This window comes from Bradyrhizobium hereditatis, from assembly GCF_020329435.1.
Taxonomy (GTDB): Bacteria; Pseudomonadota; Alphaproteobacteria; order Rhizobiales; family Xanthobacteraceae; genus Bradyrhizobium; species Bradyrhizobium hereditatis.
On the sequence record NZ_JAGKJK010000022.1, the window covers coordinates 1 to 56,988 of the forward strand.

General features: G+C 62.0%; 53 protein-coding genes and 1 tRNA gene (1 of these 54 only partly in view). 22 read left to right on the forward strand and 32 right to left on the reverse strand.

What is annotated here, in order from left to right; genetic code table 11:
* Window positions 1-109: 109 nt before the first annotated feature.
* The gene (locus J6524_RS32940; RefSeq protein WP_376712107.1) at window positions 110-622 is read right to left on the reverse strand and encodes a hypothetical protein; all 513 of its coding nucleotides are present in this window, start codon (window positions 620-622) and stop codon (window positions 110-112) included.
* A 62-nt stretch (window positions 623-684) separates the two neighbouring features.
* Between J6524_RS32940 and J6524_RS32945 the strand changes: the two genes are divergently transcribed.
* A complete protein-coding gene (locus J6524_RS32945) occupies window positions 685-1,449 on the forward strand; it encodes an SOS response-associated peptidase (protein WP_225678068.1) in 765 nt (254 codons plus the stop codon).
* Window positions 1,450-1,642: 193 nt separating this feature from the next.
* Here the strand turns inward: J6524_RS32945 and J6524_RS32950 are convergent, their stop codons facing one another.
* The 4 genes from J6524_RS32950 to J6524_RS32965 are packed head-to-tail and all read right to left on the reverse strand — an operon-like array spanning window position 1,643 to window position 5,146.
* Entirely contained in the window at window positions 1,643-2,224 is a 582-nt protein-coding gene (locus J6524_RS32950; RefSeq protein WP_225678069.1) for an NUDIX hydrolase, read from the reverse strand.
* 15 nt (window positions 2,225-2,239) lie between these two features.
* On the reverse strand, window positions 2,240-2,677 hold the full coding sequence (locus tag J6524_RS32955) for a GNAT family acetyltransferase (protein ID WP_225678150.1): 438 nt from the start codon (window positions 2,675-2,677) through the stop codon (window positions 2,240-2,242).
* A 20-nt stretch (window positions 2,678-2,697) separates the two neighbouring features.
* Window positions 2,698-4,125 carry an FAD-binding oxidoreductase gene (locus J6524_RS32960; protein WP_225678070.1) on the reverse strand — a complete coding sequence of 476 codons (1,428 nt, stop codon included), beginning with the start codon at window positions 4,123-4,125 and terminating at the stop codon, window positions 2,698-2,700.
* Window positions 4,126-4,153: 28 nt separating this feature from the next.
* On the reverse strand, window positions 4,154-5,146 hold the full coding sequence (locus J6524_RS32965; RefSeq protein WP_225678071.1) for an L-threonylcarbamoyladenylate synthase: 993 nt from the start codon (window positions 5,144-5,146) through the stop codon (window positions 4,154-4,156).
* 68 nt (window positions 5,147-5,214) lie between these two features.
* On the opposite strand from J6524_RS32965, the gene J6524_RS32970 reads away from it, so the two are divergent.
* The 4 genes from J6524_RS32970 to ligD all read left to right on the forward strand — a co-directional run bounded on the left by J6524_RS32970 (window position 5,215) and on the right by ligD (window position 11,361).
* Window positions 5,215-5,291, forward strand: a tRNA-Pro gene (locus J6524_RS32970).
* A gap of 1,407 nt (window positions 5,292-6,698) precedes the next feature.
* Window positions 6,699-8,237 (forward strand): porin, encoded by a 1,539-nt coding sequence (locus J6524_RS32975; RefSeq protein WP_225678072.1) that lies wholly within the window; start codon window positions 6,699-6,701, stop codon window positions 8,235-8,237.
* A gap of 219 nt (window positions 8,238-8,456) precedes the next feature.
* A complete protein-coding gene (locus J6524_RS32980) occupies window positions 8,457-10,034 on the forward strand; it encodes a porin (protein ID WP_225678073.1) in 1,578 nt (525 codons plus the stop codon).
* 514 nt (window positions 10,035-10,548) lie between these two features.
* Window positions 10,549-11,361, forward strand: coding sequence for a non-homologous end-joining DNA ligase (gene ligD, locus J6524_RS32985; protein ID WP_225678151.1), 813 nt, complete (start codon window positions 10,549-10,551; stop codon window positions 11,359-11,361).
* A 432-nt stretch (window positions 11,362-11,793) separates the two neighbouring features.
* Here the strand turns inward: ligD and J6524_RS38085 are convergent, their stop codons facing one another.
* Window positions 11,794-12,297: a GFA family protein gene (locus J6524_RS38085; protein ID WP_376712108.1), complete on the reverse strand. Its 504-nt coding sequence runs from the start codon at window positions 12,295-12,297 to the stop codon at window positions 11,794-11,796.
* Window positions 12,298-12,480: 183 nt separating this feature from the next.
* Here J6524_RS38085 and J6524_RS32995 point away from each other — a divergent pair, with 183 nt between their 5' ends.
* Window positions 12,481-13,284, forward strand: a complete 804-nt coding sequence (locus J6524_RS32995; RefSeq protein ID WP_225678074.1) for an alpha/beta fold hydrolase — start codon at window positions 12,481-12,483, stop codon at window positions 13,282-13,284.
* A gap of 75 nt (window positions 13,285-13,359) precedes the next feature.
* On the opposite strand, the gene J6524_RS33000 is transcribed toward J6524_RS32995, so the two are convergent.
* On the reverse strand, window positions 13,360-14,868 hold the full coding sequence (locus J6524_RS33000) for a helicase HerA domain-containing protein (protein WP_225678075.1): 1,509 nt from the start codon (window positions 14,866-14,868) through the stop codon (window positions 13,360-13,362).
* A 137-nt stretch (window positions 14,869-15,005) separates the two neighbouring features.
* Here J6524_RS33000 and J6524_RS33005 point away from each other — a divergent pair, with 137 nt between their 5' ends.
* On the forward strand, window positions 15,006-15,563 hold the full coding sequence (locus J6524_RS33005) for a sigma 54-interacting transcriptional regulator (RefSeq protein ID WP_312002523.1): 558 nt from the start codon (window positions 15,006-15,008) through the stop codon (window positions 15,561-15,563).
* Window positions 15,564-15,808: 245 nt separating this feature from the next.
* The gene (locus J6524_RS33010; protein WP_225678076.1) at window positions 15,809-16,063 is read left to right on the forward strand and encodes a hypothetical protein; all 255 of its coding nucleotides are present in this window, start codon (window positions 15,809-15,811) and stop codon (window positions 16,061-16,063) included.
* A 175-nt stretch (window positions 16,064-16,238) separates the two neighbouring features.
* Here J6524_RS33010 and J6524_RS33015 read toward each other — a convergent pair whose 3' ends face one another.
* Window positions 16,239-16,403 (reverse strand): hypothetical protein, encoded by a 165-nt coding sequence (locus tag J6524_RS33015; protein ID WP_225678077.1) that lies wholly within the window; start codon window positions 16,401-16,403, stop codon window positions 16,239-16,241.
* Window positions 16,404-16,795: 392 nt separating this feature from the next.
* Here J6524_RS33015 and J6524_RS33020 point away from each other — a divergent pair, with 392 nt between their 5' ends.
* The 3 genes from J6524_RS33020 to J6524_RS33030 all read left to right on the forward strand — a co-directional run bounded on the left by J6524_RS33020 (window position 16,796) and on the right by J6524_RS33030 (window position 19,034).
* Window positions 16,796-17,002: a hypothetical protein gene (locus J6524_RS33020; protein ID WP_225678078.1), complete on the forward strand. Its 207-nt coding sequence runs from the start codon at window positions 16,796-16,798 to the stop codon at window positions 17,000-17,002.
* A 45-nt stretch (window positions 17,003-17,047) separates the two neighbouring features.
* On the forward strand, window positions 17,048-17,278 hold the full coding sequence (locus J6524_RS38090) for a DUF6894 family protein (protein ID WP_376712109.1): 231 nt from the start codon (window positions 17,048-17,050) through the stop codon (window positions 17,276-17,278).
* A 382-nt stretch (window positions 17,279-17,660) separates the two neighbouring features.
* Complete coding sequence (locus tag J6524_RS33030; protein WP_225678080.1) at window positions 17,661-19,034, forward strand: hypothetical protein; 1,374 nt, start codon at window positions 17,661-17,663, stop codon at window positions 19,032-19,034.
* Here the strand turns inward: J6524_RS33030 and J6524_RS33035 are convergent.
* Both J6524_RS33035 and J6524_RS33040 read right to left on the reverse strand, forming a co-directional pair.
* On the reverse strand, window positions 18,940-19,680 hold the full coding sequence (locus J6524_RS33035) for a DUF3750 domain-containing protein (protein WP_225678081.1): 741 nt from the start codon (window positions 19,678-19,680) through the stop codon (window positions 18,940-18,942). The genes J6524_RS33030 and J6524_RS33035 overlap by 95 nt on opposite strands.
* A gap of 432 nt (window positions 19,681-20,112) precedes the next feature.
* Complete coding sequence (locus J6524_RS33040; protein ID WP_225678082.1) at window positions 20,113-21,051, reverse strand: LysR substrate-binding domain-containing protein; 939 nt, start codon at window positions 21,049-21,051, stop codon at window positions 20,113-20,115.
* 212 nt (window positions 21,052-21,263) lie between these two features.
* Here J6524_RS33040 and J6524_RS33045 point away from each other — a divergent pair, with 212 nt between their 5' ends.
* The 3 genes from J6524_RS33045 to J6524_RS33055 are packed head-to-tail and all read left to right on the forward strand — an operon-like array spanning window position 21,264 to window position 23,797.
* Window positions 21,264-23,015 (forward strand): acyl-CoA dehydrogenase family protein, encoded by a 1,752-nt coding sequence (locus J6524_RS33045; RefSeq protein ID WP_225678083.1) that lies wholly within the window; start codon window positions 21,264-21,266, stop codon window positions 23,013-23,015.
* Window positions 23,016-23,018: 3 nt separating this feature from the next.
* A complete protein-coding gene (locus J6524_RS33050) occupies window positions 23,019-23,570 on the forward strand; it encodes a hypothetical protein (RefSeq protein WP_225678084.1) in 552 nt (183 codons plus the stop codon).
* Window positions 23,567-23,797, forward strand: coding sequence for a hypothetical protein (locus J6524_RS33055; RefSeq protein ID WP_225678085.1), 231 nt, complete (start codon window positions 23,567-23,569; stop codon window positions 23,795-23,797). Before J6524_RS33050 ends, J6524_RS33055 begins: the two co-directional genes overlap by 4 nt.
* Before the next feature lie 57 nt (window positions 23,798-23,854).
* Here J6524_RS33055 and J6524_RS33060 read toward each other — a convergent pair whose 3' ends face one another.
* Entirely contained in the window at window positions 23,855-24,169 is a 315-nt protein-coding gene (locus tag J6524_RS33060) for a hypothetical protein (RefSeq protein ID WP_225678086.1), read from the reverse strand.
* 226 nt (window positions 24,170-24,395) lie between these two features.
* Here J6524_RS33060 and J6524_RS33065 point away from each other — a divergent pair, with 226 nt between their 5' ends.
* Entirely contained in the window at window positions 24,396-24,596 is a 201-nt protein-coding gene (locus tag J6524_RS33065; protein ID WP_225678087.1) for a hypothetical protein, read from the forward strand.
* An 813-nt stretch (window positions 24,597-25,409) separates the two neighbouring features.
* Window positions 25,410-25,652 (forward strand): hypothetical protein, encoded by a 243-nt coding sequence (locus J6524_RS33070; RefSeq protein ID WP_225678088.1) that lies wholly within the window; start codon window positions 25,410-25,412, stop codon window positions 25,650-25,652.
* A 422-nt stretch (window positions 25,653-26,074) separates the two neighbouring features.
* Here J6524_RS33070 and J6524_RS33075 read toward each other — a convergent pair whose 3' ends face one another.
* The 4 genes from J6524_RS33075 to J6524_RS37760 form a co-directional block, all read right to left on the reverse strand.
* On the reverse strand, window positions 26,075-27,076 hold the full coding sequence (locus J6524_RS33075) for a SphA family protein (RefSeq protein WP_225678089.1): 1,002 nt from the start codon (window positions 27,074-27,076) through the stop codon (window positions 26,075-26,077).
* Window positions 27,077-27,311: 235 nt separating this feature from the next.
* A complete protein-coding gene (locus J6524_RS33080; protein ID WP_225678090.1) occupies window positions 27,312-28,742 on the reverse strand; it encodes a DUF1254 domain-containing protein in 1,431 nt (476 codons plus the stop codon).
* Window positions 28,743-28,888: 146 nt separating this feature from the next.
* Complete coding sequence (locus tag J6524_RS33085) at window positions 28,889-29,554, reverse strand: hypothetical protein (RefSeq protein WP_225678153.1); 666 nt, start codon at window positions 29,552-29,554, stop codon at window positions 28,889-28,891.
* A 131-nt stretch (window positions 29,555-29,685) separates the two neighbouring features.
* Window positions 29,686-30,234 carry a helix-turn-helix domain-containing protein gene (locus J6524_RS37760; protein WP_312002525.1) on the reverse strand — a complete coding sequence of 183 codons (549 nt, stop codon included), beginning with the start codon at window positions 30,232-30,234 and terminating at the stop codon, window positions 29,686-29,688.
* 41 nt (window positions 30,235-30,275) lie between these two features.
* Between J6524_RS37760 and J6524_RS33095 the strand changes: the two genes are divergently transcribed.
* Complete coding sequence (locus tag J6524_RS33095) at window positions 30,276-31,313, forward strand: AraC family transcriptional regulator (RefSeq protein WP_225678092.1); 1,038 nt, start codon at window positions 30,276-30,278, stop codon at window positions 31,311-31,313.
* 89 nt (window positions 31,314-31,402) lie between these two features.
* On the opposite strand, the gene J6524_RS33100 is transcribed toward J6524_RS33095, so the two are convergent.
* The 7 genes from J6524_RS33100 to J6524_RS33130 form a co-directional block, all read right to left on the reverse strand.
* Window positions 31,403-32,371, reverse strand: a complete 969-nt coding sequence (locus J6524_RS33100) for an ABC transporter ATP-binding protein (protein ID WP_225678093.1) — start codon at window positions 32,369-32,371, stop codon at window positions 31,403-31,405.
* A complete protein-coding gene (locus tag J6524_RS33105; RefSeq protein WP_225678094.1) occupies window positions 32,368-33,360 on the reverse strand; it encodes an ABC transporter ATP-binding protein in 993 nt (330 codons plus the stop codon). The genes J6524_RS33100 and J6524_RS33105 overlap by 4 nt, the downstream gene beginning before the upstream one ends.
* On the reverse strand, window positions 33,360-34,277 hold the full coding sequence (locus J6524_RS33110; protein ID WP_225678095.1) for an ABC transporter permease: 918 nt from the start codon (window positions 34,275-34,277) through the stop codon (window positions 33,360-33,362). Before J6524_RS33110 ends, J6524_RS33105 begins: the two co-directional genes overlap by 1 nt.
* A complete protein-coding gene (locus J6524_RS33115) occupies window positions 34,243-35,202 on the reverse strand; it encodes an ABC transporter permease (RefSeq protein ID WP_225678096.1) in 960 nt (319 codons plus the stop codon). The genes J6524_RS33110 and J6524_RS33115 overlap by 35 nt, the downstream gene beginning before the upstream one ends.
* Window positions 35,203-35,224: 22 nt before the next feature.
* The gene (locus J6524_RS33120; RefSeq protein WP_225678097.1) at window positions 35,225-37,021 is read right to left on the reverse strand and encodes a peptide ABC transporter substrate-binding protein; all 1,797 of its coding nucleotides are present in this window, start codon (window positions 37,019-37,021) and stop codon (window positions 35,225-35,227) included.
* Between the two features lie 276 nt (window positions 37,022-37,297).
* Complete coding sequence (locus J6524_RS33125) at window positions 37,298-38,716, reverse strand: M20 family metallopeptidase (RefSeq protein WP_225678098.1); 1,419 nt, start codon at window positions 38,714-38,716, stop codon at window positions 37,298-37,300.
* 90 nt (window positions 38,717-38,806) lie between these two features.
* The gene (locus tag J6524_RS33130) at window positions 38,807-40,054 is read right to left on the reverse strand and encodes a multidrug effflux MFS transporter (protein ID WP_225678099.1); all 1,248 of its coding nucleotides are present in this window, start codon (window positions 40,052-40,054) and stop codon (window positions 38,807-38,809) included.
* 230 nt (window positions 40,055-40,284) lie between these two features.
* Here J6524_RS33130 and hemC point away from each other — a divergent pair, with 230 nt between their 5' ends.
* Complete coding sequence (gene hemC, locus J6524_RS33135) at window positions 40,285-41,271, forward strand: hydroxymethylbilane synthase (protein ID WP_225678154.1); 987 nt, start codon at window positions 40,285-40,287, stop codon at window positions 41,269-41,271.
* Window positions 41,272-41,340: 69 nt separating this feature from the next.
* Here the strand turns inward: hemC and J6524_RS33140 are convergent, their stop codons facing one another.
* The 7 genes from J6524_RS33140 to J6524_RS33170 all read right to left on the reverse strand — a co-directional run bounded on the left by J6524_RS33140 (window position 41,341) and on the right by J6524_RS33170 (window position 49,488).
* Complete coding sequence (locus tag J6524_RS33140; protein ID WP_225678100.1) at window positions 41,341-42,363, reverse strand: hypothetical protein; 1,023 nt, start codon at window positions 42,361-42,363, stop codon at window positions 41,341-41,343.
* Between the two features lie 525 nt (window positions 42,364-42,888).
* On the reverse strand, window positions 42,889-43,365 hold the full coding sequence (locus tag J6524_RS33145) for a Crp/Fnr family transcriptional regulator (RefSeq protein WP_225678101.1): 477 nt from the start codon (window positions 43,363-43,365) through the stop codon (window positions 42,889-42,891).
* A gap of 289 nt (window positions 43,366-43,654) precedes the next feature.
* The gene (locus J6524_RS33150) at window positions 43,655-46,036 is read right to left on the reverse strand and encodes a branched-chain amino acid ABC transporter ATP-binding protein/permease (protein WP_225678155.1); all 2,382 of its coding nucleotides are present in this window, start codon (window positions 46,034-46,036) and stop codon (window positions 43,655-43,657) included.
* Complete coding sequence (locus tag J6524_RS33155) at window positions 45,964-46,191, reverse strand: hypothetical protein (RefSeq protein ID WP_225678102.1); 228 nt, start codon at window positions 46,189-46,191, stop codon at window positions 45,964-45,966. The genes J6524_RS33150 and J6524_RS33155 overlap by 73 nt, the downstream gene beginning before the upstream one ends.
* On the reverse strand, window positions 46,188-47,063 hold the full coding sequence (locus J6524_RS33160) for a branched-chain amino acid ABC transporter permease (protein ID WP_225678103.1): 876 nt from the start codon (window positions 47,061-47,063) through the stop codon (window positions 46,188-46,190). The genes J6524_RS33155 and J6524_RS33160 overlap by 4 nt, the downstream gene beginning before the upstream one ends.
* Window positions 47,064-47,165: 102 nt before the next feature.
* A complete protein-coding gene (locus tag J6524_RS33165; RefSeq protein WP_225678104.1) occupies window positions 47,166-48,410 on the reverse strand; it encodes an ABC transporter substrate-binding protein in 1,245 nt (414 codons plus the stop codon).
* Between the two features lie 175 nt (window positions 48,411-48,585).
* Window positions 48,586-49,488 (reverse strand): IclR family transcriptional regulator, encoded by a 903-nt coding sequence (locus J6524_RS33170; RefSeq protein WP_225678105.1) that lies wholly within the window; start codon window positions 49,486-49,488, stop codon window positions 48,586-48,588.
* Window positions 49,489-49,673: 185 nt separating this feature from the next.
* Here J6524_RS33170 and J6524_RS33175 point away from each other — a divergent pair, with 185 nt between their 5' ends.
* From J6524_RS33175 to J6524_RS33185, 3 genes are read left to right on the forward strand one after another with little or no spacing between them, the layout of a single operon-like run.
* On the forward strand, window positions 49,674-51,473 hold the full coding sequence (locus J6524_RS33175) for a thiamine pyrophosphate-binding protein (RefSeq protein WP_225678106.1): 1,800 nt from the start codon (window positions 49,674-49,676) through the stop codon (window positions 51,471-51,473).
* Between the two features lie 19 nt (window positions 51,474-51,492).
* Window positions 51,493-52,197 carry an SDR family oxidoreductase gene (locus J6524_RS33180; protein WP_225678107.1) on the forward strand — a complete coding sequence of 235 codons (705 nt, stop codon included), beginning with the start codon at window positions 51,493-51,495 and terminating at the stop codon, window positions 52,195-52,197.
* 15 nt (window positions 52,198-52,212) lie between these two features.
* Window positions 52,213-52,596, forward strand: coding sequence for a cupin domain-containing protein (locus tag J6524_RS33185; RefSeq protein ID WP_225678108.1), 384 nt, complete (start codon window positions 52,213-52,215; stop codon window positions 52,594-52,596).
* A gap of 131 nt (window positions 52,597-52,727) precedes the next feature.
* On the opposite strand, the gene J6524_RS33190 is transcribed toward J6524_RS33185, so the two are convergent.
* From J6524_RS33190 to J6524_RS33200, 3 genes are all read right to left on the reverse strand, one after another.
* Entirely contained in the window at window positions 52,728-52,952 is a 225-nt protein-coding gene (locus J6524_RS33190) for a hypothetical protein (protein WP_225678109.1), read from the reverse strand.
* Window positions 52,953-53,414: 462 nt separating this feature from the next.
* Complete coding sequence (locus tag J6524_RS33195; protein WP_225678110.1) at window positions 53,415-54,215, reverse strand: SDR family NAD(P)-dependent oxidoreductase; 801 nt, start codon at window positions 54,213-54,215, stop codon at window positions 53,415-53,417.
* An 81-nt stretch (window positions 54,216-54,296) separates the two neighbouring features.
* A complete protein-coding gene (locus tag J6524_RS33200) occupies window positions 54,297-55,238 on the reverse strand; it encodes a hypothetical protein (RefSeq protein WP_225678111.1) in 942 nt (313 codons plus the stop codon).
* 201 nt (window positions 55,239-55,439) lie between these two features.
* Here J6524_RS33200 and J6524_RS33205 point away from each other — a divergent pair, with 201 nt between their 5' ends.
* Window positions 55,440-56,988: the beginning of an indolepyruvate ferredoxin oxidoreductase family protein gene (locus tag J6524_RS33205; protein WP_225678112.1), read on the forward strand. It continues 1,925 nt past the right edge of the window; only the first 1,549 of its 3,474 coding nucleotides appear in the window; its start codon is at window positions 55,440-55,442; its stop codon lies off the right edge, out of view.

Here is a 56,988-nt window from a genome sequence, read left to right on the forward strand (position 1 = left end):
CGGGTGGGCAGGGGACGTCACGGGGGGATCCGGTGAGCAGGGAACTCGCTTCTTGAAGCGATCATGCCCGATTGGTCTGCGCAGGTCTAACCCGGCGCGACCAAGGCGGCTAGTTTGACATCACGGATTCGACCTCGACCTCGGCACCGCCGTTGATGACGCCGCCGGCCAGCGCCACCAGCGGCTTGACCCAGGCGGTGGCCTGCTCGGCCAGCGTGGCGCGAGTCCGGTCGTGCTGGGCTTCGCGCATCGCCTTGCCGACCGCGGTCAGGATCGACGTCATCGTTGTGGTGAGATGATCGAAATCGGCGCGGACCTTGGGATCGGCGCATTCGTAGGCCTCGATCGCGAGGTCGCGGGCCTTGAAGTTGGAAGCCCAGAAGTGCTCGGCGTAGGACAGCGGCGTCCAGGTGAGAAAATCCTCCGCGCATTCCGGCATGTCCGGGACCATTTCGAGCAGCATGATGGCTTCGTTGAAATGATTCAGGTAGTCGGTGGCGAGCCCGGTGCGCGGGTTGATGTTGGCGGCGCGCAGTTGCGCCGCGCGGGCTTCGTCGATACGGCCCGTTGGTGACGGTGGCGGGCGATCGGATCGCACATCTGTGGCGGCCATGGAGGTCATCGGTCCCACTGTTAACAGCTTGGGTTAACACCCATTAAACAGAGGCTTATGTTGGTCGGATAATGTGCGGACGTTTCGTCATTACCTCGCCGCCGGCGGCGCTTCGGCAGATCTTCGGCTATATCGAGCAGCCCAATTTTCCGCCCCGGTACAATATTGCGCCGACGCAGCCGGTTCCGGTGGTCATGCTGGAAAACGGCGGCCGTCATTTCCGGCTGATGCGCTGGGGACTAGTGCCGGCATGGGTGAAGGACCCCCGTAAATTTGCGCTCCTGATCAACGCGCGCTCCGAGACGGTGCTCGAGAAGCCCGCGTTCAAGAACGCGATCAGGCGGCGGCGCTGTTTGATCCCTGCGGACGGTTATTACGAATGGCAGGATGCGAATGGACGCAAGCGGCCGTTCTTCATTCATCGTCGCGACGGCCAGCCCGTCGGCTTTGCCGCGCTGGCGGAGACCTGGATGGGACCGAACGGCGAGGAGACCGATGGCGTCGCCATCGTCACCGCGCCGGCAAGCCGCGACCTTGCGGTGCTGCATGACCGTGTGCCCGTCACGATCGCACCGGAGCAGTTCGAGCGCTGGCTCGACAGCCGGGTGCACGACGCCAACGACGTGATGCCGCTCTTGCGCGGGCCGGCCGAAGGCGAGTTCGCCTGGCACGAGATTTCGACGCGCGTCAATCGCGTGGTCAATGACGATGCGCAATTGCTGCTGCCGATCACGGACGAGCAGCGCGCGGCGGAAGAGCCGAAGCCCGCGAAGCGCGCCGCGCCGCGCAAGGTGGCACCGGTGCCGGAAGATGATGGGCAGGGGTCTTTGTTTTGAGGGGCACTCAGTCTGTGTCGTTTCCTCGCAATCCTGCTAGACCCTCATCCTGAGGAGCGGCGTCTTCGCCGCGTCTCGAAGGATGAAGGCCCGTCGGTGGCCTCATGGTTCGAGACGGCGCTTACGCGCCTCCTCGCCATGAGGGTTGATAGTCGCATGGTGGGCACGCTGCACTTTGCCCACCCTATGGTCCTTACGTAAAAATATTCAGCACCGCATATTGCAGCAGCATGATGGTCTTTGCATCCGCAATGCGGCCGTCGGAAATCATGGCGAGCGCGGCATCGATCGACAGCTCCAGCACCTCGATGTCCTCGCCTTCCTCGGCCAATCCGCCGCCGTCGCCTACGCGCATCGCGGCGTCATATTCGGCGACGAAGAAGTGCAACTTCTCCGTCACCGAGCCCGGGCTCATGAAGGCTTCGAACACCTTGCGGACATCGTGCAGCCGATAGCCGATTTCTTCCTCAGCCTCCGCGCGAATCCGCTTCTCGGGCGTCTCGTCGTCAAGCATGCCGGCGGCGGCCTCGATCAGGAGATCGTCATGGCCCGCCAGGTAGGGCGGAAGGCGGAATTGCCGCGTCAGCACGACGGTGCGGTTGGCACGGTTGTACGGCAGCAGCGTCGCCGCGTGACCGCGGTCGAACACCTCCCGCTTCTGCGTCTGCCATTCGCCATTGCCGCGGCGATAGTCGAACTCGACCTCGTTCAACCGATAGTGCCGGTCGGAAAGAATCTCGACGTTCTTGACGCGGACACGATCGGAGATGGTCATGACAATCCTTTTGGTTCACCGCGGCAGCTCGCGGCCGTCGAGCCATTTGGTGAAGAACAGGATCTTCTGCTCGCCGAAGCCGATCGACTGGTAGAACGCGGCGACGCCGGAATTTTCAGGCCGCACCAGCAATTGCAGTTTCGGAATGCCCGCGGCGCGCAGCCAGTCCTCGGCCGCATTCATGATGGCGCGGCCATAACCCTTGGCGCGGAGATTGGGATCGGTGGCGACGTAATAGACCCAGCCGCGGTGGCCGTCATGGCCGACCATCGCGGTCGCCACGACCGCATCATTCTCGCGGCCGATCAGAACGGTCGAATTCGGCCCGCGGCGGGCCAGCGCGATATCGCTGGCGGGATCATTCCACGGCCGCGTCAGGCCGCAAGCCTGCCACAGCGCGATCACAGTGGCGACGTCGGCATCGGCGATATCCGCGATGGCGAGCGCGGGAATGGGCTTCGCAGCAGATATGGTCACAGCACCTTGCCCGGATTCATGATGCCGAGCGGGTCGAGCATCGCCTTGATGCTGCGCATCAGTTCGATGGCGACCTTGTCCTTGACGTCGGGCAGCTCGTCGCGCTTGAGCACGCCGATGCCGTGCTCGGCGGAAATCGATCCGCCCATTCGCAGCACGATCTCGAACACCACCTTGTTGACTTCGTGCCAGCGCGACATGAAGTCGGCGGTGTTACCGCCGATCGGTTGGCTGACGTTGTAGTGGATGTTGCCGTCGCCGAGATGGCCGAACGGCACCGGCCGCGAGCCCGGGATCAGCTTCACCACCGCCGCGTTGGCTTCCTCGATGAAGGCCGGGACGGCGGCGACTGGCACCGAGATGTCGTGCTTGATCGAGCCGCCTTCCGGCTTCTGCGCCGCCGACATTTCGTCGCGCAGCTTCCAGAACGCGGCGCGCTGGGTGAGATTGGCCGCGATTACGGCGTCGTCGACGATGCCTTGCTCCATACCCTCGGCGAGGATCGATTCCAGCGCGGCGCGGGCGTCATCGCGCGGCGACGACAATTCCATCAGCACGTACCAGGGATGCTTGGTCGTCAGGGGATCGCGAATGTCAATGCCGTGGCGCAGGCTGAAATCGACGGCGATGTCGGCCAGAAGCTCGAAGCTGGTGAGGCTTCCGCCGGCCTCGCTCTGCGAGATCGACAGCAGCTTCAGCGCCTGCGCAGGCGAGGCGAGGCCAACATAGGCGGTCTCTATCGCGTGCGGCTTCGGAAACAGTTTTAGCGTCGCCGCGGTGATGATGCCGAGCGTGCCCTCGGCGCCGATGAAGAGGTTGCGCAGGTCGTAACCAGTGTTGTCCTTCTTCAGCTTCGACAGCCCGTTCAGGATCCGCCCGTCGGCAAGCACGACTTCCAGTCCGAGCGCCATCTCGCGCGCCACGCCATAGGCCAGCGCAGCGGTGCCGCCGGCATTGGTCGAGAGATTGCCGCCGATAGTGCAGCTACCTTCCGCGCCGAGTGAAAGCGGAAACAGACGATCGACCTCGGCCGCGCGCTGCTGCGCGATCTGCAGCACCACGCCGGCCTCACAAGTCATGGTGTTGGAGGCAGGATCGACATCGCGGATCTTGTCGAGCCGCCGCAGCGACACGACAACCTCGCCATTGTGCGGGGTCTGGCCACCGACGAGCCCGGTATTGCCGCCCTGCGGCACCAGCGCGATTTTGTGGTCGCTGGCGATCTTGCAGATCGCGGATACTTCCGCAGTCGAGCCGGGCCGCAGCACCAGTGGCGAACGGCCGTGGAACAGGTCGCGTTCCTCGGTGACATAGGGCGCGATATCGGCTGCATCGGTCACCGCATATCTGTCGCCGACCACGGCGCGAAATTTTGCAATCACCTCGGCGGGAAGCGGCGGCACCGAACCCTGAACGACATTCATTTTCTTCTTCTCTTTCATTCCCGTCCGTTCATTCTCGCCCGACTGCTGCGCGGCGCAGCCGATCGTTGATCGCTTCGCCCAATCCTTCATCCGGTATGGGCATCACCGCGATGGTGCACACGCCTTTGCTATCGAGCGCGCGAAGATGGCCGAACAGATTGGTGGCGGCCTCCGCAACATCGCCGCGCTCCGACAGATTCATCACCATGGACGTGGCGTCAATTCCCGAAATTGCTCCGAGGCCAAAGGCGAGCAATGCCTCGCCCGGCTCCAGCCGCTCTGCATTGAGGCGCACGCGCGCGCGCGGAGCGTAGTGGGACGCCAGCATGCCCGGCGCCAGCGGTTGCCCGCTGTCACTTTCGTTATCTGCCGGCGGCTGCACCAGCGCGCGGCCCAGCACACGTTCGATCTCCGCGCGTGGCAGGCCGCCGGGGCGCAGCAGGATCGGCTCGTCGAAGCAGCCGACGATGGTCGATTCGACGCCGACCTCGACCGCGCCGCCATCGACGATCAGGTCGATCCTCCCTGCGAGATCGCTCTCCACATGGGCTGCCGTGGTCGGCGAGACGTGGCCCGAGATGTTCGCCGACGGCGCCACCACCGGGCCGCCGAACACACGCAGGATGTCGCGCGCGATCCTGTGCGCGGGAATCCGGATCGCGACTGTGTCGAGGCCCGCGGTGGCGAGATCCGCCACCGCGCAATCTGGCGTTTTCGGCAGCACCAGCGTGAGCGGGCCGGGCCAGAAGGTTTTAGCGAGTGCCGTCGCCGGCGCGTCGAAGCGCGCGATCGCCTGCGCGGCGGCGATATCGCCGACATGGGCGATCAGCGGATTGAAGGCCGGCCGGCCTTTGGCCTGATACAGGCGGGCGATCGCGGCCGGATTGGTGGCGTCAGCACCGAGGCCGTAGACGGTTTCGGTCGGAAATGCGACCAGCCCGCCCTCTGAAAGCGCCCGCGCGGCAGCCGTCACGGCAGCTTCGTCGGCAGGCAAAATCTCGGTTTTCAGGGCAACATTCACTATGATTAATTCCTTAAATGGGCTGCTTGCGGTCGCCGAAACCCAACGCTATAAGCCGCCATCCAAGTCGGAGTGTGGCTCAGCCCGGTAGAGCACTGCGTTCGGGACGCAGGGGTCGCAGGTTCGAATCCTGCCACTCCGACCATTTGCGCTTGCCGTTCATATTTCAGGACTTTTTCTGATTGCTGGCGGTTCCCGAGTCAACCGCCTAGTCCCTTCAAATAGCCGGATACAGCTCTGCGTTCCCGCGGCGCGTGGCGCCCAGGGTGCTGTCAGCCCGCCCTCGAAATCAGAGGGAGCAGGGAATGCCGGGTGCACGCTGCATCCGCGGTCTCGTGTGCAGTATGCGATTTTTCGCGCAGCGGCCCACGATGAGCCTGGTCGCCGGTTGGGGAGGGAAGACGATCTGGTACGGCAGTGCCCACGCGCCACGTCGGAGTGTGTCGGGCGAACGCCTTACGCGCTGTGTTTCTGACTGCAAGGAGTTGAGTTGATTGTTACCGCGCATATCTCAACTGATTGCTACGCCCGCAACATTGCGTGGATATTCGCTTCATCGCAGTCACTACATGATTACATGCTTCTCAGTGGCGAGAACTTGCGGCGCGATTCTGCGCATATTCCTTCGAGGCTAAGATGCAGTCGTTGAGAGCTCGTCCGCGTCACTGCAGGAAAGCTCAGCCAACGGTCCTGCAACTGCCGGCGCTCGCTTCGTTCGTCACGCACGCAGCGCTTATCCTGTTAGCTCGAATCCCGTCCGAATGCCGCTGTCAGATCGAGTCTAACTCAGTAGAGAGATCGCGATCATATGGGCTCTCGAGAGCGCGAAGGCATTTAGATCCGCCTAGCGACTGAAGTCGGTCCAAGCGATTCGAAGTATTTGCCAAGCATGCAAGCACAAGACCTGCTTCAGGGGCCGATCGGACTGTCGGCATATGTCTGACCATTCCGAGTGTAATCGCGTGGAGCTGAGCCTCTATCCCAGCACGTACATAAGATCGGCCCTCTCTTGCGCGGGAAGTGTGGTCCGTGAGCTTTCGACCGTGTCACTGGGCCTCTGCAAATTCCTTCCGCAGCCATCCGAATCGATAGCACTTCCGGTCCTCTGAGCTGGCGAGAATCCACCTTTGATCGATCGGATTAAGGTGGAGGACACGGCTACGTCGGGAGTGCTTCCGTTCGCGTCAATCTTCCCGCAAGCGTCTCGAGCGTTAACAAAATCTAAACAAATCAAAGCATTAGAGGCCGGCAATCGAGCGGAGTTCCGTGGCAATTGTGCAACATTTGCCTGCAAAAAGAGTCTGGCCAGTGCAAACGTGCGTGTCTTTTGTTGCCTGTTCAACACTGATCGGCTCATATCGTTGTGCGACGGAGGGGGGCATCCCGAGGTCGTCCCGTTTTAGGTGGTTCGCTTAAGTCCCTCGCGTTCATGCGGGAGTGTCCGAAGGCGCGAAGTGGCTAAGCGGGTTTCAGGGGACAAGGGAACCAACCTTAGGGTGTTTCAGCCCAGCGGATCCGGAACCTTCCCTACAGAGCAACTTGGAGGTTTAGCATGAAGATGGTTAAGAGCCTTATCCTCGGCTCAGCGGCGGGTCTGATCGCCATGGGCGGAGCACAGGCGGCCGATCTTCCCGTCAAGGCCAAAGCGGTCGAGTACGTGAGGATCTGCTCCCTTTACGGCGCGGGTTTCTTCTATATCCCGGGCACCGACACCTGCATCAAGCTGGGTGGTTATCTGCGCGTCGACACCACGTTCAATGGCAACATCTATGGTGGACCGGCCTGGTCGGGCGATCTGGGCCAGGGCAATCGCTACCGCGATTACTTCGCGTCCCGCTCCCGTATGGCGCTGACGGTTGATACCCGCACCGCCACCGAATACGGCGTGGTCCGCACCTTCGCTCAGGGCGACTTCCAGTTCAACAACTTTGGATCGTTCAACCCTGCAGTGCTGAGCGCTGGTTCCAACCCGCTCCACACTCCGGGCGGCGGCTATGTCGCGGTTGAAATGGTGTTCATCCAGTTCGCCGGTTTCACCTTCGGTAAATCGGCTTCGGCCTACGCGACGCCCTGGAACGGCTATCCGGGCAACAACAACTCGTTCCTGATGGGCGGTCCGGACTACGTCACCGGCGTCAACAACATCCAGTACACCGCGCAGTTCGGCAACGGCGTGTCGGCCACCATCGGCCTTGATGATCCGACCGTGTTCAACCGCACCTCGCTGCTGAACCTCGGCGTTCTTCCTTCGGGCTTCGCCACCGCTGGCTCTCAGTCCTACGGCGGAACGTGGGCTCCCGACATCGTCGGCAACATCCGTATCGACCAGGCTTGGGGTCTGTTCCAGATCGCAGGTATGGCTCACCTCGTTAACGCTTCCTACAACTCCATCAACGCCGGCAACGTTCCGAACAACTTCTCGGAAATCTCGGGTCACCCGGAGAGCAAGTGGGGCGGTGCGGTGACGGCTGCGTTGCAGATCAAGAATCTGCCGACCGGCGCGGGCGACGATATCAAGATCGACGCGACCTACTCGCATGGTGCAACCAAGGCCGTGGTTTCCACGAGCGCTGCCTCGCCGAACTTCGTGATGTTCGGAGATACCGGTCGGGTGGGTGCCTACCAGAGCATCGGCTTCGGCCAGACGGCTGACGGCGTATTCCTCCCCGGTATCACCGACGGTATCAAGCTGGTGGATGCATGGGGTATCCGTGGTGCGTTCAACCACAACTGGGATCCCTTCTGGTCGACCAGCCTCTGGGGCAGCTATGGCCAAGTGCGCTACGGCGGCAACGCCCTCGACATCACCTCAGCGAGGGGCGCTTGGTGCGCTAACTACGTCACCGGCAAGGCCCTGTCTGCAGACTTCAGCTGCAACCCGGACTTCAACTTCGCCCAGGTTGGTGTGATCACCCGCTGGACTCCCGTCAAGAACCTGACGTTCTCGGCCGAAGTCGGCGCGTTCTTCCTCGACCAGAAGATGTCAGGCGCTGCTACGTTGGTTGCGGCACCCCCCAAGCCGGTTGCCGTCTACGAGTTCCGCGATCAGAGCACTGTGTTCCTGAACGTTCGCGCTCAGCGCAACTTCTGATCCCGAAAGACTTGAAACACTAGGAGAACCCCCGGCAGGCAACTGCCGGGGGTTTTTCATTGCGGCCGACATCGTGTCCTCGTCAGTGCAATCTCTGTAGCAAGACAGCCACACCGCCGATCCAAGTGCAGCAGCATCACATCCATGTCATTCACACTAAGGATTTTTGGATTACCAGTGCCGCATGCAACTGCATGAATCGCAGGACAGGAGACTAAAATGATTAGGGCGCGAACACTCATTCTCGGCTCAGCGGCGGCTTTGATCGCCGCGAGCGGGACACACGCAGCCGACCTTCCGGTCAAGGCCAAGGCAGTCGAATATGTGCGGGTCTGTTCGCTGTATGGCGCGGGCTTCTTCTACATCCCGGGCACCGACACGTGCATCAAGCTGGGTGGCTATCTGCGCGTCGACACCACCTTCAACGGCGGCGCACATGGCGCGCCGGGCTGGAGCGGCGACCTCGGTCAGGACAACCGTTACCGCGATTATTTCGTCAGCCGCTCGCGTATGGCGCTGACGATCGATACCCGCACCGCCACTGAATACGGCGTGGTCCGCACCTTCGGTCAGGGCGACTTCCAGTTCAACAACTTCGGATCGTCCAACCCCTCAGTCCTAACCTCTGGTTCGAACCCGCTTCATGTTCCCGGCGGCGGCTACGTGGCGGTCGAATACCTCTTCATCCAGTTCGCCGGCTTTACCTTCGGTAAGTCCGCTTCCGCCTATGCCACGCCGTGGCAGGGTTTCCCGGGCAACATCAACTCGTCTCTGCTCGGTGGTCAGAACACCGACACCGGCATCAACAACATCCAGTACACCGCCCAGTTCGGGAACGGCGTGTCGGGTACGATCGGTCTCGACGACCCGACCGTGTGGGAGCGCACCGCTGTCTACAATCTGAGCATTCCCGGCGCGATCGGCGCCAACGGCACCGGATCAAACGCCTATGCCGGCACGCATGCGCCCGACATCGTCGGCAACATCCGGGTGGACCAGGCTTGGGGTCTGTTCCAGCTGTCGGCGGCCGCCCATGAGGTGAGCGGTTCGTACAACACGCTTGGCGCCGGCGCAGTCCCGAACGCGCTTTCCGAAATCAGCGGCCACCCCGAGAGCAAGTGGGGCGGCGCGGTGATGGCGGCGCTGCAGATCAAGAACATTCCGACCGGTGCGGGCGACGACATCAAGATCGACGCATCCTTCGCAAAGGGCGCCACCAAGTATGTCATCTCCACGAGCAGCTCCTCGCCTAACTTTGCGATGTTCGGTGATAGCGGCTTCGGCTACCAGAGCGTCGGCTTCGGCGCGACCACCGACGGCGTCTATTTCCCGGGCGCAGCCGGCACCGGCGGCATCGCCCTGACGACGGCTTGGGGCGTCCGCGGCGCCTTCAATCACAACTGGAATCCGTACTGGTCGACCAGCCTGTTCGGCAGCTACTCGTCCGTCCGATATGACGGCGGTGCGAACGACAACCTGCTCGGTGCCGGCACCTCCACGGCCAAGGGCGCCTATTGCGCGGCCTTCGCGGCGAGCCATCCCGGCCAGACCGGTGTTGCGGGTGTCGGTACCTACAGCTGTAATCCCGACTTCAACGTCTCGCAGCTCGGCGTCGTGACCCGCTGGACCCCGGTCAAGAACCTGACCTTCTCGGCCGAAGTCCAGTGGTTCCATCTCGATCAGAAGATGTCGGGTTCGTCGGTGTTCACTGCGACCGCGCCGAAGCCGAACGCGCTCTACGAGTTCAAGGATCAGGACACTGTCCTGCTCCAGGTCCGCGCCCAGCGTAACTTCTGACATTGATCCCGGGGCGATGCGGCAAAAGTCGCATCGCCCTTGCGAATCGCCGCTGTCACGACTGGGTGCCATCTTGAGAGATGGCCCCTTGCAATGGTTTTCGGCCAGAAAGCATAAGGCCCTGAGGCGTCGGTCAGAGGCGAGCGGGCCGCGAGCTGATTACTTCATCTGAGAAACGCACCTTGTTCGGGGTCGATGGATTCAGACGAACGGCTAGAACAACGCGCTCGTCATCCGTAGGCCTGTTGATCATCTAAACCGATCGAGGCGATGGCACTCGCTTCTTCCATCCTATTTTTCAGCGCGAATACCTTCCTGAGCATTGGTGGTGCCAGGAAGGATCACGTCCCCTGATTGTTCGAGATTCCCGAGAACTGCGCAAAGATGCCCGCTTTCCCGCGGGTTTTTTGTGAGTTGCGTATTGCCCAAGAGCATTCAGATGCCGGGGTTCATTAAGCCCCAGCTTGCGACGCTGAAGACCAAGGCGCCCAGAGGCGACCAGTGGCTTCACTAAATCAAGTACGACGGCTACCGGATTCAGGTGCATCTCAACCGAGGAAGAAAGAAGGTTTTCACGCGGACCGGTCTCGACTGGACCAAGCGCTTCACCGAGATTGCGGGCGCGCTGGCTATACCAGGCGAAGCCATCATCGACGGCGAGGTGGTGGTCGTGCACGAAGGGCGCACCAATTTTTCCGAACTCCAGGCAGAGCTGGCCGCGGGCAGGCAGGGCCGACTCGTCTTCTATGCCTTCGATCTCCTCTGGCGGAATGGCGATCTGCGCAAGCTCCCGCAAATCGAGCGCAAGCAACGGCTAAAGGATCTTTTTGGGGAGAACGATATCGAGCTTCCGGTGCTTTATTCCGAACACCTTACTGGTGACGGGCAGAAGGTGTTCGAGCACGCCGCTAAGCTAAATTGGGAAGGCATCATCTCCAAGCGTGCCGATGCTCCCTACAGGTCGGAGCGCGGCGAAGCTTGGATCAAGCTCAAGACCCTCCAGAGGGAGAGATTTCCCGTCGTCGGTTTTGTCAAAGACCCCTCGGGTGTGGCAGCCCTCTACTTGGGCAAGCAGGAAGGCAACGAGCTGCGCTACATGGGGAAGGTTGGCACGGGCTGGTCCCGAACCGTCTCCAGCCAAATCCGCAAGCAGCTCGATACCGTCGTCAGCCCCACCTCGAAGCTCACGAGACCGATCAGAATGCCGAAGGCCACATGGGTCGAGCCGACGTTCTATGCGGACGTGGAGTACAAGGACATCACCGCAGAAGGCTTGTTGCGCGCCAGCTCCTTCAAGGGATTATTCAAGGGAACGGGCCGCATCTGACAACGTTCGTTGTTCACGACGCAGACCAGGGCGCGGACTCGCTAACGCGTAGCGCAGCCTGATGATGCGAGCTGGATGAAGGCCAGGTAGCTGGCGGCAAGTTGTCGTAGCGCGTCTGGTATTGAGGGCAGTCCCGACTTCGCATCAGCGATCCTTCAGCCGCCGCTTGTGACCCAAAAGCTGAGATCGGCTAAATCGATCCACGACGTCTTCTCGTGACCCAAGATTGATCTTGCTGGATGAGTGCGTCCCCTCATCGCCGCGCTCCAGTGAATGTCCATGCGATCAAACTGAGTAAACTCCAGCAGATCCATCCGATCGCGAGCGGGCCGAAGAAAAAGATCACCAGGGGTAACCGGGACCGGCGACCCCGCGTGAACCTCTCATTTATCCAACCGAGACCCGACCCTAACTGGCCTTCGGCACTAAGGATCAATCCACTTTCTTCTTCTTAGGACCGATGCGGATAGGCGAGGCACCGTCGCGACTGGTCGTTGCAAACCTCGGCAAGTCGTCGAGCGCCTCGAACCAAGGTAGCTGTTCATTAACGAAGACATGGCAGCTCGGCGACGCATAATTCGCATCGAGCAGCGACACCGCATATATGTGAATTTCTCCCTCTATCCGTTCATTCTCATATGTGAGGGGTGACCCACAATTCTCACAGAAACCACGCCGAACGCCTGGCGAAGAATGGAAATAGCGGGGCGCGCCCTTCGTGAACGCGAACGCGCTGCGTGGGACCGAAATCCATGTCGTTATTGGGGAAGAGGTTGCTCGTCGACAACTCTCGCAATGGCAATGCAACGTCCAGTTCGGTTGCCCGGTGTATTGGAAGAAAATCGAGCCGCACAAACATCTGCCAGACGCTGAAGGGGCATCCATTGCCCGCACCTTGTTCCTGTAGAGGACTGTTCGATTGTGCCGATTGACCATCGTGTGTCAACGATGTCGCCTACTGGCCCTTCTGCGAACCTCGGGTGATGTCTGCATTTTCCCGCTGTTGGGGGCGAGCTGACATCAGTCGGCAGCCCCTTAACGAGTACACGGCCTAATTTTGACCTGCCGGAAGCCGGCACGTCCGATTGTCTTTATCCTGAAGGATAAAGGGAGAAGCTGATGCAAGTGACAGATGACGAACTGGTGAGCTTCGAGGCGAACGGCGCGGCGCCGCTTCCAGCCTCAGGTAGAGAAGGCTTCGTAGAGAACCATGGCGCGGGTATCTGGTATGCCGCCTATGGTTCCGGCCCCGCCCTCATCCTGCTCCACGGCGGGCTCGGCAACGCCGGGAACTGGGGCCATCAGATTCCGGCCTTTGTTCAGGCCGGCCGAACAGTCGTCGCCATCGATAGTCGTGGGCACGGCCGCAGCACGCGCGACTCCCAGCCCTTCAGCTATAAACGGATGGCAAGGGATGTGCTGGCCGTGATGGATCACCTGGGCCTTGAAAGGGCGGCACTTGTCGGCTGGAGCGATGGCGCCTGCACAGCGCTGATCCTTGCCGACATGCATCCAGAGCGCGTCTCTGGCGTCTTCTTCTTCGCCTGCAATATGGACTCGAGTGGCACCCACGAGTTCAAACCGACGCCGGTGACCGATCGGTGCTTCCACCGCCACAAGAGGGACTATGAGGCGCTATCTGCGACACCCGCCGAGTTCGAGACATTCGTCGCTGACGTGATGCGCATGATGCAGAGCGAGCCGAACTACAGCGCCAACCAGCTTGGGGGCATCAAGGTGCCCGTCGCTGTCGTCATCGGTGAGAACGACGAATTCATCCGGGCGGAGCATGCCGAATACCTGGCGCGCAGCATTCCCCGCGCCGAACTGATCGTGCTTCCCGGCGTCAGCCATTTCGCGCCGCTACAGCGCCCGGACCTCTTCAATCGCGAAGTACTCCGGTTTCTTGGTCGGATCGCATGAGCCTTAAAGGCTACCTGTTAGTCCAGCCGACTTATCAGTACACGACCTGGTATTTCCCGAGTGCGCCTTCACATATCATAGAGCCGAGCTGCTGCAGCCTTGCTCCGCCGGCAGTGCCTCGGCATTGGGATCGCCTGGTGCCGTCGCCCAGGCCAGTTCGACGAGGGTCACGATCCGCCGACCGGCACCATCAAGCTGGCAAACGATGAGACCCTGCTCCTCGATGTAGGTCAGTAGACGCCGTGCACGGCGCAATGAGTGTGAGCCATAGGCGCGGGCAATCGCTGCATCGCCCGGGCAGGGCCAACCTTCTTTCGCGGCGCGGGCGATCATCATGAAGACGCCCTGCATATCCTCCGGCAGAAGTGAGGCGCGGAGCGAGACATCCTGCCATCCGTCATCGTCTGCCATATCGGAGCCGAGCCCGGCGCGGGCGCGCGTCAGCATGCGACGGAAATCACCCAGGTCTGGCACGGCCGAGCCGAGGCCCTCTATTCGGCAGCGGACGACGAACTCCTGATAGAGGACGCCGATGGCGCGGAATCCTGCGTCGGGTTCTGCCATGACGGCGCGCAGAATACGGTCCACTCGCTCACGCCGCTCCGCCACTTCCTCAGCGCTGAGTGGCTGCTCCAGTGCTTCGGGACGAATCTCCTGTGCCGCGGTTTTGGCCGCCATCAGTTGGCCAAGGAGGTCTGGCGGCGACCGGCGCTGGGGCCGATTATTCTCGGGCGGCGGCGCGGCCAGGATGATGGCGCGTGCATCCGGTGTCGCTTCCGGCAGCGGCATCAGGCGCGGCGTCGCGTTGCGCGGCGTGGTCTCCGTTGGACCAATGCGCAGCCCCAGCGGACGGCGGGAGAGGGCCGGTCCCAGTGCCATGAATTGCCCGCGCTCGAGATCCCGGAAGGCCTCCGCCTGCCGTCGCTCCATCCCCAGAAGGTCGGCGGCGCGCGCCATGTCGATATCCAGAAAGGTCCGGCCCATCAGGAAATTGGACGCCTCGGCCGCGACGTTCTTGGCGAGCTTCGCCAGTCGCTGAGTGGCGATTACCCCCGCCAGCCCGCGTTTGCGGCCACGGCACATCAGGTTCGTCATGGCGCCGAGCGAGAGCTTGCGCGCCTCGTCCGAAACCTCGCCGGCGACCGCCGGCGCGAAGAGCTGCGCCTCATCCACCACCACCAGCATCGGGTACCAATGGTCGCGGGCGACCTCGAAAAGCCCGCCAAGGAAGGCGGCGGCGCGCCGCATCTGATTCTCGGCGTCGAGCCCCTCGAGATTGAGCACCGTGGAGACGCGGTGAATGCGCGCGCGCTCGCCGGCGACCTCAAGACCCCGCTCGGTATGGTCCTCGGCATCGATCACGAGATGGCCGAAACGCTCGGCCAGCGTTACGAAGTCGCCTTCGGGGTCGATGATGGTCTGCTGCACCCAGGGAGCGCTCTGTTCCAGCAGCCGGCGCAACAGATGGGATTTGCCGGAGCCCGAATTGCCCTGCACCAATAGGCGGGTCGCCAGCAGTTCCTCAAGGTCCAGAGTAGCCGGGGCGCCTGCCGTCGTGTGTCCCATCTCGATCGCAACGGTCATGTCTCGACTCAAAGTCTCCTTGCGGAGGCGGGCTTAACAACCTGATCGCAGTCCGTCGAGCGCCCACGGCCGAGCACGCCGTGTTCTCCACGGCTGGTCGATGGCGTGGCCGCTGATCGGGATGTGGCGGTCGAGAAATGCCATGCGTTGCTGTAACGGCGGCTCCCGTCTTGCTGCTCGGCGAGACCGGCGTCGGCAAGGAGATTTTCGCGCAAGGGATTCATGCGGCGTCGCCGCGCCGCGACTGTCCATTCGTCGTCGTCACTTGCGGCAGCGTCTCGCGAGAACTGCTTGCCACCGAACTCTTCGGTTATGTGGACGGCGCTTTCACCGGTGCACGTCGCGGCGGGATGGCCGGAAAAATCGAGGCGGCAGCGGGCGGGAGCCTTTTCCTCGACGAAATAGGTGAACTGCCGCTCGACCTGCAGCCGATGTTACTGCGCGCGCTGGAGACGGGCGAGATCAGCCGCATAGGCGAGGCCACGCTGCGCAAGGTGGACTTCCGCCTGCCCGGCGAACCTCAAGAGGGCTTGTCACTGGCCGAGACTTCAGAACGGGACCTCATCGCGCGGACGCTTCGGTCATGCAACGGCAATGTGGCAGCCACCGCGCTCGCGCTTGGTCTCGCCAAGAGCACCGTCTACGCCAAGCTGCGCCGCTACCGCATTCGGGCTGATTTGGGCACCGCAGATTAGTCATGCGGAAGATTGGACGAGGTACCGTAGGTTAGTTCGAAGTCACGTTTTCTTTCCGCGTTGCGGCGCGCGACTGCCGCTCTCGATTAGGCCCGCGCCAGGAAAGGTTCCTAAGGCGCCCCAGAGCTGTCGAGCATTTGGCCGCAGCAAAACAGGAACGAACGCAGCGCCCAGAAATTGCCGGTGCTTTCAAGGTCAGAGGAGAACGACCATGAAAGTATCAGCAATCGCGGTAGCATTGTTCTTTGCGCTCGGTTCGACGTTGGCGCTTGCCCAAGGTGCCGGAGGCGGCGGAGCCGGGGGCGCGGGCGGCGCAGGTGCGGGCGGTGCGGGCGCCGGAGGTAGCGGGGCTGCCGGTGGGAGTGGTGCAGGTGCCGCTGGTGCTGCGGGTAGCGCCGGTGCCAGCGATGGTGCCGCCGGAGGAGGGCCACCTGCCGGAACGGGCGGCACTGGTGCCAGCGGTAGCGCTGCCGACACAAGCACGCCAGACCAGGAAATGAAAAGGAAGAAAAAGTAGATCGGCCAGCTTCGCCGACCGCATCGAACATCAGGAACGCAACAGAGGGGATGAACCTCTCTTCGCTGCGAAAATGTCAAGAAGGGTCTCAGCGCCGCCGCGTGAGGCCCTTCTTCACGTTGAAGGATACATTGCTCCCGGCGTCGGATCGGACCTGGCTATTTCTCTTGATCCGGCTCCTCAATCTGCACTTCTTTTTCAATCTGAACCTCGAACCAACCGAGATCCGTCAGCTCCCGCGCTTTCTTTTCGGCGGCCTCACGTGTTTCGCGCTTCAAGACGATGCGGCTCGTGCCGTCGCGGGCAAAAATGGAATAGGTCACGTTTAGTCTCTATTTCTAATTCGCTTTTAAAGAAAATCGCAGCCTTTCGCGATGCGACCTGCGGGCTCGAAACACTTCAGTTTTCTTGCTTGTTAGCCTCGCGTGCCGATGCGTTGATCCGTGTTCCCCTGCTCCTCTTATCTTACCGCGGTCGCGCTGAATGCACTACGTCCGCTGTCGCGACACGCGCCGGGAGCTGATCGGCCTCGCGGAACCTTATATTTGTGTAATCTCGTTGCAGTCAGGTCCATCTGAACCATTTAACCGACAGGCGGGAGCGTGAAAACCCGCCCTTCAAACTGACACCCAGCGGCCGTGCTCAGGAAGGTGAGCTGGGTCCTTTTGAATACGTAACGGCAGGCCCTGCCTCATTGGCCTTGAGAGGCGACGATATGTCCAACCCTCAATTTCGAGCTGCCCGCTGGTCGGAAGATGACGACAGGCTGTTGCGCGCGATGTCGGAAGCGGGAAAGAGCCTCACGCTGATGACGGTCAAGCTCAAGCGGCCGATGGCGTCCATCAGGGCCCGCGCCGCAGACCTGGGAATTGCCATTCCCGGAACCGAGATTGGAAAGCGCAAGCAGAAAAGGTCTGCCTGACGGCCCATCTAGGAACTCGCGAGATTTGTCGGCGTTTGCACGACCATGACGAGATACTATTTCGACCTGGTCGGGGAGGTTCCTGCCAGGGACTTCCTCGGGCACGAGTGCACTTCGCGAACGGAGGCGAGAGAGCACGCCAGCTTTATCGCTCACCGCATCGGAAACGAGCACCCCCACTTCGTGAAACCTGGAAACCAAATAGCGGTACGAGAAGAAGGTGGAGCAGCCTTCTATCGAGCGCCGATTTCCCTGAACCGTTCGCGCTTTTCCTGATGCCTTTCTATTATTTCGACCTGCTGGTTGACGGTGAGCCTAGCAATCAAGGCGGCATGATTCTCGAGGATCTTTCCGTCGCATCCGATCGGGCGGATGCGTTGGCAAGCGAGCTACGCACGCTCAAGCCAGAGCTTCATTCAAAGAATTGCTTCGTCCGGGTCGTGGACGAAAACAGCAGCGAAATCTACCGCACGCCGCTGGAGCCGGTCCCGAGCTGGTCGATGCGTTCGTCTCGGAAGTGAAGCTGCCATGGCGAGGGTGAGGGCCTGGCCGGCCAATGCGTCGGCTCAAATCGATTGAGGTTTCTGCTTTTTGGTCTGAATGAACCCGATGCGGGCTTAATGCGTTTGGTTTAAGAGCTCAATCGACGAAGATTTACGTGGAGATTCTTGAAGCGTATCTGGACCGGAAACACAGGGAACTCAGGTTGATCAATGACTGCCTGAGACATCCCCTGCCGTTGGCCTGTCCGCGGTCGGTCGGCGACGTCGTCAGGCGCAAGTTTCAGCTCACCGCCGCCCTCAAGGCAGAGCACGCTCACGATGATTGGACCGTCACGGAGACGGCCTGGGCGCATCCCGGCCAATTGCGTATCGGTCCCTTCGAATTCAGATACGACTACCAGCGCGCTGATCTCGATGTGCGCGGCCCTTCCTTTTACGAACTCCAGTGCAGCGCGATCGACACCATCTATACGGCGTCCGGCATGGCGGCGATCTCGGCGCTGCTGCTCGCGTCTATGCGCGTGATCGGAAAGGCGGACATTCTGATCCTGCCCGGTGCCTATGGCGAGACGCAGGAGTTCATCGAGGGCTATGCCGATCGACTGCGTATGACCACGCTGAACCACGCTAGGGACGCGGCGGTCAGTCCGAGATCAAGTCCATCGATATTGCTGCTGGATTCGTCCGCGTCCGCTCCGGCGTTTGGTGCTGGGCTGCGCTCTATGGACACGGCGCCTGATCTCCTGATCTTCGACACCACCTGCTTCTCCAGTGGGTCTGGCCGGATCGGGCGCGTGCTGCGACGTGCGCGCGAACTTTCTATCCCCGTCGTCATGGTGCGCAGCCACACCAAGCTGGATTCGCTTGGGGCAGAATACGGTCGACTTGGCTCGGCGGCTTTCGTCGATTGGGCCAGGAATGTACCCGGCGGATCAAGGCTCAAAGAGCTTCCGGCTGAAACGCGAAACGCTGTCCGGTTGCTTGGCGGCGCTGCACTGCCGGCGCATTTTCCGCCTTACATCGGAACACCCTTATATCGCGAACTGACGAGCAAGCGGATCGCGGCCATCTTGCGCAACAGCCGCCGCGCCAGCCGGTATTTCGCGGCTGCGCTCCCGGGCCTGACGGCCGAACTGCACTACATTCACGGCCTCTATGTCACGGTGAGCAGTCAGCAACCGCTTGATGAGGCGGCAGCAAGACGGGCGGCTGCGGAAATGAGCGGCGACCTGGCAGGAGCGGGTTTGCCGATCCAGCATGCGGGAAGCTTCGGCTTCGATTTTGCTGCGACCGAGTGGTTCCACAATCCGACAACTCGCCGCTATAGCGTGCGCATTGCGGTGCCCGATCTTCCCATGGCGATCTGGGGCGATCTCATAACAGCGATCGCGCAGTGGTGGTCGGCGCACCAGCGGCAGGTGGCCGTTTCGAGAGCTAAATCCCGGCCGTCATTCCCAATCGGCCGAGGCCCGGCAGCTTCAGTGCGGGTCGGCGAATGTCCAAGCCCACCACGGCGCCGAACAAGTTGACTTCGAAGCCTTCAACCCATCCGACGGTGAGACCGAGATAACCGCCGAGGGAGGCGTAAACTCCGCTGCCCGACGGTGTTAGCCCGAACCACTCGCCGCGATAGGGGTAGTCCTTTCCGATGGCGGTCGGCGGCAGCACCACCTTGATTTCGGGGACCGCGTCGAGAGCAGCCTGGACAAAGGTGTTGGAGTTCGGTCCCGGCCATGCATTGTAGTCGCCATGCGCACGAAACCTGTAGTTCTCGATGACGTGGCGGATCTTGGGAATCAGACGGCTGGCTTCAGGACCGTCGACGGCGGCAATGGTTTCGGGGACAGCGCCAAACCACCGCGCATCGGCGGCGAATCCGTTGGTACGAATGGGCTGGCCCCAGGCCGTGTAGTCATAACGGGTGTATGTAGAGGCGTTCTCCTCCTTGACGACGATCCAGGTGTGGATGGCGAAGATGGCCTTCCATCGAACGGTGCGCGCACCGTAAACCCGGATGATCGCGTCAGGATGCTGGGACGGCAGCGGCAGAAGGCCAGCGCTGGAGCGGTCGGCCGTCTGCCAATTGCTCCTGTTCTCGCCAAGCCAGTATCGTCCGGCCGACACGCCGACCGGAAAAAAGAACAACAACAGGAAGATGGCTGCTGATTTGAGCAAAGGAACGCGAGGGCATGATGTGGTGACGCTGCCTCACTATAGTTTGCTTCGGCATTGGGCGCCAGACGATGCCCTCCCGAGTATTGCGATTGACTTGCTCTTGCGCCGGCCTATCCGCCAAACCCGTAATAGTCGCGCACCACTGCTTCCCGCAGGCGCCGGGCTCGAACACTGCGATTATGACGCTATCGGGCGCGCCGAGCATGAAATAACCGTCTCCGCCGCCGATCGGCCGGATCGGATTGGGAATGTGCAGGCCGGCGGCTTCCATCCGCTCTACAGCTCGTTGATGCCAACGACCTGCATGCCCAGATGATGGACCGCGTTCTTGCCATCGCCGCGCGGCGGCTGATCGTAGAGATGAGGGAGCGTCTCTGTCAGAGCGCCGTCAGGCTGGCAAACTAGCTTTTCTGAACGCGGCCTGAGTGAAACTCAACGCGCGTATTCTGCGCCTGCCTTCATCGCCGCCTTGTTCGGCGTGGGCTTCTTCGGTGCCTGCTGGCGGCGTGCGTCATTCAGCCAGGCGACGAAAGCGGTCACCGCGGGATCATCCGCCATGCGCTGCTCGTATTCGAGTACGAACTGCCGGCGGGTCGGGCGAACGGTTGGATGAGCCTTGACGAGATCGCCGCGCGCAAGATCCGGCGCGAGCAGGCCGTCGATCGCGATCGCCGCGCCCATGCCGGCGGCTGCCGCCTCAATCGTCAGACTGAGGCTTTCAAAACTGCTGCCGCCCTGTACCGGCACATCGGTGAATTGCGCATGGTCGAGCCAGCGCCGCCAGTCGTCCGGACGCGGCCGCGCATGCAGGAGCGGAACGGATGCGAAATCCACCGCGCCATCCTTCACGAACTCCGGCGCGCAGACTGGCACGGTCGCGATCGGCATCACGGAATGGGTGACGAGACCGGCGCGCGGCTGCCCATCCGAAACTGCGATCACCGCATCAAAGCGGCTGGGGAGGAGATCGAGCGGATTGGAGCTGGTGTGCAGGTCGATCTCCAGCTCCGGATAGGCCGCATTGAGCGTCGGCCAGATCGGCAGCAGGAAGCGCGAGAGGAAGAAACCATAGACCCCGACCGAAAGGCGCCTGAAACGCCGCAGACGCAGTCCGTCGGCGGCGTCGGCGATCCGGTCCAGAGCTTCGCGGGCGGAGTCGGCAAAGGTCTTGCCGGCGGAGGTGAGGACGAGGCCACGCGAGCCGCGCAGGAAGAGGGCGGTCCCCATGCGCGCTTCCAGCGCGCGGACGTGCCGGCTCACGGCGCCGACCGTGACGTTCAATTCGTCGGCGGCGCGCGTGATCGACAGGTGCCGCGCCGCGGCCTCGAACGCGCGCACCGCATGCAAGGGTGGAAGTCGTCTTGATGCCATCGGTTGAGCTTAGTCCAAAAGGACTGCCCGGCAAACGGGCAGGCCACGGGCAGAATGGGCCCGCACTGCTGTCGTCGGCAGAGCCCCTGGGCTTTGAGTCTGGCTCAACCCGCCAACCCAAGAAGTCGTTTGCACCAATGCGGCACAGGTCCTACGCCGGTTTTTAGCCGCAGGGCGTGGTTTTCGCCCGCGGGAAGCCGAGGGAGACAGCCATGAACATTCACGTCGATCTGGCAAGCCGCGATGCGTCGGCCCGCCGCTCAGGCGCGCTGGCGCCCACCTGCCGCGGGCTGAACTATTATTCGGTCGACCGAAGCCTTCGCGATTTGCTGCCCCATTACATGGAGGCGCCGCTGCTGGCGCATCTCGCGCCACATCTTAACGAACTCGGCGAACTCGCCGGCGGCCGGCTCCATGATCTGTCTGATCAGGCCGAGCGGCATCAGCCGGTGCTGCATCCACGCGACGGCTATGGCCGCGACGAGGAATGGGTCGAATATCATCCCGCCTATCGCGAGATGGAAAACATCGCGTTCGGAAAGTTCGGCATGCACGCGATGTGCAACCGGGCCGGCGTGCTGGGCTGGCCTTCGCCGATGCCGCCGATCGCCAAATACGTTTTCCACTATCTGTTTGCGCAAGCCGAGTTCGGCCTGCTGTGCCCGGTCAATCTCACCGACAGTTCGTCCGAACTGGTGCGCCGCTTCGGAACGGATGAATTGCGCCAGCGCTATCTCGAACGGATGTGGAGTCAGGATCCGGCCACGCTGCTAAAGTGCGCGCAGTTCATGACGGAGAAGGCCGGCGGCTCCGATGTCGGCGCCGCGGAGCTCACGGCGGTCCGTGACGGCGAGCACTGGAAGCTATGGGGCGAAAAGTGGTTCTGCTCCAACGTCGATGCTGAGCTCGCGGTGTTGCTCGCGCGTCCCGAGGGCGCGGTGGCCGGTGGGCGCGGGCTCGGCCTGTTTCTGATGCCAAAGGTTCTTCCGGACGGGCGGCGCAATTCGTATCGCATCATGCGGCTGAAGGAAAAGCTCGGCAGCCGCACCATGGCCAGCGGCGAAATCGTTTTCGAGGGCGCAGTCGCCTACCAGCTTGGCGAACTCGACCAGGGTCTCAAGCACATGCTGGTCATGGTGAATTCGAGCCGCGTGTCGCACCTTGCGCGCGCCGCCGGCATGATGCGGCGGTGTCTCAACGAAGCCATGGTCGCCGCCCGGCATCGCAATGCGTTCGGGCGCGCCGTGATCGACCATCCCTTGATGCGCCGGCAGCTGGTCAAGCTGATGGTGCCGACCGAGCAGGCGCTGTCCGCGCTTTTGTATTCGGCGACTGCGTCCGACAAGGTGCTGCGGCTGCTCACGCCGATCGCAAAATACCGGGCATGCCGGGACAATGTTACGGTGGCGACGGGCGCGATGGAAGCTCGCGGCGGCAATGGCTACATCGAGGACTGGCCGAATGCGCGGCTCATTCGTGATGCTCATCTCGGCCTGATCTGGGAGGGCACCAGCAACATCAACGCGCTGGACGCGGTGCAGCGCGCGGTCGGCAAGGCGCGCGGTCACGAGGCGCTGCGCGACGATCTCGCCAGCCGGCTGGAAAACATGGCGGGAATGCCGGGCCAGTTTCGGACGCGGCTTTCCGGCGCACTGGCGGATGCCATCCGCTTCGCGGAAGAGGTGGCGGCCGACCCGGCGAATGAGCGCTTCTGCAGGATGGCCGCCGGCAAGCTCTATCATGCGACGACGGCTGCGCTGCTGGCCTCCGAGGGTACGCGTATCGGCAACGACGGCGGTGATGCGCGCCGCCTCCTGCTCTCGCGCTTCGTGCTCGAGCATCGCCTTGCGGATCATGCGGCGACCAGCCTGCAGGCGCAGCAATGGGAGAACGAAGCGATCGATCTGTTGCTCGGCGACGCGCCGGTCTCGATGCAGCAGGCCGCCTCGCTGGTGCAGGGGTAGATCATGGACATCGCGCTGCAACGAGAACTCGCCCGCCTGCTCGCGACGCTGCGCCGGGAGGGACGCCAGCAGAGCGGCCTGGACCAGCGGCTGGTGCCGCCGGATAACGCGACCGCCTATCGCGTCGCCGCCATGGTCGAGGAAGAGCTGGGCTGGGACGTCGTCGGCTGGAAGATCGCGGCGATGAAGGAGGGGCTGCAGCGCCAGCTTCGTACGGACTCGCCGATCTATGGCCGGGTGTTCGCGCCGCTGATCGTCGAATCGCCCGCGAGCGTCGAATACGCCAAACTGTGCAGTCCGATTCCCGAAGTCGAGTATCAGGCGCGCTTAGGAGCTGACCTGCCGCCGCGCGAGAAGCCCCATACGGTGGCAGAAGTCACCGAGGCGGTGGCGTCGCTGCATACCGGCATCGAGCTTGCCCCTTCGTCCACGATGCGGCGTTTCCAACGCTGCCGGCCGTTCTTGCCGACGGCGCAGGCTCCGGCATCATCGTCTGCGGCGCCGCGATCCCGGACTGGAAGACGCGCGATATCGCTGGACAGGAAGTCTTGTTGACCTGCAACGGCACGCTGCGCCGAAAGGGTACGGCTGGGGAATGCCTTGATCATCCGATGGTGCCGCTGAGCTGGCTCGCCAATGAACTCTCGCGCACCGGCATCGGCATGAAGGCGGGCCAGACGATCAGCACGGGGACGCTGACGGGTATGCTGCGGCCAAAGCGAGGGGAAACCTATGTCGCGGATTTCGGTCCGTTCGGCAGCGTCACCGCGACCTACGCGTGATCCGCCTGATATCGCCAGCGTGCCCTCGCGTGAGGCGCACTGCGGTTAGTCGCGATTTCAGGCGCTCCGCTTTGGAAGGTCGCCAAGGAGGTTCGACAGCTTGACCGCAAGCCTTCGAAGCCGCGTATTTTCTTCGAGCAAGCGCCCGACATTGCTCGCGCCCTGAACCGGCGCCTGATTGTTGCGAAGGTAATCGACCTCGTCGAGCAGGGGCGACAAAGCCGCGAGCAGCTTTTCGTCCTGATCCGGCGTGCCATCTGCCGGACGTATGTGACCAGCTTCGTGCAGTGGTACGACGTTGCTGGCACGTTCGACACTTCGATAGGGGATGACGCGGGTCGGTCCGTGATGCGGCGGATGTTCGATACTCATGACAAGTTCCTGATCACAAGGTGGCCCGATCGTGGGTCCAGCGACCAGCATTCCAATGAGTCGACGGCAAATTTGCGTCGGAAAGACAACGGCGAAGTGGCTTGGCCGAGAAGCCACACATCGCTCACGTCACACGGCAGATCGGATTGGGCCAAATTTTTGACGTATCGCCGGACTTTCTGACGTCTGCGCGGGCTGGGGAGCCAAACCATTTTAGGGGCGATCGATGACGGATTTCCTGACCAATGCAGATCACTGGCGAAAGCGCGCGGAACAGACGAGGGCACTGGCTGCGACGGCCGCCAAGGACCAAGGCCGCCTGCTCAAGGTAGCGGAGGAGTACGACCGTCTGGCAGCGCATGCCGAAGGGCGGCGAAGCGCTGCAGTGCCGACTGGTTCCTACGTTCCGGCAAGCCGGCCCGAATAAATCTGCTTTGAAACGAAAACGCCGGAAAGGCGCGCATTTCCGCTTCGGCAGGCAGCATGGGGATGCTGTCGAGGGCTGGAAACGCGCCGGCGTGCGCAGATGTGTGACCTGCAAAACACAACTGCCAAGCAACGTTCAAAGCATTGTGATCGCGCGATTGCAGCCGAATCAACGAATCGCCTAGACCGTTAGCGGGGCTGGGAAGCGGAGAGTTAGTATGAGAGTCGCTTCCTTAGAAAGTGTACTGACGGCGGCTACGCTGGTGTTGGCCATCGTCATCGTGCTGTGGGGAATCAAGATTTTCCACGGTGTGTGAACAGGGCAAGCTGGCGTCGAACAAGAGGCCTCCGATCAAGAGAGGTTCGCGACAAAAGCATACTTCCGCGGCGGCGGAGGCCTTTTTCATTTCTAGTTGCCGACGCATAGTTTCGCCGGGGGCTTATCCCTTCCGATGCGTATCAGGTTTGGTTCACGGTCTGCGCGCTGTTCCGCGCAGGGCCGCAACAGCTATTGGTTTTAGAATCTTCAATGCATTTCGGCTATTACCTGATGATCGCAGCGCTCGTGCTGATCGGCCTGGAAGTTCTTTACCGACTCTATCAATTGGCTGCATTTCTTTGAGATCGCACGCATAGGATGCCGTTTTAGATGCGACGGCTCTGGGGATTCGCCGCAATCACGCCGCTTTAGCGCCGGGGTCGCCCGCGCGCGATTCGCAATTTAGTCGCAAATTTGCCTGCCGACTCACCTCATTCTCCGCGCGCGACAGGCGAACTGGGGGCAAGTCCGCATTTTAAAATTGGAGTATCAATCATGCGAGTAGACCATCCGCAGCTTAATAAGCGAGATCGCCGCGCTGAACCTTCATTTTGGGTTGAGGAACCGACCGACGACGCACTTTCACTGCTTGAGAACGCCCTGAGCGGGGATGAGCCCGCCGTTCGCCGCGACGAACACATCGACGAGACCAACGCGCTGATCGAGGAGAATGCGAGGCTTCGCGAGCTTCTCTCCCAACTTTCGGACCTGATCCGCAAAAACGGCATTTCGCGCTAACAACACGATCGATTTCGGCCCCGCCCCGGCGAAAGCGGTTGAACCGCTGTCGGGGCGGTGCCGCGTCTTTCTGTACCAGCCTACTTCGATTTCAGCGCCCCCGCCGCATAACACACATCACACACATCGGGTGCTTGGGTCCGGCAAGCCTGATGTCTGCTTGGCCGCTAATAGCGGCGCAATACAGTCTTTCAGCGGAGACCGGAAAAGGGTCAGAGGGCGACAACGGCAGGTGACTAGACCAAGCCGGCTTAAGCGTCTAGCAAGGGACATCCTGAGGACGTCCAGCTACTTCCGTTAGGGCCACTAGCCCATATTGGATGAGAGGCCAGAAGGTCGCTATGCGCCAGCAGCTGCCATTATGTGCTGGAGGTGAGCGCCTCCTCCAATGGCAATGCTGCTGCGTCGTTGCCGTGGCGTGTCTACTTCGTATTTATTCGCCGGGTTGATGTCACGGTGCTGCTCGGCGCCATCGGCGAGACCGAGAACGTCAGCCACGTATTCCAGCCGGCCGGGCGATTCTCCGCGGCGAACTCTCCGTATCCTTTGAGGTTCAGATAGCCCTGCATATCGCCTACGGGAAACAAAAAGCCGATTTGCGGACCGATGCCGAGCACCCGGGAGCGGAAGCCGCCCAGAGCCGGATGCTGGCCAAAGTCATCGGTGATCTGCTGATAGGCATAGCCCACAAGACCGATGAAAGCCTGCTTTGATAGAAACTGAGAGGCCCCCCAATCCACGTGGAAGTCGATACCGTTCTGGTACTGGGTGTCCTGGTTCTTGAAATTGTAGGTGAGGCCGGCGACAGCCGAAAACTCGTGGCCGGCCTGCGGATTGAAATAGGTGTAGCCGCCGCCGGCGTCGATCGCGGCGTGACCGATGCCGAGATTGGCGAGGCGGGTTGGACTGTAAGCCCCGACCGGAATGTCACCCGTTACGTAAGTCATGAAGTTGTGCACGCCAGCGTTCCACTTCAGCGTTGCCAGCGGGTAGAGGTCGCCAACCGACGTGATCGAATCGCCGAAGCTGCCAGTGCGCGTTATCGCCAGCGGGCCGGCTGCCGCTGTCAGTGTTCCGGCAAGATCTGCGCTCGACCGTCCGAACAGTCCGGTCACGCCGATGGCAAGTTGTCCGCCCAGCACCGGCGTTGCGAATGTGTAAGTGGGATTGAGCAACACGAGATCCGCCTGCGCATTCAGGCGCAGGTTTAGGTCGACGTTTACCGTGGCGGGGATTCTGCCGGCGTGAATCTCCCTGGCGGCCGCAGCATTGCCGAAAGCGCTTACGCTGGTGTGATAGTAAACTTCAGCCATCGACCAGCCCGGGACTTGAGGGGTCGCCGCAAGGCTGCCGAAACGGCCGGGAAGCCAGTATGAAACGCCACCTTCGTCGGCATGGACGGTTGCCGCCGGGATTGATGTCATCGCCATAGCCGCGGCGATGGCTGCATTTCTGAATGAGAAACGGACACTTCGCCTTGTTTCGCTTCGTCCAATGGGCTGTCTTCTTCGAAGATCAACTCGCCACATCACACCCCCTGCATTTGAGAGTACCGCGCAACGAACCTTGCTGCCCGCAATGATTGTTCATCTCGCGCGGTACGGCTCCGGAACGATTGGACTCATGCCGGCACTGTAGCGCCGGCATGAGTCCGGCTTCTCAAGCGCCGACCTTCCTGGCGGCAGGAACCGTCCATGTGCCATTGATGATCGACGGGTCTGTTTCCTGCGGCCAATACATGCGCAGCATGAGTATGAAATCTCCCTCAGGCGCGGGAAGCCAGTTTGATTCCTTATCTTTGCCCGGAGAATCCTTCTGGATGTAGAGATCGGTCGAGCCGTCCGGGTTCTCCTTCAAATTTTCCCGGGCGCTGATCGAGTAGCGGTTGATCGGATTCTTCACAAAGAAGTAGCCGCTGTCGTACATCGTGAGCGACCAAAATCCCTCCGCCGGAGGCAGGTGGCCCTTGGGAAACCGCATCACGTACTTGTTCGCGCCATTGTACTTGTGGCCATCCGCATCCTTTTGTGAAACCGGATATACCGCGTCCTGTGGACGATTGGCGCCGAGACCGATCGCGGTCACCAAAGCCCGCATCAGATAGTCGGTGCCGTAGATGCCGGTTCTCGTCGTGAAGGCAAACCCGTTCTCGTCCCTGACGGCCTTGTTGACCTTGAACTGAAGCATGATCCGGTCAAATGACACTTCCGGCACGCGCCTCAGGAAGTCCGCCTTGAGCTTGCTCTCGTCAAAATCCTGTCCGGGGACGATGCCGATGCGGGCAAATTTGGCAAGCTGGGGCGCATCTGCTGCGTAGGGCGGATTGGTTTTCATGAGCTCGCACAGCAGCTTGAAATACGACACCGCATCCATGCGATTGACCTGTTCGCGAACAGCCGTTTTCATGTCAATCGACGGATCGACTTTTCCCGGAGGCGGCGTGTACGCACTGCCGTAAGCGCTGAGCGGAACGAGCTTGCACTCATCCTGCAGCTTGTGGACGGCGGCGTAATCCTCCGGCGTGCCAGTGCAATAGATCCGGCCGAGCAGCCACACGATGTTGGTGGGCGACTTGTACTCCTTCACACCGGCTGGCAGCGTGCCTTTCCACCCGGGCCCAGTGATCGCGTAAGTCTGCGCGCCGGTGCCAGTGGTGCGCTTCCCGGGCACCTGAAACACTGTCGTCCAGCCGTCCAGCATCGGCATCAGGAAATAGCGCCCCTTCATGTCGGGGATGCTCAGGACCCACGGTTCTTTTCCGACGTCGAAGAAAGAAGTCGTGTAGAGCGTGTCCGCGTTCGGCGCGGTGACATCCCTGAACGAGGCGTCGGGATACTGGCGCAGCTTGATGATCTGGCCCATCGGGCCACGCGTGCCCACGGGTTCGGCGACGTTGGTGATGATCCGGCGGGTCATCTCCATCGTCACCAAGGGATAGCCGAATATGTAGGCGTCGCTCGCGAGCCAGAAGTCCTCCAGTCCCTGTCCCACTCCAAGAAACGAATCCTGAGCGAGTGCCGATTGTGCAGCGGCCGCTCCTGCCAGCAGCCCCATTCCACCAAATGCCAGGGATCGACGGGTGATGTCCATGGTATTTCCTTTCAAAACTCAACTGACGGCGTTTCGATTTCAGATTTGGCTCATCCCGAGAGAACAACGGTGATTCTCGTAACGGAGATAGGTTCGGAAAGACTGCGCAGTGCTGCAGCGGCCACGATGCCGCCAGCCCGCGCGGCTCAATAGCAAGGTGGATAAGGATAGTATCCGCACCGCGGTGCGTAGGGGTAAACCGCAGCTCCGGCTACGGCGGCCGCTCCCGCAACGGCAGCGCCTCGGTAGAAGGCACCGCGCCAGGCCGTTCGGCGAGCGACACCCGCAAAGGATAGTGGCGTGAACGGCCGGCCAATGATGTCGATAAAGACCGATGCCGGTCCATCAGCTCCCGCAAGATCGCCTTCGAGAATATCGACATCGAAGGTCAGCTTGTCGCCCTCGAGCCTGGGCGATTTCAGTACGACGACGGCATCGGCCACCGAGGATCCATCTTTCTTGAATCCGGACACGGTGGCGTTCGGAGGATCTTTCGCGAAGTTATCGCTGCCGCTACCCCAATCCTCGACAATTCGCGACGTAAGATCGTGGCCGGCCGCTCGCACAGGTCGATCGGCAAACACGATCGCATTCGGTGAAATGCCGGTCAGTACCAATTTGCCGTCCTTCAGGCTCGCACCGCGCGAGTTGAGGACAAAGAGAGAGGGTACGACTTCCGGCTTCGCCTGGCCTATGGATTTCTCAAGTGGAATGTGCGGCTTATTCTCGGGTGCAGATTGAGCAAGAAGCGTCTGGGGGAAGGCTACCAATACGGCAGCGCAAACTGCAATCAGAGCTGAACGAAGAGTCATGTTTGTTTTCTCCTTTAACTCCTTTTGGGAGCCGGGCAATCTCTTCGCTATGCATTTCGCGCCAATTCAGATCGCGCGTCTTGCCATTTCGCGCCAATCATCCGGAATAGTCAGCGGTAAAGCGCGCAAGGTCACTTGCGTTGGCACGACTGCCCATGCTTTCGGGCAAGTTGCTGCTGTCTGTAAATGACAGGTTGAATTTTCATCAAACGTACAAAATTGCGGCTGAAGCTGCTCGCGTTGGTATACCCAACGAATTTGGCGATATCCGACAGGCGCTTGCTTGGGTCCAGGAGCAAGCGGCAGGCGATGTTCAAGCGAACCTCCGCGAGCATTTCGCTGTGACTCGTGCCCATGCGGCCGAGATGCCGCTGCAACGTCCGCGAGCTGATCTTGAGGGCGCGAGCGGTACTATCGAGAGTTGCGTCACCGTGTCGCAGCGACGCGACAATGACCGCGCGGACCGCTTGGACTGAAGGCAACCGGACAGCTCTCATCGGTTGGTGTGAGGCGTGAAGCCCATGCTCCCTCAAGAGAAACCGATGCTTCGATCTAACAGCGTTGCGGCGACGAATCTGGCCATCAGCCGCCAAAGTTTTCGTCAAATGAGATTGGTCAGGCGCGTTCTCCGCATGCCTGACGCTCGTCCAACAGGATAGGGGCAAGAAGATCATTGGCATGCTAGTCTGTGGTCGCGGCAGCTTCCTGGGCAGGTAGTATAATGACGCTTATTCCATTGACGCGTTGCCAATTTCTCATGCCTTTTGCTGAAATTCATTCTGAGATAGGCGGCCCCACGGCGTCGCTTCTTGCAAAATTTCAGCTACCTACGTCTTTGGAAGAGAAAGCGGATCACTACGTGCCGCTGTTGTCGGCCGTTCGCTTCGCGACGGCCGCCCAACAGACGCAAGGCCTGTCAGAGCTGGCATTTCGAGCAGCACAGCTGCTCTCATTCGAGCATTTGAGTGAAGAAATGCGAACTCGAATCCGCCATTCACCTACCTTGCTGGCCGCTCTCCAGCACATGTGTAAGTGGGCTCCTATCGAGGATACAAATCTCCGTTTGTGGCTGGAGCCGCGCGACAAAAACGTGAAGATCTGCAGCAGGCTCATTGGAACGAAAGGTATCTCCCATCTTGAGATGTCCCAATGGCTTCAGAACATTTTTGTCATGCACATTGTCCGCCAATTCGTGGGCGCAAACTGGACACCGAAAGTCATTGCGTTTGAAGCAAACTATACACCGAGCATTGAGGTTCAATCGCACTGGCCGAACACCCGTTTTATGTCAGGCCAGAGGGCCTCATGGATCGAAGTGCCGCTGCAGTTCTTGAGCCATCCCAATCCCATGGATGTCGTTCCATCGAATTTGCCCGAGACGGAGCGGCAGCCTTTCGGCAATGACGTCGTCAGCGTTCTCAAATTGACCCTGCCATCGTATCTGGACGAAGGAGGCCCTGCGCTGGCCCAGGCGGCCGAGATGGTTGGAGTGAGCGTTCGAAGTCTGCAGAGGAAGCTTTCATTGGCTGGGCTGACATATTCGAGACTGCTGGAGCAGGTCCGCTTCCACAATGCGATAAAGCTCCTGAGCGATACCGAGAACAAGATTATCGACGTGGCGTTTGCATCGGGTTATGCCGATCCAGCCCACTTTACTCGCGCTTTCCGCCGGATCTCCGGTCTTACGCCGCGAGAATTTCGAGACGGAAGGAGGAGCGAGTTAAATGACCTCGACGGCTCGAGGCGGGCGATTGACTGACGGTTCCGGATGCTCAGGTGTTTGGCTGCCACCACACAAGACTGTCTCATCGACAAGCTCGGCAACTAGTGGCACGGAACCCATCGCCATCAGGCCAGGTGGCAGGCCACGAAATGTCCATCGCTGCCTTGCTTTAATTCCGGCGCGCTCTCGCGGCAGCGGGCCTCGGCGATCGGGCAGCGGGTGTGGAAATGACAGCCGCGCGGCGGGTTCATCGGGCTCGGCACGTCGCCCTGCAGGCGGATCCGCTTGCGCTTGACCTTGGGGTCCGGCACCGGCACGGCGGAGAGCAGAGCCTGCGTATAGGGATGGCGGGGATTGCGGTAGAGATCGCTCGCACTCGCCAGCTCGACGATGCGGCCCAGATACATCACCGCCACGCGGTCCGAAATATGCTCGACCACCGAAAGATCGTGGGCGACGAACAGATAGGTGAGGTGGAGTTCGCTCTGCAGATCCTCCAAGAGATTGATCACCTGCGCCTGAATCGAGACGTCGAGCGCGGAAACCGGCTCGTCGCATACGATGAATTTCGGCTCGACCGCAAGCGCGCGCGCAATCACGATGCGCTGGCGCTGGCCGCCGGAGAATTCGTGGGGGTAGCGGCGCATATGATCGGCCTTCAGCCCCACCTTGACCAGCAGGCTCGCCACGCGATCATCCCGCTCGCTCGCCGAAGAAGCGAGGTCGTGGATGGTGAAGGCCTCGCCGAGGATCGCACCGACGGTCATGCGCGGATTGAGCGAGGCAAAGGGATCCTGGAACACGATCTGCATGTTGCGCCGCACGGCGCGCAGGTCGCCGCCGGACAGGTTACGCACGTCGTGCCCGTCGAAGACGATTTCGCCTTCGCTGGGCTCGACGAGGCGCAGCACGCAGCGTGCCGTGGTGGACTTGCCGCAACCGGACTCGCCGACCAGCCCGAGTGTTTCGCCGCGGTTGACCGTAAACGACACGCCGTCCACCGCATGGACGCGCCCGACCTCGCGCGACAATAACCCGCCCTTGACGGGAAAGTGCTTCTTCAGGCCGCTGACGCGCAGCAAGGGTTCGCTCATGACGTCACTCCTTGCGTATCGCCAAGATGACAGGCCATGCGATGGCCCGGTGCGACCTCGCGCAGCACCGGCTCCTGCTCGGCGCAGCGTGCGAAGGCATGGCGGCAGCGTGGTGCGAAGCGGCAGCCGGGCGCCGGATTGATCAGGATTGGCACCGAGCCGCCGATCGCCTCCAGCCGCGTCTTTTGCTTGCTGTCGAGGTCTATGCGCGGGATCGAGCGGATCAGGCCCTGCGTGTAAGGGTGGCGCGGGCTTTCGAACAGGCTTTCGACGTCGGCCTCTTCCACCACCTTGCCGGCATACATCACCACGACCCGCTGCGCGGTTTCCGCTACCACCCCCATCGCATGGGTGATCAGCATGACCGCCATGCCGAAGCGTTCTTTCATGTCCTGCAAGAGGTCGAGGATTTGCGCCTGGATGGTCACGTCGAGCGCGGTGGTCGGTTCGTCAGCGATGACGAGCTTGGGCTTGCAGGCGAGCGCCATCGCGATCATGACGCGCTGGCGCATGCCGCCCGAGAACTGATGCGGATAGTCATGCACGCGCGCTTGCGCGTTCGGGATCTGCACCAGCTTGAACATCTCGACCGTGCGGGCGAGCGCATCCTTTTGCGAAAGGCCCTCGTGGCGCCGCAGGCTTTCGGCGACCTGCTCGCCGACGGTCAATACCGGGTTGAGCGAGGTCATCGGCTCCTGGAAGATGAAGCCGATATCCTTGGCCCTGATGTCGTCCAGCTCGCGACTCGAGAGCGGCACGAGATCGCGGCCCTCGAACATGATCCGGCCTTCGACGATGCGCCCCGGCGGCATGGCGATGAGCTTTAAGATCGACATCGCCGTGACGGTTTTGCCGCAGCCGGACTCGCCAACCACGCACAGCGTCTCGCCCTTGTTGAGCGCGATGTCGACGCCGTCAACGGCCTGAAGGATGCCGTCGTCGGTGGCGAAGTGGGTTTTGAGGCCTTTGATTTCGAGCAGCGGCGCCATCAGATCACCCGCCGCGCATCGAGCGCATCGCGCAGGCCATCACCGATGAAGTTGATCGAGACGACCGCGACAAAGATCGCGCCACCCGGAAACAGCGCCCAATGCGGGCCGATGTCGAGAAAGTCCTTGGCGTCAAAGAGAATGCGGCCCCATGTCGGCGTATCCGGCGGGAAGCCGAGGCCGAGAAACGACAGCGTCGATTCCGCGATGATCGCAGCCGCCACGTCGATGGTGCCGGCGATGATGACCGGACCGACAGCGTTGGGCAGGATATGTCGCACCACCTGGCGGACGGGGCTGGCGCCGAGCGCGCGCGCGGCCTCGACGAATTCCTTCTCGCGCAGCGAAAGGAACTGCGCGCGCACCAGACGGGCGACCGGCATCCAGCGCAGGCCGCCGATCACGAGCACGATCAGAATGAAGATGCCGCCTTCGGGTCCGAACGTGGCCTTGAGACCGTCGCGGAACAGGTAGATCAGCAGCAGCAGAAGAGGCAATTGCGGCAGCGAGAGGAAGAGGTCGGTGAGCCACATCAGCGCATAGCCGAGCGCGCCGCGCGACATGCCGGCGAGCGCGCCGATCAGCGTGCCGACGATGACGGATACCATCATCGCCGCAAGGCCGACGGCGAGCGAGATACGTCCGCCATAGATCATGCGGGCGAGAATATCCTGGCCGAGATCGTCGGTGCCGAAGGGGTGCGCGAGCGAGGGGCCCTGCATGCCCGCAATGACGTCGATCTCGTTAATGGGGATGCGCCAGACGAACGGGCCGATCACGACGGCCACGATCAGCACCAGCAGCATCATCGCGCTTATGGTCGCCGGCCGATGCCGGCGATAGCGCCGCCAGGTCTCGCGCCAGGGCGAATAGGCGCGCCGCTCAGCGGAAGGAAATGCGAGGGTCGAGCCAGCCATAAAGGATATCCGCGATCAGGTTGAACAGCACCACGAGACAGGCGAAGACGAAGGTCACGGCCATCACGACGGGCGTGTCGTTGGAGAGAATGGAGGAGATCAAGAGCGATCCGATGCCTGGAATGCGAAAGATCTGCTCGGTGACGATGGCGCCGCCGAACACCGCGGGCATCTGCAGCGCGATCAGCGTGACGACCGGAATCATGGCATTGCGCATGGCGTGCTTGACGATCACCTTGGCTTGCCCAAGCCCCTTGGCGCGGGCGGTGGTGACGTAATCGAGCCGGATCACGTCCAGCATCGCCGAGCGCACAAAGCGCGTCATCGAGGCCGCCTGGAACAGGCCGAGTACCATCACAGGCATGATGGCCTGCCGGATCTGCTCGAACAGCCAGCGGAAACCGGTGGCCTTGATGTCGCCTGAATAGACGAAGGGCAGCCAATCCAGCGTCACCGAAAAGATCAGGATGAACAACAGCCCGGTGAAGAACGTCGGCAGCGAGAAGCCGATGAAGGCGAAGGTGTTGGCGATCTGGTCGAAGATCGAGTAGGGCCTTGTCGCGGCGTATACGCCGACCGGAATGGCAATCAGCAGCGCCAGTATTTGCGCCGAGCCGATCACGTAGAGCGTGGCCGGCAGGCGCTGCAGAATGAGCGTGTCGACGTCCATCCGGCTGACGAAGGAGAAGCCCCAGTCGCCCTGCGCCATTGCCGCAAGCCAGCGCAGATAGCGGATATGGATCGGATCATCGAGGCCGAACTTGGCCCGAAGCGCCGCCGCCACTTCGGGCGGCACGTTCGGGTTGGTGGCGAGTTCGCTGAAGGGATCGCCTGGCGCAAGCGCCAGGACGATGAACAGGACGAGCGAAATGCCGAGCAGGCTCGGGACGGCGATCAGAAGGCGACGCAGGACATACTGACTCATGAGGGAATGATCCCGCTCGAGATTATCCCGTCGCCTCCCGGTACCAGTCGAACAGATTGTCGGTCTCGTTGGCCCAGCCGCTGACGACGGGACGCAGCGTATTGGCGGCCGCTTCCACCTTCAGGCGGTGCATCACCGGGATGAAAACGATTTCCCGCATCATGATGTCGTTGGCCTTGATGTAGAGCGCGGCGCGCTTGACCAGATCGGTCTCGGCCTCGGCGGCGTCGATCGTCTCGTCATATTCCTTGTTGACCCAGCGCGGGAAGTTCACGCCCTGCCATTTGTTCTCCTTCGTGGCGACGTTGCGCGAATGATAGCGGCGCATATGCTGCGCCGGGTCCGGCTGGCTCATCGGGATCTGGAACATTTCGAGGTCGGCGTAGAATTTGGCGTAGGTGTCGGGGTTGGCGACGTCGGAGGAGAAGAACACCGAGGCGACCACCGATTTCAATTCCACATCGATGCCGGCTTTCTGGCAGGCCTGCTTGACGATCGCCTGCGTCTTCTGGCGCGGGCCGTTGATCGCGGTCTGGTACAGCAGCTTCAGCTTCTTGCCGTCCTTCTCGCGGATGCCGTCCGCACCTAACTTCCAGCCGGCGTCATCGAGCAGCTTGGCCGCCTTCTCGATGTTGAATTCCCAGGTCGTGTTCTTGGAGACGAATTTCTCTGGGCCGTTGAGGAAATTGGGCGTGACGCGACCGGCGCGGCCGTAGATGACTTTCTTGACGGCCTCGCGGTCGACCAGCATGGAGAGCGCCTTGCGCACCGCAGGGTCCGAGAACAGCGGATGCTTGGTTTTCATGGAGGAGCGCTCGCCGTCGACCTCGGTGTTGGGATCGGTGTTGTTGAGCGCGATGAACTCGGTGTCACCACCGACCGCATAGACAGTCTTGCCCTTGCCGCCCTTTTCGAGGCGCAGCAGAACGTCGTCTTCGACCTGGATGTTCCAGCCGAAATCATATTCACCGGTCTGGATCACGGCGCGCGCGGCCGATACGGCATCGCCGCCGCCCTTCATCTCGATGGTGTCGAAATGCGGGCGGTTCGGCATGTGGTAGTCGGGATTGAGCTCGCCGCGGATCAGATCGCCCGGCTTGAACTCGATGAACTTATAGGGACCGGTGCCGACGGGGACGAGGTTGTTGGGGGCCTCGCGCGACTTGGCGCCCTTGTAGTCCGCGAACAGGTGTTTCGGGATGATGCTGCCGGGGGCGCCGACAAAGGCATCGGCCCAGAACGGCGTCGGCTTCTTGAAGAGGATGCGGACGGTGAGATCGTCGACCTTCTCGACGGTGATGTCACGGTGAACGCCGATGGTCACGGTGGCGGTGGCGGGATCGCGGGCGTATTCCCAGTTGAACACCACGTCGTCGGCGGTGAACGGCTTGCCGTCGTGCCATTTGACGCCCGGCTTGAGCTTCCACGTCACCGATTTGCCGTCGGCGGCGAGGCCACCGTTCTGCAGCGAGGGAATTTCGGCGGCCAGAACCAGCTTCATGTTGCCGTCCGGATCCCAGCAGGCGAGCGGCTCATAGAACAGGCGCGAGCCGTCCTGGTCCTTGGTGCCGGTGGCAAAATGCGGATTGAGCAGAGTGGGGCCCTGCCACCACAACAGCTTCAGCGCGCCGCCTCCGCCGCGCTTGGTTGGCTTGTAGGGGGACGGGCTCTCGGCCATGGCCACGCCGCCGATGGCGAGCAACTGCGTGGCCATGGGTGCGGTGAGACCGAAGGCCAGCATGCGCTGAACGAAGCCGCGGCGGTCTATGCGCCCGTCCTTCACCTTGTCAATCATGGTTCGCAGCTCATGGTCCAGCATCGTTCGTCCCCGTCATGTTCTGGCATGGGTTATGGCGCGCCGCCGGACGGCAGCGCGTGGGTGTTCGCCGGTAAGATGGCACATCAAATCGTCCCGAGGTCAACGGGTGGCTGTCGACAATCGGCAGGATGGACAGCGCATGTGATTTCCACTTGGGCAGAAACGCGTTCCGACGCTCATCGCGTTGGCAATCCGGCGGTCCTGGCACGTCAAAACACGCGGAATCGCGTCCCGCGCTGCAAAAAATTTGTTCGTCGGCCGGTGGACCAGATCAGGTCAGGTCAGGGACATGTCCAGGGGTGGCGCGACGCTGTCCGGCAGAGGGTTGACATAGGGGGTGCGGGCTGTGCGCTTCTTCAGGTCGGCTTTGGCGGCGGCGATCAGCTCCGGTTCCGTCAGCGCCCGGACGCCGAGTCCCGCCATGGCCTTGGCGGCCTGCACCATTGCCTTGTGGGCGTGCGGGCTCTTGCCCTGCGCAACCACCTGCCAGGTGTGCAGGGGGGTGCCGATCGCAATGGTTGGCGCGTGGACCTGAACGGTCGGCACGACCCAGCTCACGTCGCCAACGTCAGTCGAGCCGATCAGCGGGTTGCGCTTGGCGTCCAGCGGCACGATGAAATCGGCCAGCGGCCGGTCGGTCGGCTCCATGCCGATCGCATGATAGACGGTGGCGATGTCCTTCTCGGTCAGCGTGGAGCGGATCTTCTGCGCGAAATCCTTATCGGCCTCGTCGAAATGCGGCGGGCCGAGTTCCTCCATGATGGCATGAAGGGCCTGTTCGAGCGGCGTGTTGGGCAGCAAGTTGGAGACGGCGGAAATGATCCGCATCTCCACGCTTGTCTCGGTCATCAGCGCCGCTCCTTGCGCGATCTTGTGGACACGCTCCACCAGTTCGTTCATGCCGGGCAGGTCGCGGGCGCGGATCGAATAGCGCACGCGCGCACGGGCCTGCACCACGTTCGGTGCGATGCCGCCGGTGTCGAGCAGAGCGTAGTGGACGCGGGCGTCGCTCGGCATGTGCTCGCGCATGTAGTTCACGCCGACATTCATCAGTTCGACTGCATCGAGCGCGCTGCGGCCAAGATGCGGCGAGGCCGCGGCATGCGAGGTGCGCCCGGTGAAGATGAAATCGGCGCGCGTGTTGGCGAGCGAGGGAGTGACGACCACTTCCCAGAAACTGTGCGGGTGCCAGGTGATGGCGACGTCGGCATCGTCGAAGGCGCCGTCGCGCACCATGAAGGTCTTCGCCGCGCCGCCTTCCTCCGCAGGGCAGCCGTAATAGCGGACGCGTCCCGGCACCTTGTGCTCGGCGAGCCAGTCCTTCACGGCGGTGGCCGCGAGCAGCGCGGCCGAGCCGAGCAGGTTATGGCCGCAACCATGGCCATGGCCGTCGGCCTCCAGCGGCCGCGGCTCCGCTACATTGGCTTCCTGGCTGAGACCCGGCAGAGCATCATATTCGCCGAGGAAGGCGATGACGGGCCCGCCTTCGCCCCACTCGCCCATCAAAGCGGTGGGAATGCCAGCGACCTTCTCGGTGACGCGAAATCCCTGATGACGCAGCTCGGCGAGATGTTCGGCAGCGGAGCGCGTTTCGGTGTAGCAGACTTCGGGCATGGCCCAGACCCGGTCGCTGAGAGCGATGAAGCGCGGCTTGATGGTGTCGACGCCACACCAGATGCTGCTGCGATTATCCATCTTGCGAGTTCCGCTTTTGAAAGGCGATCTGAGGGGCGAATTGTTATCAGCTTCGCCTGACAACGCCCAGCGCCCAGCGGCGATCAGCTATCACGGTTTGATACCGTACGGCCTGAACAGCCGGCCTTTCTCCACCGCCAGCACCACCGCAAGTGCGGCCAGCGAGCAGAGCAAAAAGCCGGTCGCGAACGGCACCAGAGTGCCGTCGAAATCCTGGCCGATGGTGGCACCGATGCCGATGCCGAGCAGCGTGGTGATCGAGCCGTAGAGCGACGCCGCGGTGCCGGCGATGTGGCCCTGCGGCTCCATGGCGAGCGCGGTGAAGTTTGAGATCATCAGCCCGAAGGCAAACATCAGCGTTACCGACAGCGCAATGAACAACGGCAAGGGCAGCATCTGCAGTTTTGCCGCCACCAGCATGATTGCGGCGATGACCACATAGGCGATGAGCGCAGCGTGGGAGATCACGCGCATGCCGAGGCGGCCGACGAGGCGCGAATTGACGAAGCCGGCGATGGCGGTGCCGACTGCGACGCCGGCAAAGGCGAGCGGAAAGTAATGCCCGAGCTGGTAGATGCCAGTGAATACCTGCTGCGCGATGAAGACGTAGGCGAACAGCGAGCCCAAGACGGCGCCGGCGACCAGTGCATAGCCCAGCGTCTGGCGGTTGGTGACGGTCTGGCGGAATGCATCCACCACCTCGCCGACGGCAAGCGATCTGCGGTTGGCAACCGGCAATGTCTCCGGCATGCGCAGCGCGCTCCAGACCAGCGCCACCACGCCATAGAGCATCAGCGCAACGAAGATGCCGCGCCATTGCGTCAGCAGCAGCACGGCCTGGCCGAAGGCCGGCGCGACGACGGGCACGGCAATGAATATCATCATCGCCAGCGACATCACGCTCGCCATGCGCCGTCCGGCATAACAGTCGCGAACGATCGAGGTCGCGATCACGCGCGTGGCCGACGTGCTGAGGCCTTGCAGCGCGCGCGCCAGCAGCAGCGTCTCGAACGACGGCGCCGCGATCGCAAGAAGGCTGGCGGCACAATAGACGGCCATGCCGCCGAGCAGGACCGGCCGCCGCCCGAACCGGTCGGACAATGGGCCGATCACGAACTGGCCGACGCCGAAGCCGACCAGAAAGATCGACAGCACCATCTGCGGCCGGTTGGCTGAGGTGATGTCGAAGGCGGATGCGATGTTCGGCAGTGCCGGCAGCATCATGTCCATCGCAAGCGGATTGAGCGCCATGATTGACGCAATCACGATTACGAATTCGGGAAAGCCCATTGGGCGGTGGCCGGAAGCGGCCACGACATCGGCGCTGGTGTCGGACAAACTGGAATTCCTCTGGTGACGGGCACTTTAGTGAATTTGCTGCGTCGCACAATCCGCGTTTTGGGAATGGCTGCCCGTCCACCACGCACCTTGAAGCGGACTCTTCGAGCGGAGGTCAGGTCCTGACGGGGTTATTGGCCAAAGTCGTTGTTCTGATTGGCGGCTTGTTCTATGCCGAGGCTCCAAACATAGGCGATGTTACTTTCGGAGACCTAGTGTCCGGACAAACCGTGAAGATCGGCACGCGCAAGAGCACGATGGCGCTGGCGCAGACGGAGGGGATCGCGCGGCTGTTGCGCGCGTCCGATCCCACGCTCGATGTCGAGATCGTCAAGTTCGAAACCCGCGGCGACCAGGACCAGACCAGCAAATTGCTGCGCCATGGCGGCAAGGGCGGCGCCTTCGTCGCTGAAATTCGCGAGGCGATGCGGCGCGGAGAGCTGCAGGCGGCGATGCATTCGCTGAAGGACGTTCCCGGCAATGAGGAGACCCCTGGCCTCGTCATCGCCGCGACGCTGCCGCGCGACGCCGCCAATGACGCGCTGTTGCTGCGCCCGGGTCTTTCGCTGGATGCGTTTCGTGCATCGCATGGCAAGAGCTTCAAGATCGGCACCAATGCGGTGCGCCGTGCGGCTTACTTGCGCCGGCTGTTCCCCGAGGCAACCGTGATCCACTTCCGCGGCGCGGCTGATACGCGCGTCGCAAAGCTCGATCGCGGCGACAAGCAGCGGCTACCCGATGGTGGCGAGGTCGGCCCGGCGGACGCGCTGGTGATGGCAAGGTCGGGGCTCGAGCGCATCGGCATGGCTTCGCGCATCGTCCACGACTTTTCGGTTCGCGAGATGCTGCCGGCGGTGGGGCAGGGCATCGTCGCGGTCGAATGCGTCGAGAAGGATTGGGTGACGCGCGGGCGCCTCGCCAGAATCGAGGATGCCTCTTCGCGGCTCTGCGCCGACGCCGAGCGCGAGGTGCTGTGGGTTTTGAACGGCCATTGCAACTCGCCGATCGCCGGCCACGCCACGCTTGATGGCCGCGACATGACGCTGACGGCGTCCGTGCTCGATGAAGCCGGCGACCGCTTCATCGAGGTGTCACGGCAGGGAGCGGCCGACCGCCCGCGCGAACTCGGCCGCGCCGTCGGGCTCGAGCTGCTCGACAAGGGCGCAGCAGAGATTATTGCGCGCACGCGGCCGGTGGAAGATTCGCTGCTTTCGTGAGAGATGCGTTTCGTTGTAACGAATCCGGGTAGCAGTGGCCCGGCAATTGCCGGGCCCTATGACGCGCAACTAGCGATCACCAATATCAGGTATCACCTGTTGATCTGGCTTATCGAAGTCAATCATGATCCGACCAGGTATATTGTTTATCTCCAAATTCCTGATCAGAAAGGCGCGACTTCCAACGTGGTCACCGTATTCATTCTTTGTGGTCTTCCAATCAGCAAACGCGCAGTACTGCGGGATGGAAAGTGTGCACCGATCTAACTGCGGATTTTTTTGGGAGAATCCGAGAGGGTGCCAGTCCACAGACAGGGCTCCGATGTACGCCTTCGCTGAATAGCCTTCGCCGCAGTGAATTTCACGAGCCAATTCACAATAACGCGGGTAGTTGTCCTTAAAGTTGGCCAATCGATAGGATGGGACACTGAAGCCCTCCAAGCCCTTCATTTGTGGAGCATTGAGGGCGCCAGTGCCATCTAAGAGCTTCTTATTGAGGTGGGCTTGTATTGCCTTGCGCGTTTCGACTTCTCGAACCACTTGCAAGAGCCCCCGAGCGTTCGCCGGAAATAGGTTCGTCTTGTCAACTGAGCGTAGAGGAAAAATTATCGCAGATACCCGCTTAGCATCTCTGCTCTGACCAGCCTTCGCTAGCGCGTCGACTACTTTATACCCAACCAGTTCATCGTAAGCGGCGACGAATGAGTATAGCTGATCAGAAGGCCCAAGAGTGGTTAGCCGATTGATCGCGAGTGCTGGGTCTTCACTAGGATTGTAGGAAATCAGCCGAATGACATATTTCACTTCGGTGTTGTCTTCCAAGTTTTTGACCACCTGTTCGGCGTCCATTTTCTTTAGCGTGTTCTTTTCCACGCTTACGAGGGCGCCTCTAGTTGGTCCAGCAGCGGCAAAGAGCGCGGCGAAAACGCTCAACAGAGCAACGTACTTCGTATTCGCCTTCCCCCAAAAGGCCAGAAGGCCAGCCACGACCAAAAGTGAGAAGCCAAAGATCGTCAGCAACGTGCTCTCAGTTGAGGCTGTAAGAGTTTGAACTAAGTTAGTGATATCGGAAATTTCAGCGTTGATAGCCATGTGAGAACTCCCCAAAAGAAGGTGCAAAGCGAACCCGCGCACTTTCGCGAGCGACCAGTCCAATCGGGGCGGTATGTATGTGGTGTAAGCCGCTCCCCGCTCTCTGCGGCGAGTTGGCTTGAGTCAGCCCTGCGGAAGACCAGGAAAGACCGCGAAAGGTGTTGTGTGTATGATTTTCTACTTTGTACCAACAGTTCAAAGGCGTAAGGGCATGAGCTCCTCCCCTTCGTAACCAGTACAACTTACCGTTTTAACTGTCGCATACAGCGCGTCCCAGCGCTGTGATCTAGTTCACAGGTCGTCTGCGGTGGTCTCCACGGACCGGCAGTGCCATCAGCGCGTTCACGCGCATCTTCGATGCGCTATGGCTTGCGGCGTACTGCGCTGCGGATCCGGGGATCATGCTGCGGAAATGGGTCCCGGCTCTGCGACAGCGTTGCACGCTGCATCGCGTCCGGGACACGGCATAAAATCTTCTTGCGATACTCGAGATCGGCGAGCGGCGACCGGTTCGAGCGCCTGCTATCATTGATCCGCGCGAGCGATCAGCTCGGCGATGCGAGCGTCGGCACGACGGAGCCGCCGACAAAGCTCGCGGTTGATGTTCTGCATCACGATCACGTATGCGTGGACGTCGGTCTTGTAGAACATGTAGAGATTCTTGGCCGTGAGCTCGTAGAGCACCGTTGCGCTCTCCGCCACGACGGTAGCCGAGCGGTTCTGCATTTCAATCAGCGTCATTTCGCCGAAGAAATCGCCGGGCTGGAGAACCGATATCCAGATTGAGCGTCCGGTATCGCCGAGTTTGCTGACGACGAGCTTACCCGAGTGAACAACGAACATCGAACGGCCCGGCTCTCCTTCGGTGACGATCGTGGCGCCGGCGTCGAAGCGGCGCTCGACCAGCATTGAGACCAACAGATCGAGGCTGGCGTCGGAGAGGCCACCGAAGAAGGGCGTGGCGAGCAAAAATGCTTTCAGATCGGGCGAGCTGACAGCCATCAATCCAATATACTCCCGCTTCCGGCAGCGGCAAGTTCGGACCTTCCTTTGCGGCCGTGGGTGTGCTGCGAATCTGTCTCCGTTCCGAATGGTATCAGCGCGCGAAGGTCGCCTTTGGATCCGTCATTGCGAGCCACCCGGTCGGCGCAAAGCGCCGCCGGATGACAGGCTCCGCGAAGCAATCCATCTATTCCCGAGCCGAAATGTGGATTGCTTCGCTGCGCTCGCAATGACGCGGATAGGCCGCAGTGTACATCACATACGCGGAGGCGCGATGACGCGGTGAGCGTCACAGCCACAAAATCTTCTTCCGGTATTCGAGATCAGTCAGCAGCGGCTGCGCCCGGCCCTGATGGAACACTGCGCCGCGCTCCAGCGCGAAGACGCGATCGGCGAGCGCCAGCACCAGATCGAGGTTGTGCTCGACGATCACGATCGAGATGTGCTGCCGGAGCCGGTCGAACACCTTGAAGAGTTCGACGATCACGGCCGGTGCGAGGCCCTCGAACGGTTCGTCGAGCAGCAGGAGCTTGACATTGCCCGACATCGCGCGCGCGACCGCCACCATCTGCTGCTCGCCGCCAGAGAGATAATCGGCCGCGACGTCCATGCGCTCCTTGAGGCGCGGGAAATAGTCGAGGATCTGCGCCTCATCCCAGACCACGCCGGTGCTGCCGTCGGTCTTGCGCGCCAGGCGGCCAAGCGCGAGATTTTCCCGCACCGTCATGCCGGCGAACAGGCCGCGGCCCTGCGGCACATAGCCGATGCCGGCGCGCGCGATCTCGGGCGCGGGCAGGCGGGAGATGTCGGCGCCGGCATATTCGATGCTGCCCGATGACAGCGGCACCAGGCCTGCGAGAGTCTTCAGAAGTGTCGACTTGCCGGCGCCGTTGCGGCCGAGCAGCGCGACGATCTCGCCCTCGCGCACGTCGAGCGTGGCGTCGTGCAAGATGTGGCTCTTGCCGTAGAAAGTGTTGACGCGTTCGAAACGCAGGATTGGCGCGGCACGCTCCCGGGCCTGTTCGCTGCTGACGTGCTCGACCTCTGGCACGCCGGTGCCGGTATAGATCTCCTGCACGCGACGATCGGCGCGTACGGCCTCGGGCGTGCCGGTCATCAGCACCTCGCCCTGGTTCATCACGGTGACGGTGCGGGAGAAGCCGAGCACGCGGTCGATGTCATGCTCGACGATCAGGACCGGAATGTTGGCGGCGATGTTCCTGACGACGTTCGAGACGCGCTCGCGTTCGGCGGCGGCAAGGCCCGCCAGCGGCTCATCGAGCAGCAGCACCTGCGGCTTGGAGCCGAGCGCGATGCCGAGATCGACCAGCCGCTGCCCGCCATAAGAGAGCTCACCGCCTTCGATCGTCTCGATGCCTTCGAGCCCAAGGAATTTGATCAGTTCGGCAGTCTCGGCGTGGATATCTTTGTAGTGATCGATGTCGCGCCAGAGATTGAAGCGGCCGGGGCTTTGCGCCTGCAGCGACAGCCGCAGGTTTTCGTAGATCGACAGGCCCTTGAACAGATTGGTGATCTGGAAGGAACGCGCCAGCCCCTGATGGCAGATCAGGTCTGATGGTACGCCCTGGATCTCGCGGCCATTGAGCTTGATGGTGCCGCTGTCGGTCGGATAGAGGCCGGAGACCAGATTGAACAGCGTGGTTTTCCCCGCGCCATTTGGGCCGATCAAGGCATGGATCTCGCCGGCGCCGACAGTGAGGCTTGCATTGGTTACGGCGCGGATGCCGCCAAACGTTTTTGAGACGCCGTGGACGTCGAGCACGGTACCATCGAGCGCCTTCGGTCGGAGGAACGCCGGCAGCGGCAGGCCGTCATAGATCTTCCGCTTGCTCATCGCGGCGGCTTCTTCCGGCGGCGGCCACCAGCGCTTGGCGAGCGTCGCCCAGATGCCGACGAGGCCGCCCGGCGAATACAGCACGAAGGCGACGAAGACGAGGCCGAACCACAATAGCCAATTCGGCGTCCAGATCGAAAACAACTCGCGGAACAGAATGAAGAACAGCGCGCCGATCGCCGGCCCCAGCATGCTGTGCATGCCGCCGATCACGACGATGGCGAGCAACTCGCCCGAGAACGGCACGGAGACTGCTTCGGCCGAGACGAGGTAATTCTGGAAGCCGATCAGCCCGCCGGCAAAGCCGGTGACCACGGCAGAGATGACAAAGACGGCGAGCTTGTAGCGCTCGACCGGATAGCCCTGGAAAGTGGCGCGCAACTGGTTCTCGCGGATCGCCATCAGCACATGCCCGAACGGCGAGCGCACCAGCCGCAAGAGCAGATAGAGCACGCCAAGGCAGAGCACGGAGACGACGACGTAATAGTTCAGCGCGCTATCGAGGCTGAACGGGCCGATGCTGCCGCGCTTCAGACCGCCAAGACCGTCTTCGCCGCCGGTCACCGCGGTCCAGCGGAAGGCGATGGTATAGGTCAACGCCGAGAGCGCCAGCGTCAGCAGCGAGAAATAGACGCCGCGCCGGCGCAGGATCACAAAGCCGACAAAGGTTGCGATAACGGCGACCGCAATTGCCGCCAGCAACAGCGGCAGGAAGATATCGTTATTGAACCAGTTGCGCTGGATCAGCCCCGCCGCATAGGCGCCGATGCCGAACCAGGCGCCGTGGCCGAACGAGACCAGCCCGGTATAGCCGATGCAGAGATTGAGCCCATCGCGGCGATGGCGAGCGCCACCACCATGATGCCGGTGTTGAGCGAGAGGCCGAGCAGATAGAGGCCGAACGGCAGCACGATGACGGCGAACGTAGCTGACAGCAGCGGGCGGTATTTGGCGGCGAGGGTGGTCGTCATTCGAACTTCTCGATCCGTTCGCCGAGCAGCCCGCGCGGCCGCACCATCAGCACCAGGAACATCAGGACGTAGATGGAGGCTTCACCGGCGGCCGGCGCGAAATGGATGGTGATACCCCTGACGACGCCGACCAGCATCGCCGCGAGCACCACGCCCCAGAAGCTGCCGAGCCCGCCGATGACGACGACGACAAAGGCCACGGTGATGATCTCGGCGCCCATGGCGGGATGCACGATCGTGATCGGCGCAAAGAACGCGCCGCCGAGGGCGGCCATGCCGACGCCGAGCATCACGATCGCGGTCATGTACGGCTGCAACCTGATGCCGAGGGCTGCGACCATATCCGGCCGCTGGATGCCGGCGCGCACCACGCGGCCGAACGAGGTCTTGTGCAGCAAGAGCCAGACGCCGATCAGGACTGCGGCGACAACGGCGAGGATCAGCAGGCGATAGCGCGAGAACAGGAAGTCGCCGAGGAAGACCGAGCCGCGGAACGCCTGCGGGATCGCGGCCGAGATCGGCGGCGCGCCCCAGATAATCCGGATCGCCTGCTCGGCGACCATGGCGACGCCGAACGTCACCAGCAGGCTGAGGATCGGATCAGCGTCATAGAACCGGCGCAGAATGAAGCGCTCGAACAGGATGCCGAGCAGCGCCACGGCGACCGGCGACAGCATCACCGCTGAACCGAAGCCGAGATATTTCGTGATCTCGACGGAGATGTAGGCGCCGAGCGCATAGAACGCGCCATGCGCGAGATTGACGATGCCGCCAACGCTGAAGATCAGCGACAGTCCCAGCGCGATCAGGAGGTAGTAGCCCCCGAGCACCAGGCCGTTCACCACCTGCTCCAGCAGAAATCCGAACTGCATCTGCGATCCGCAACCTTAAGAACGCGCCTGAAAAAGAGACGGCGCCGGCGCTGGATCTGCCGGCGCCGTTAGCGCCAGTGTGCCCGACGCCCAGATTGGGCTTTATGCCTTCATGTTGCAGGGATTTTGCGTCTTCGTCGGGTAGATCGATTCAAGCTCGGCACCGGCCGCCGGCACCGCTTCGCCGAGCACCAGCATGTCCCACTTGTCCTTCATCTCGCCCTTCGCCTTCACCGTGAACGGATAGGCCTCCTGCACGAGCTGATGATCCCAGGAACGGAAATAGGCCTTGCGCGCCTTCATGATGTCGAACGGCGTCTGCTTCTCGAAATAGGCGATCAGCGCGTCGCTTTCGGTCGACTTGGTCTCGTTGATCGCCTGCGCGATCATTTTCAGCGTGATGTATTCGATCCAGGCGTGGTTCTCCGGCGGCTTGCCGTACTTCTTGCTGAAGGCTTCGACGAAAGCCTTTGAAGCTGGATTGTCGAGCGTGTGATACCAGACCGTCGGCCAGGTGCCGGAAAGATTGCCTTCGCCCATCGCCCAGGCATCGCCGGTGTTGAGATTGAAGCCGACGAGGGGATAGGGGAAGCCGAACTCGGCATATTGCTTGACGAGGTTGGTAACCTGGTTGCCGGCGAGGTTGCAGCACACGACGTCAGGCTTGGCCTGCCGCACTTTGAGCAGATACGGGCTGAAGTCGGTGACATCGGTCGCGATCAGTTCATCGCCGATCAGCGTGGCGTCGTTGGCGCTGAAGAAGGCCTTTGCGGCCTTCAGCAGATCGTGGCCGAAAATATAATCGGCTGTCAGCGTAACGAACTTCTTGCCCTTCATCATGCCCTTCTGCTTGAGCGCGGTGCCGACGGCATTGACCATCACGGTGTTTGGAATGTCGCAGTGGAATGAGTAGCGGTTGCAATCCTTGCCGCGCAGTGCGTCGGAGCGCGCGCCGGTCGAGAAGAACACCTTCTTGTTGCGCTCGGCGACCTGCATGATGGTCAGCGACGAGGCGGAGGAGATTTCGCCGAGCAAGAGCGCCGCGCCGTCCTGCTCGATCATGCGCTGTGCTTTGGTCGAGGCAGTGGCGGGATTGACCGAGTCTTCGGAGATGAGGTCGATCTGCTTGCCCATGATGCCGCCGGAGGCGTTGATCTCCTCCGCCGCCATCTTCACGCCTAGTTGCGCGTAGCTGCCGATCGCGCCGAGGAAGCCGGTCAACGGCACCAGGTGGCCGATTTTTATACGCGCGGCCTGCGCACTGACGATGGACGGAAATCCGAGTGCGGAGGCGCCCGTGAAGGCAGCGCCGGCTTTCAACAGAGTACGTCGGCTGTAGCTGACCATTGCGATCTCCTCCCGAGAGTACGCGACGTTCTCTCTTCCGTTGCCGCTTATGCGACAATGTGAGAGACACTCTTTTATTATTGCAGGATATTTCCGGACGCAGTCCTTCCTGTCAACGCCAAATGCGTTGCAGTTGCGCTTCTAGCCGTGTGGAGAAGATTTAGTTCGATCGGACCTAAGAGGATTTCGCCAGACCCCGCGCGCCGAATTCGATCGACAGTCGACTGGCGGCCGATTGCACCAGCTTGGCGCGGCTTTGCAGCACCTGGTCGGTCATGCGCCAGATCGGGCCGGAAATGCCGAGCGCGCCGATCACTTCGCCGGTGAAATGATAGACCGGCACGGCGACGCAGCGGACTTCCGCGTTGAATTCGCCATCGTCGAACGCGATGGCGCTGCGGCGGACTTCGGCAATCTCGCGCAGCAGCACGGCGGGATCGGTGATCGACTTTTTCGTCGACGGCTTCAGTTCGACCCGTTCGAGAAAGCGGTTCAATTGATCGGGACGCAGCGAGGCCAACATGATCTTGCCGAGTGCGGTGCAATGCGCAGGGCGCACCACGCCGACGCGGTCGGTTAATTGAAACGCACCGGCCCCGCTGGTGCGGGCAATCACGACGACGGCATCGCCCATGCGCACGGCAAAATGGCCGCTTTCGCCGGTTTCGCGCGAAAGGTCTTCCAGGATCGGCGTGGCGAGATTGACCATCTCGATTTCGTCCAGCGCGCTTGCCGCCAGCGCAAACAGCGGCCGGCCGACGCGGTAGCGTTTTGACTCGCGCTCCTGCCGGAGATAGCCGAGCGAGACCAGCGTCTTGGCGAGGTGGAAGGTGGTCGAATTGTGCAGGCCGACCAGCTTGCTGAGGTCGGCCAGCCCGATGCCTTCGCGGTGACGGGCAACCTCTTCGAGAATCGAAAACGCGCGGCCGAGCGACTGCACGCCGCCCCGTGCGCGCTCCTCGGCCTCGTCATCGATGTTGGGTTCGCTCGATGGCATCAGCCTTGCGATCGAGATCTTGCGGGGCGTCGCCTGCTTGTCGCTCGTCTTCGGCTTGGTGCGCGGTTTCACGGGAATCATCTCTCCAGGTGGCGAGGCGAACTCTATTCACACCGTCCCCGCCCGGCAACAGCGCGCGAGAGCGTAACGGCGATCATACCACAATAGCAATTGACGTACAGTATTATGAGAAATAGGTTCGGCGGGGCTTGCCAGGACCGCGCGAAGACGCGGGGCGAATTGGGCTGCAGGGAGAGAATGAACAGATGTCGCGTAACATGCTCAACGGCGCCCAGGTCATCGTCGACTATCTGATCCAGGAGAAGGTGCCGCAGGTGTTCGGCCTGTGCGGCCATGGCAACATTCAGTTCATCGACGCGCTGTACGAGCGCTCCGCCGACATCAAGACCATCTCGGTGCATCACGAGAGCGTCGCTGGCTTCATGGCCGACGTTTACTACCGCGTGTCGGGACGGCCGACGGCGACGTTCACCTCCTGCGGCCCCGGCTCGGCCAACCTGCCGATCTCGCTGGCGAATGCCTTTCTCGACTCCGTGCCGTTCATGGCGGTGACCGGCAACGTGCCGACCAGCCAGTTCAACCGCGGCGCCTTCCAGGAAATGTACCGGCATCACCAGGCCGATTTTCCTTCCACGGTGCGCACGATTTGCAAGAAGGTGTTTCAGCCGACGCGCGGCGAGATGGTGCCGCTCGCGGTGCGGCAGGCCTGGAAGACCATGACGACCGGCCGGCCCGGTCCCGTTGTGCTCGATGTTCCCTTCGACGTGTTCATGGAATCGGCGGCCGAAGAGGCGCCGAAGGCGATCGAATGGAACGCCAACATATCGTGCCGATGCGGCGCCGATCCGGAGGGGGTCGTGAAAGCGGTCGATATGCTGCTCAATGCCGAGCGGCCGGCGATCATCGTCGGGCAGGGCGTGCGCTACGGCGGCGCGGCGGAAGAACTCTTAAAGCTTGCCGAGCGGTTGCAGATTCCGGTGGCTGCTTCCGCCAGCGGCCTCGGTGCGATCGATTGCAATCATCCGCTGGCGCTGGGCCTCGTCGCGCGCGCCGGGCATTATCAAGCCAATCACGCGACGCGTCAGGCCGATGTGCTGCTCGCCATCGGCGTGCGGTTCGACGACCGCACTTCGAGCTCATGGATCCCGGGCTATTCTTTTACCATTCCGCCGACGCGGCTGATCCATGTCGATATTGATCCCGAGGAGATCGGCCGCAACTATCCCGTTGCGCTCGGCCTGATGGCCGACCTGCGCACTTTCCTGCGGCAGGTGCATGCCGAACTCGATCGCCGCGGCGATCTCTCTGACAAGGCCGACGCGCGCAAGAAGTGGCTTTCGCAGATCGATGGCTATCGCAAAGAGTGGGACAAGTTCGTCGCGCCCGGATTTTCCGACGACACCACGCCGATCAATCCGCAGCGCGCCGCGCTCGAGATCGACAAGGCGCTGCCGGAGGATGCGATCCTCGTCAGCGACATCGGCGTGCATCACAACTGGCTGCTCGGCTTCTGCAAGCCGCGGCGGCCGGATTCGCTGATCGGCTCGATGGGGTTCGGCCCGATGGGCTTTGGCGTCGCCGGCGTGATGGGCGCGAAATTCGCCGCCCCCGATCGCCCCTGCGTTTCTGTGTGCGGCGACGGCGCGTTCTTCATGCACGCCAACGTGCTGGGCACGGCGGTGGAATATGATCTGCCCGTGGTCTGGGTAGTCTGGAACAATTACGCCTATGCCTCGATCCGCGGCTTGCAGCGCGGCTATCTCGGCGGTCGCGAGCTCGCGACCGACTTCCACGATCCCAACACCGGCGAGCGCTACAATCCGGATTTCGCGGCGATGGCGCGCTCCTGCGGCGTCGAGGGCGTGCGCATCGATCGCGCTGACGATATCGGCGAGGCCATCCGCAAGGGCATCGCCGCCAATAAGCCCTATCTGATCGACGTCGACATCGCCGCCGACATCAACCCGGTTGGTGCGGGCGTCTGGGAATTGCCTGGCCTTGGCCAGAGCAAGGTCGGCATCGGCACGCGCTATCAGCCCGCCTGATCCTACGCGAGAAAATCACATGCTGCTTGCAGGCAAGAAAGTCGTCGTCGTCGGTGGTTCCTCCGGCATTGGTCTAGCAACGGCGGAAGCCGCAAAACGCGAAGGCGCCGACGTCATCGTCGCGTCCCGCAATGTCGAGCGGCTCGACAAGGTGGCGGAGAAGCTGAACGCAATCGCGATCCCGGCCGATGTTACCAGCGATGACAGCGTCGCAAAACTGTTCCAGCGCTCTGGCCCGGTCGATCATGTCGTGGTGACGGCGGCGCAGCTTCGCACCGGCCCGTTCAAACAGGTGGCGATGGAGGATGTCCGCGCCACCATGGAGGGCAAGTTCTGGGGCGCCTGGCGCGTTGCGCGAGAAGCCGATATCCGCCCCAGTGGCTCGCTGACCTTGGTCTCGGGTTTCCTCAGCGTTCGGCCGCGGCCGAATTCGGCGATCGTTAGTGCCGCCAATGGCGCACTGGAATCGCTGGCAAGGGCGCTGGCCCTTGAACTGGCGCCGGTGCGCGTCAACGCGGTCTCGCCCGGCGTAATCGATACGCCGATCCGCGCCGCGATGCCGGAAGCGGCGCGGCTCGAGATGCTGGCGAAGACCGCGGCGGCGCTGCCGGTCGGCCGCGTCGGCGCGGCGGAAGATATCGCACGGCAGATTCTCAGCTTCATGACGAATGGCTTCGCGACGGGATCGATCGTGTATATCGACGGCGGGGCGCTCGTCGTCTGACCAGCGGAGGAAGCAATGGCTTCAGAAAATAGCGGCGCGTTCATCCGCAACATCGCCGAGGTGCCGTGGCGTGAATTTCCCAATCATTTCGGCGGCGCATTGTCGAAGCCGCTGGTGATGCCGGAGACCGCGGGCTCCCGCCACATCGACTATCGCATCTCGATGTACCAGCCGATGGCACATGTCGCGCGCCACAAGCACCAAGTGCAGGAGCAAATCTATCACGTGCTCGAAGGCGAGGGGCTGATGGAAATTGCCGGCAAGAACCACGTGGTACGCAAGCACGACTTCATCTTCCTGCCGCCCGGCGTCGAGCATGCGATCTCGAATTCGGGATTGGTCGATCTGGTGTTCCTAGTGATTACGTCTCCCGTGACCGACGACGAGAAGCCGGTGTGAGATGCGTTCCCCGGGCGCGGCGCAGCGCGATAGCGATGCACTGCAGAACCGGGTGTCCATATGCGTCGGCTGGGTCCCGGCTCTGCGGAGCAGCGCTATGCGCTGCACCGCGTCCGGGACACGAACGAAAATCAGGCCGCGAGATCCTGCAACAAAAGCGACGAGCCGCGAATCAAGACCTTGCGTCCCTTTTCGGTGAGAACCGGCATATCGCCGTGCATCGCGGCGAGCTCGAGCGCGATCAGGCCCTCGATCGCGTAACGGCTCATGCGCGCGAGCTTTGATGCCGGCGTGCGTAATGCCTTCAGCGTTTCCCATTGGGACGGCGTCAGGTCGTAGTCGAATTCTTCGTTCATGGTGCCTCGGCTTCCCACAATTCTTGTGGCGCTCATAGCGAGCGCACATGAAAATCGTGCGACTGCAACGAGTCGGTATTTCGACAAGCCGACGATGCGCTGTCACATCATCGTGTCATTGGAATTGATCGATGCTGTCGAATCACGCGGCGCACCAAAAACAAATAACGCTGATGCAAAATCGCGTGAGCAGGGGTGCGTCAAAAAGGACCCCCAATCGGTGCACCCTTAAGAGAAGGTTACTAACCAAAGGTAAATCTATGGGGTAGTGGTGATGCGTTTTTCGTGCTGCGCATGCTCTGTCAGACCTCATCCTGAGGAGCGGCGTGAGCCGCGTCTCGAAGGATGAATGGCACCAGCCGGGGCCACATGGTTCGAGACGGCGCGGAGCCTGTCATCGGGCCGCGCTTCGCGCGGACCCGTTGGCGCCTCCTCAGCATGAGGGTTTGAAGTCGTCCGCGTCTATCCCCGCCGCACGCTGGCGCCGCCATCGACCGGCAGCGTCACGCCGGTAATAAAACTCGCTTCATCCGATGCAAGGAACAGCGCGGCGTTGGCGACGTCCCAGCCGGTGCCCATCTTCTGCCGCAGCGGAACCTTTGCGTCGCGTTCGGCCTCGACTTCGGCGCGGCTCTTCCGCCATTCGCGGGCGCGGGTGTCGACCGCCATCGGCGTGTTCATCAGGCCGGGCAGGATGACGTTGGCGCGGATCCCGTACTGCGCGTTCTGATAGGCGAGCTGTTCGGTGAAGGCGATCATCGCCGACTTGGTCGCCTTGTATGCCACATACGGATAGGTGGTGATCGCGGCCATCGAGGAGATGTTGATGATCGCGCCGCTCTTCTGCGCCCGCATGATCGGGATCACGTGCTTCGCTGCCCAGACGCAGCTCTTCAGATTGACCGCGACGCAGCGGTCGAACGCTTCCTCCGAGATCTCGAGCAGTTCGGCATCGCCGCCGGACAGGCTGACGCCGACATTATTGTGTAGGATGTCGATGCGGCTCCAGCGCGCCTGAGCATCCGTCACCATCGCCTTGATCTCACTCTGTTTGGTGACGTCGGCCTTGAACGCCGCCGCGGTGCCGCCGTTCGCGGCGATCATGTCGACAGTTTCCTGGGCCGAAGCCAGATTGTAATCGACGCACAGGACCCTGGCGCCCTCGCGCGCGAAGGTCAGCGCGGTGGCGCGGCCGTTGCCGATGCCTTCGCCCGGGCTCTGGCCGGCGCCGACGATGATGGCGACACGATCTTTCAGGCGCATCTCATTCCACTCCCGGAAGCGGGTACTGCTTCAGTACCTCTTTTGTTAATGTCGTTGGTGGCGATAGCGGATGAGCCTCACCTAACCATAGAGCGCTTTATGCTCCTGCTCATAGTTCGCGTAGGATTCCTTGATGCTCGCCATGTTGAGCAGCATGGTCGCAACCGGTTTGTCATCGGCTCCGAACACGGTCGTGCGCATCCAGACGCTTTCGGTACGGCGGCTACCGCTCAGCGCAACGACTTCGCGCTCAGTGGCATAGCTCTCGCCGACGAATAGCGGCCCGCGCAGCAAGCGGATTTCCTGATCCGCGAACAGCCCGACCGCGGGCCCGCGAACCGGCAGCTTGTCCTCGCGGGCGCGATACTGGAACAGCACGCTCAGCATTTCGAACGGGATGATCGCCCGACCCCAGGGATTGAGCTCCTGCGAATAGTAGGCCGAAGGCTCGGTGATGACCTTCAGCTTGTCCGCCAGCGAAAACGGATAGAGATCGCCCATGTGCTGGTCGAAGCCCATCTTCACCGCCTGCCGCGGTGTTTTCATGCCGACCTTGAGATCGGCGAGAATGACGGGATCAGCGAGCGGCTTGAGTTCGCCGAGCCGCCGGGAAAGCGCAGTTTCCGTTACATCGCCGATCGACGCGGTGCCGCGCAGGATCTCGGTGCCGTCGCGCTTGGTCATGCCGATCGCGCAAATGGTCTGTCCCGGCTTGGGCTTTTCGATAAAGGCTTGGACTTCCTCGCCCTCGAAGGCGGGGTTGCGGTAGTGGGCGGAGAGGCATCCGGTTTCGAACCAGGCCTGGCCCCAGATGCGTTCGCACAGCGGCGCGAACTGGCTGAAATGCGTCGGACCTTCGATGGTGCCGCCTTGAAACCCGAGTTTCTGCGCGGTCGCATCGTCGTGGATCGAGGCATGGGAGTCGTAGACCTGCGCTTGCAGCATCTGCCTTGGGCTTCGCCATGGCCCAACGAGCAGATTGTCGCGCTCCAATATCTCGGTCCTGAACGCCGGTTCGGTCATCCCTTGTGTCTCCCTTTGCCTCCAAGCGTTTCAAAGAAGGCAGGTTTCGGCAAGAGGCAGGGGCGATCCACAAGCAGGCGAGATATGCCTTAAGGCCATGAATTCACGCTGGGCACGCATAGCAAAATCGGTGCATGCTGTTCGCAATTAGACCGGTTCAAATCACCGGCAGAACAGAAAAGCGCGACGGGGAGCGGACGAATGGCGTTGATGGAAGTGGGTCTGGACGACAAGTACCGTCTGGACGCGAAGCGGATTTTTCTGTCCGGCACGCAAGCACTGGTCCGGTTGCCCATGTTGCAGCGCGAACGCGACCGCGCGCAGGGCCTGAACACTGCCGGTTTCATCTCCGGATACCGCGGCTCGCCGCTTGGCATGTATGACCACGCGCTGTGGCGTGCGAAATCCTTTCTCAAGCAGCACGACATCGAATTCTCTCCGGGCCTGAATGAGGATCTGGCGGCAACGGCCGTGTGGGGCAGCCAGCAAGTCGGCATGTTCCCCGGCGCCAAGGTCGATGGCGTGTTCGGCATCTGGTACGGCAAAGGGCCTGGTGTCGATCGCTCCGTCGATGCGCTCAAGCATGCCAACTCGGCCGGCACCTCGCGCAATGGCGGCGTGATTGCGCTCGCCGGCGACGACCATGGCTGCCAGTCCTCGACGCTGGCGCATCAGAGCGAGCAGGTGTTCGCCGCGGCGCTGATGCCGGTCGTCAATCCGGCAACCCTGCAGGACTATCTCGATCTAGGCATCCTCGGCTTTGCGCTGTCGCGCTATTCCGGCTGCTGGGTCGGCTTCAAGGCGATTTCGGAGACGGTGGAAAGCTCGGCTTCGATCGTCAGCGATCCCGATCGCATCAGGATCATCACGCCAGACGATTTCGAGATGCCGCCGGGCGGGCTCTCCATCCGCTGGCCGGACGCGCCGATGGAGCAGGAGCGGCGGCTGCACGGGCCGAAGATGCAGGCGGTCGCGGCGTTCGCCCGCGCCAACCGCTTCGACCGCATCGTGTTGGATTCCAAGCCGGCACGGCTCGGCATAATGGCGACCGGCAAGGCCTATCTCGATCTGCGCCAGGCGCTGGCCGATCTCGGCATTACCGATGCCGAGGCGCAGGCGCTGGGGCTGCGCATCTACAAGGTCGCGCTGACCTGGCCGCTGGAAGAGGCAGGCGCGAGAGCGTTCGCGGAAGGCTTACAGGACGTGCTTGTCGTCGAGGAGAAGCGCGGCTTCATCGAGGATCAGCTCGTACGCATCCTCTACAACATGGATGCCTCAAGGCGGCCTTCGGTGGTCGGCAAGCGCGACGAGACCGGCGCGCCGCTGCTGCCGAGCGAAGGCGAATTGACGCCCACCATGGTCGCCGCTGCCGTCGTTGCGCGTTTGCGTAAGCTTGGCCATCGCAGCCCCGCGCTGGAGCAGCGTCTCGCAAAACTCGAAGCCTTCGACCGGCCGGCGGAAGGCATCGGCGCGGCCAAGCTGCAGCGCACGCCGTATTTCTGCTCGGGCTGTCCGCACAACACCTCGACCAAGATTCCCGAAGGCAGCCGCGCGATGGCCGGCATCGGCTGTCACGGCATGGCGCTATCAGTGCCGAACCGTCGCACGCAGACGATCTCGCATATGGGCGCGGAGGGCGTGAGCTGGATCGGGCAGGCGCCGTTCACCAGCGAACCGCACGTGTTCCAGAATCTCGGCGACGGCACCTACACCCATTCGGGCCTGCTGGCGATCCGCGCGGCGGCGGCGG

Coding starts and splice junctions, on each gene's coding strand:
- J6524_RS33050 (WP_225678084.1), top strand. CDS start 23,019: ATGGACATCGCGCTGCAACGAGAACTCGCCCGCCTGCTCGCGACGCTG.
- J6524_RS33040 (WP_225678082.1), bottom strand. CDS start 21,051: ATGGCATCAAGACGACTTCCACCCTTGCATGCGGTGCGCGCGTTCGAG.
- J6524_RS33170 (WP_225678105.1), bottom strand. CDS start 49,488: ATGATTCCCGTGAAACCGCGCACCAAGCCGAAGACGAGCGACAAGCAG.
- J6524_RS33200 (WP_225678111.1), bottom strand. CDS start 55,238: ATGACCGAACCGGCGTTCAGGACCGAGATATTGGAGCGCGACAATCTG.
- J6524_RS33185 (WP_225678108.1), top strand. CDS start 52,213: ATGGCTTCAGAAAATAGCGGCGCGTTCATCCGCAACATCGCCGAGGTG.
- J6524_RS32960 (WP_225678070.1), bottom strand. CDS start 4,125: ATGAATGTCGTTCAGGGTTCGGTGCCGCCGCTTCCCGCCGAGGTGATT.
- J6524_RS32995 (WP_225678074.1), top strand. CDS start 12,481: ATGCAAGTGACAGATGACGAACTGGTGAGCTTCGAGGCGAACGGCGCG.
- J6524_RS33140 (WP_225678100.1), bottom strand. CDS start 42,363: ATGGCTATCAACGCTGAAATTTCCGATATCACTAACTTAGTTCAAACT.
- J6524_RS33145 (WP_225678101.1), bottom strand. CDS start 43,365: ATGGCTGTCAGCTCGCCCGATCTGAAAGCATTTTTGCTCGCCACGCCC.
- J6524_RS33125 (WP_225678098.1), bottom strand. CDS start 38,716: ATGGATAATCGCAGCAGCATCTGGTGTGGCGTCGACACCATCAAGCCG.
- J6524_RS32940 (WP_376712107.1), bottom strand. CDS start 622: ATGACCTCCATGGCCGCCACAGATGTGCGATCCGATCGCCCGCCACCG.
- J6524_RS33065 (WP_225678087.1), top strand. CDS start 24,396: ATGACGGATTTCCTGACCAATGCAGATCACTGGCGAAAGCGCGCGGAA.
- J6524_RS33120 (WP_225678097.1), bottom strand. CDS start 37,021: ATGCTGGACCATGAGCTGCGAACCATGATTGACAAGGTGAAGGACGGG.
- J6524_RS32950 (WP_225678069.1), bottom strand. CDS start 2,224: ATGACCATCTCCGATCGTGTCCGCGTCAAGAACGTCGAGATTCTTTCC.
- J6524_RS33160 (WP_225678103.1), bottom strand. CDS start 47,063: ATGCAGTTCGGATTTCTGCTGGAGCAGGTGGTGAACGGCCTGGTGCTC.
- J6524_RS33095 (WP_225678092.1), top strand. CDS start 30,276: ATGACGCTTATTCCATTGACGCGTTGCCAATTTCTCATGCCTTTTGCT.
- J6524_RS33045 (WP_225678083.1), top strand. CDS start 21,264: ATGAACATTCACGTCGATCTGGCAAGCCGCGATGCGTCGGCCCGCCGC.
- J6524_RS33165 (WP_225678104.1), bottom strand. CDS start 48,410: ATGGTCAGCTACAGCCGACGTACTCTGTTGAAAGCCGGCGCTGCCTTC.
- J6524_RS33195 (WP_225678110.1), bottom strand. CDS start 54,215: ATGCGCCTGAAAGATCGTGTCGCCATCATCGTCGGCGCCGGCCAGAGC.
- J6524_RS33020 (WP_225678078.1), top strand. CDS start 16,796: ATGTCCAACCCTCAATTTCGAGCTGCCCGCTGGTCGGAAGATGACGAC.
- J6524_RS33075 (WP_225678089.1), bottom strand. CDS start 27,076: ATGACATCAATCCCGGCGGCAACCGTCCATGCCGACGAAGGTGGCGTT.
- J6524_RS32975 (WP_225678072.1), top strand. CDS start 6,699: ATGAAGATGGTTAAGAGCCTTATCCTCGGCTCAGCGGCGGGTCTGATC.
- J6524_RS33060 (WP_225678086.1), bottom strand. CDS start 24,169: ATGAGTATCGAACATCCGCCGCATCACGGACCGACCCGCGTCATCCCC.
- J6524_RS38085 (WP_376712108.1), bottom strand. CDS start 12,297: ATGGTCAATCGGCACAATCGAACAGTCCTCTACAGGAACAAGGTGCGG.
- J6524_RS37760 (WP_312002525.1), bottom strand. CDS start 30,234: ATGCCAATGATCTTCTTGCCCCTATCCTGTTGGACGAGCGTCAGGCAT.
- J6524_RS38090 (WP_376712109.1), top strand. CDS start 17,048: ATGACGAGATACTATTTCGACCTGGTCGGGGAGGTTCCTGCCAGGGAC.
- J6524_RS33085 (WP_225678153.1), bottom strand. CDS start 29,554: ATGACTCTTCGTTCAGCTCTGATTGCAGTTTGCGCTGCCGTATTGGTA.
- J6524_RS33080 (WP_225678090.1), bottom strand. CDS start 28,742: ATGGACATCACCCGTCGATCCCTGGCATTTGGTGGAATGGGGCTGCTG.
- J6524_RS33005 (WP_312002523.1), top strand. CDS start 15,006: ATGCCATGCGTTGCTGTAACGGCGGCTCCCGTCTTGCTGCTCGGCGAG.
- J6524_RS32945 (WP_225678068.1), top strand. CDS start 685: ATGTGCGGACGTTTCGTCATTACCTCGCCGCCGGCGGCGCTTCGGCAG.
- J6524_RS33190 (WP_225678109.1), bottom strand. CDS start 52,952: ATGAACGAAGAATTCGACTACGACCTGACGCCGTCCCAATGGGAAACG.
- J6524_RS33000 (WP_225678075.1), bottom strand. CDS start 14,868: ATGACCGTTGCGATCGAGATGGGACACACGACGGCAGGCGCCCCGGCT.
- J6524_RS33070 (WP_225678088.1), top strand. CDS start 25,410: ATGCGAGTAGACCATCCGCAGCTTAATAAGCGAGATCGCCGCGCTGAA.
- J6524_RS33110 (WP_225678095.1), bottom strand. CDS start 34,277: ATGGCTGGCTCGACCCTCGCATTTCCTTCCGCTGAGCGGCGCGCCTAT.
- J6524_RS33155 (WP_225678102.1), bottom strand. CDS start 46,191: ATGACGACCACCCTCGCCGCCAAATACCGCCCGCTGCTGTCAGCTACG.
- J6524_RS33115 (WP_225678096.1), bottom strand. CDS start 35,202: ATGAGTCAGTATGTCCTGCGTCGCCTTCTGATCGCCGTCCCGAGCCTG.
- J6524_RS33175 (WP_225678106.1), top strand. CDS start 49,674: ATGTCGCGTAACATGCTCAACGGCGCCCAGGTCATCGTCGACTATCTG.
- J6524_RS32980 (WP_225678073.1), top strand. CDS start 8,457: ATGATTAGGGCGCGAACACTCATTCTCGGCTCAGCGGCGGCTTTGATC.
- J6524_RS33105 (WP_225678094.1), bottom strand. CDS start 33,360: ATGGCGCCGCTGCTCGAAATCAAAGGCCTCAAAACCCACTTCGCCACC.
- J6524_RS33180 (WP_225678107.1), top strand. CDS start 51,493: ATGCTGCTTGCAGGCAAGAAAGTCGTCGTCGTCGGTGGTTCCTCCGGC.
- J6524_RS33100 (WP_225678093.1), bottom strand. CDS start 32,371: ATGAGCGAACCCTTGCTGCGCGTCAGCGGCCTGAAGAAGCACTTTCCC.